Here is a 57,671-nt window from a genome sequence, read left to right on the forward strand (position 1 = left end):
CAAATTAACGCGGTGTCGTGTGAAACAAAGACTTTTTCAACAGTCTGATTCTCTCCACTTGCTAAAGAACGAAAGAGGCCATGTCAAACAGCAATTGGAAAAAGAGCACTTAATATCAGGACCACGGCTCAAAATACGGGAAATGCCTGGTATTAAATGACGTTTATCCAACTAAATGCCTCAGAGAAATTAAAATAGCGAAATTAAGATACATTTGTCCACTTACTGCCCTAAGTGGGGAGGTTGGCTTCAGCATTATATACGTTAGCTACCGGTCATAAGAGTTAATTACGGAATCCAGACCTTCATCTCGCCGCTGCCGCGGTTGCCCCACAGATAGTAAGGGACTGCGGTTACCTTCACCGCTTCCAGCGGTGCCTTCTCTCTGCTGTACAGCCCTCCGGTCCAGGCCGCCTGTGCTACACGGAAGCCGTCGCCTTCTACCACTATAGCACCGCCAAGCAGCAATTCATCATACGTCTCGGTGAATGAAGCTGCTTCACTCAAGGAAATCGAGCTTAGCGGTTCACTGTTATCAGCCGCTTCCAGGCAGTAGACCAGCGGGCCGCGCTGAATGGCAGTCTTCCCGGCATCGGCACGCAGATTCGGGTGGGCGTATACGCGGTGCGCTTCCATTGGAAGCTTCAGCTCAATCACGTCGCCAGCCTTCCATTCCCTGCGGATCACAGCATAGCCCTGCTGCAGGCTTGCAGCAGCATCGCCTAACGCCTCTCCGTTCACTCTGATCTCCACGTTCCCGCTCCAGGAAGGAATACGCAGCGCCATACCGAACACTCCGGCTTCCGCAGGATCAACCTTCAGGGTCACGGTTCCATCCCATGGGAAACGGCTCTGCTGGCTGATTGCTACCTCTGTGCCGCCCAGTGTGGTCTTCAGCTCACTGCCGATATACAGGTTAGTATAAAGCGTATCGCCGTGCTCAGTGTAGATATACTGGTTCAGCGAGGTCAGCAGGCGCGCCACGTTCGGCGGACAGCAGGCGCAGCCGAACCAGCCCTGGCGCTCCGCTTTCACATGATGTTTGCCGGGGTTGCAGCTGCAGGCCTGCGGCCATACTTCAAGCGGATTCACGTAGAAATAGTGTTTGCCGTCCTGTGCCATGGAGCCGAGCACATTATTATAGAGCGCCCGCTCCATCACGTCGGCATACCGGGCGTCCGGGGTCAATTCCAGCATCCGCTTGGCAAAAAAGATCAGCCCGATCGAAGCGCAGGTCTCCGCATAGACCGTATCATTCGGCAGATCATAATCAAAGGTGAACGCTTCACCATGATGTGTAGACCCGATTCCGCCGGTGATATACATCTGTTTCTCCGTCATATTGTTCCACAGGCGCACGCAGGCTTCGCGCAGGGCCTCATCTCCGGTAAGCCGTGCCAGATCGGCCATGGCTATGTACATATAGACTGCACGGACGGAATGTCCCAGAGCCACGCTCTGCTCACGGACCGGGATATGGGCCTGATTATAACTGACATCCACACTGCTTGTAGCCGTACCTGTCCAGTGCGTAACCCGTCCTCTTTGTTCCCACTCCTGATGCAGGAAGTTCGGTTCCTGTCCACGCTGATCGATGAAAAAGCTGCTGAGCTTCAGATATTTCTCTTCACCGGTCAGCCGGTACAGCTTCACAAGGGCCAGCTCAATTTCCTGGTGACCATCGTAGCCCTTCAGCTTCCCCTCTTCCGGTCCGAAGACGGTTTCAATGTGGTCAACGAACCGCCGCACAATGTTCAGCAGCTTGTCTTTGCCGGTCGCTTCATAATAGGCCACTGCCGCTTCAATGAAATGTCCCGCACAATACAGCTCATGGCAGTCCAGCAGGTTCGTCCACCGTTTGCCCGGCTCTTTGAGTGTAAAATAAGTATTCAGGTATCCGTCTTCGTGCTGTGCTTCGCCGACCAGCTCTATCATCTCATCCGCCTGACGCTCCAGCTCAGGATCACGCTTGATGCTAAGCGAATATCCCACTGCCTCCAGCCATTTAGCTACATCACTGTCCTGAAAAACCCAGCCGTTGAACTCGCCTTCCCTCCTGCCGGCAGCGATTTCAAAATTGGCAATGGCATGGCTCGGCTCCGCACCGGCTACCCGGTCATGCAGCGCCTCATACTGGTACGGAATAACGGTATCCTGAACCAGCCGGATATAACGCCCCCAGAATTCATCCTGAATAGCTACCTGCCGGCTTGTGTCAGCGGCTTGCTGAATATCTGCAAATTTACTCAATGTGTTTTCTCCCCTTTTCATTTCATCCTCGCTATTTGCAATTATAGACGGTAAAATGAATAAAAAACAGAATCATAAGCAACCCTGTTTTTGTACTATTTCACACTCGGATTATTAACCTTCCACGGAAGTCCGGCTAATAGAAAAGAGCTTGCGAAAGGAGCAGATATGCCACCCAGTCCAGCGTATATTCATCTGTCAGCGCCGCCGTTCCCCTATTTCCTGGAATGCGGCCATACCGTATATTTGCCCGGCGAGCAGCACCCAAACCGCAGCCGCATGGGGAAATTCGATCTTATTATTGTAGAACAAGGCTGCCTGTTCATCGGTGAGGATGATAAGGAGTGGGCGGTAACCTCAGGGCACACTCTCCTTCTGCTGCCGGACCGCTATCATTATTCAGTTAAACCCTGCGAGGAGATCACCTCCTTCACGTGGGTTCATTTTCACACGGTCGGTGAGTGGATGGAAGCGGAAGGTGATCCTGTATATGCTGAGCGGGAGAAGCATTTCCGGCAATTCCTGATTCATCCTTATACGATCCGCATACCCCAATTCGGACCTCTCCCGGGCCCCTTCGCACGGAGCGGACAGGCAGAGCAATTGCTGCAGCTTAGTCAGGGACGGCGCTCCAGCTCCGTATGGCAGCAGCAGCGCATCTTTGAAGAGATGCTGCGGATGATGGATCTGGCCCAGCAGGATACTGCGGGCAGCCAGGCAGCAGAGATCGCTGAGCAGACGGAAGCCTACCTGCGCAATCATTTTACGGAGGATCTCACGAATGCATCCCTGGCGGATGCGCTGCATTTTCACTACAATTATTTGGCCCGCTGCATGAAACGTGTCTATGGGCTGACCCCTATGGAATACTTGACGGATTACCGGCTGGAGCAGGCCAAGCTGCTACTGCTCAAGACAGAAATCCCTATTTCCGGGATTGCGGAACGCACCGGCTTCGAGAGCACCGCCTACTTCTCCCGGCGCTTCAGCCGGAAGGTTGGCATCTCTCCGCTGCGCTTCCGCAAGCGTTACTCCCGCTGAAACGGCAGCAGAAGCGCTTCTATGCAGGGAGCGTGGAGTCTACCTAGGCTCTGCCGGAAGGATTCGGAATTCATGTACATCCCGGCTATACGATAATCCCCGGATCCGGACAGATTTCGCTGTGTATGCTCTGATCTGTCCCCCCGGCTCCAGCACCTCCTCTGTACCATCCTTCAGCACAACCGATACCTGAACCTCCGATAGCGCCGCAGCCAGCAGCTCCATGTCGCTTTCCAGCACTTTATAGATATAATCCATCGGGCTACACCTGCTTTACTGTGTCTTTATTTAGTGCACTTGAATAACGCTGATTGCACTGGACAACCTAATTTACGTTCATAACCTATTTGTAGAGGAGTTCTGTAATTATGGGAGTTCTAAACGGCAGCCCCAAAGATGAACCGCTTCACTATGGTGAAATCTTCAATCTGTGGCAGGTCTCGGCAACAGCCAAAATGTCCTTGTCTACCTACCAGGCGTTTCACTTTCATGCCGGGGACCAGGATCTGAAGAAGATTATCGATGATCTTATGGATCAGGCACAGCAGGAAATTAAGGACTGTGACAAAATCCTCAAGCTGAACGGCTTCGTGCCTCCGCCTGCACTGCCGGACCGCCCCTCCGTCAAGCTCGAGGATATCCCGGCAGGTGCAAGGTTCTCCGACCCGGAGATTGCTGCAGCCCTCTCCGGGGCAGTATCGCTAAGTCTAGTGGTCTGCAGCCAGGTCATGGGCATGTCGATCCGCGAGGATATCGGCGCAATGTTCATGAAGATCCACGCGCAAATGGCCGCCTTCGGCATGGCACTGCTCAAAATGAACAAGCAGAAAGGCTGGCTGATCCCGCCTCCGCTGCAACTAAAGAAACCTGAGCCGGTTCATGCCTGAAGAATTCACCTCTAATCCTGCGCAAGCAGGATTTTTTGTTTTATAGCTATTTTTTTCCAGACAGATGCATATTTATTAAGACATGCCTTAAATCTGGAGATGCTGATAATGCGTTCATATCCCAAATATGTCATTATTCTGCTGGCCAGCCTGCTGATTGCAGCGGGAACCAACTTTTTTCTGGTACCCTATAAAATACTCGATGGGGGAATTATCGGCATTGCCCTCATAATTAATTACATCTCCGGCATCAAAATCGGACTGGCCATTATTGTCTGCAGTCTTCCGATCTTCCTGCTGGCCTGGTTCCGGGAGCGGGATATCTTCTATAACAGCATTCTGGGGCTGATGACCTCATCCTTCCTGATCGAACTGCTCGGGCCGCTGCAATATTACTTTCTGTATTATATCGAACTCGGTTCCATCTCCAGCGCTATTATCGGCGGCTTCCTGATGGGCAGCGGGCTCGGCCTGATGCTGCGGTTCAAAGCCAGTACGGGCGGAACAGATCTGCTGGCCAAGTTCATGAAACGTTACATTCCGCTCAATGTCGGAGTGATTATTTTCCTGACGGATTTCGTAATTATCGGCGCCGGCGGTGTACTGATCTCCAAAGAGACTTTTTTTCATTCCATACTGACTATTGTCTCCGGCGGTGTTGCCACCGGTCTATGTACGCTGGAAGACTAGAATGGACTGCAAAGAACGCGTCCTTAGGCTGTCCGGTTGCCAGTGCTTCTATGCTTCTGTGTTAAAAAATGTATATTCCTTTTACCTTCTTGATAAAATTTTATTATTCGTCAGAATATATGGAATAAAGGTTGAAATTTTCACACATTGCGGCGACAATCGAATAGATAACATTCCCGGGGAGGATCGACGAAGTTGGATAGCACAAGCAACAATAGCAATACTACCGCGCATGATATTATAGACCTGTGCCTGCTGGCCGGCAAAATCATGCTGCAAAGCGGCGCTGAAACCTACCGCGTGGAGGATACCATGAGCCGTATGGCCGCATCGCTCGGATTCCCTGGAGCGCATAGCTACGTTACGCCGACAGTCATTATGTTCACCACCAGCCGAACCGAACCGGTGAAGCTGTTCCGGATAGCTGAACGGACGACCGATCTGCAAAAAGTGTCAGAGGTCAATGACATCTCGCGGCGGCTGAGCGAACGCCAGCTTACCGCAGCCGAAGCCCGCGAGCGTCTGGGGATTGTCGACGACGCGGCGCATGCTTATCCGGTCTGGCTGCAGACTGTAGCTGCCGCCCTGACCGGCGCCTGCTTCACCGTAATGTTCAAGGGCAGCCTGTGGGATGCCCTGCCGTCGCTGCTGATCTCCGGGGTCGGCTTCGCCGCCGTCACCTATCTGCACCGCCTGGTCCAGATCCGTTTCTTCGCGGAGTTCATCGCCTCCTTTATCATCGGCCTGCTGGCTTTCTTCTCCGTCAGGCTTGGCATCGGACAAGAGATGGACAAGATCATCATCGGCTGCGTAATGCCGCTTGTACCGGGGCTGCTCATCACGAATGCCGTCCGTGACCTTATGGCCGGCCATCTGGTCTCCGGCCTGTCTAAGGGAGCCGATGCCTTCCTGACCGCCTTTGCCATTGGAACCGGCATCGGACTCGTGCTGTCCCTTTTCTAATTACCACTTGAAAGAGGTAGTCCTACATGATTTTGCAACTCATAACCAGTTTCATCGCTGCCTCAGCCTTCTGCGTTCTGTTTAATGCGCCGGTGCGCGCACTGCTTCAGTGCGGTTTCGCCGGAATGATCGGCTGGATGCTGTATCTGCAGCTGGATGACAGATGGGATACCGTTGTTGCCACCTTTGGAGCCACCTTGGTTGTCGGAGTGATCAGCCAATTTTTTGCGCGTTCCTTCAAAATGCCGGTGATTATATTCAGCGTCGGCGGAATTATCCCGCTGGTTCCGGGGGGCCTGGCTTATGATGCCATGCGCCAGTTCGTGGAGAATGACAACAACCAGGGGATTCAGTTTGCAGTTCAGGCGCTGCTGCTGTCCGGGGCCATTGCCGCCGGCCTTGTGCTGAGCGAGGTACTGGGACAGATGTTCCGGAGAAAGCACGTATCCGGATAGTTGTTCCACGGGGTTCCCCCGGCTGGCGCACCCTAACGTACATAAAGCCCCCCCTGTTCCGGAGAAAGCACGTATCCGGATAGTTGTTCCACGGGGTTCCCCCGGCTGGCGCACCCTAACGTACATAAAGCCCGCTTGCCTGCAGGGACCTGGTCCTTGCAAGGCAAGCGGGCTTATTGCGTTGTACGGGAGCACACCGATGTCTGCTTCCCTATTAGGTTCACCAAACCGTCCGTATTAAATGCAATATTAACAGTAACTATACTGTGTCTATACATTTGGCAATCGGTACGTGGAATTCGCAGCACAGAACTCTCAACTCTCTAAGTCGACGCCCTGCAGCCAAGTGAGCTAATTATTGTTTGAACTGTATACATACACAAGCCTAATTGTTGTACGTATTGCAACTTGTACCTATAGATACTGGGTGATTTGTAAGAGTTGTTGTATGAAATACAATAATTACCCCGCGTAACCGCTCTGATAAGGGGGAAATGCTGCATTTCCTACAACAATTCTTGATTACTCTCGATATCACGAAGAGATTGTTGTATTTCGTGCAGGAATTTAGTTAGCGGCTTCTGGCAACGGCCAACGATTAGCCGATTATTTTCTGATAGCTGACAATATCCAGCCACCGGCCGAACTTGCGGCCGATCTCCTTGAATAAGGCGCTCTGCTCGTAGCCGTGCTTCGCGAACAGGCGGCGGCTGGGCTCATTGTCTGCACATACGGTAGCTACCAGTACATGGAACCCAAGCTCGTTAGCCCGCTCTTCAATGAACCGCAGCGATTGCCCGCCCAGACCTTGTCCTCCGCTGCCGGGCTTCAGGTAAATGCTGACTTCACCGGAGGTATCGTAGGCTTCTTTGTTCTTGTGCCGGGTAATCAGCACGTAGCCCTGCAGATCGCCGTCCTGCAGAAGGACGTATGACTTAAATCGCGGGTCCCCGTTCAGCACAGACTGGCGCATTTGCCTCAATGTCTGCGGCTCGGTATGAAACGAAACGGTAGTGTTAAGTACATAATAGTTATAGATATCCAGCATACCGGCCAGATGTTCCTCAGTAATTTCTGCAAAGTGCAACCCGCTAGCAAGCAATTCCCCCATAATCATTAATCCTCCCAAATGGATGTTTCCAGCTGATCTACGAACCGCCGCAGCTTACCCGCGATCTTGAGATTAATTGCCCCGTTCTGATACATCTCCTGCACGGTATTCCGCTGCTCCTGAATGGCCTGCAGCTTCAGCTCCAGCTTCTCGTCATCGACGACACCGTCTTTGCTCCAGCCTTCGCCCTGCACCAGCCGGGATTCCAGCCGCTCATACTTGTCGATGACCTTCTGCGAGGCAAGCCGGTTCTCGTCGCTTATGCCGGCGCTGACGGCTGACACGGCCGCCTGGCACATCGCAATCTTCGCTGTCCGGGCACTTTCGGCATTCTGCACCGCCCGCCGGCCCTCATCCCCATTGAAGCGGCCCGAGAACAGGCCGGAGAACAGACGCTGAATTTCAGTTACCGTGAACTTTATTTGCGTATCCAGCCGTCTGCAGAGCAGCGATTCCGTATGATCCAGCAGCTCCTCCATCTTCACAGCAACAGGGGCGGGCACCGCCCCGTTCTCCAGCATCCGCCGCAGTTCTGTGCGCTCTGCCTCCAGGCCGCTCAGCCGGGCTTCAACGCCCAGACGCCGGAACTGCTCCGTGGCCGGATCACTGTCCGGCTTGGCCGTGCACAGCCGGTCGATCTTGTCTGTGAACTCCAGTAATACAGGCTGTGTCGCCCGCTCCGGGCTCTCCGTAACCAGGCTGCGCAGCATCGACATCCCAGCGTCGATCACTACATTCCTGGCCGCCAGTTCCGTATTTCCGTAGCCAATCGTCTGCACCACGGTCTCCTCTTTGTCGGCCAGCAGCGGCAGGAAGATGCTGGCAATGACCAGCGACATCAGAATGACACCTGCGGCGAGTGCAATAATCAAATCCCGTTCAGGAAACGGCGTGATACCGTCCCCGAGCACGAGCGGAATGGAGAAGGCACCTGCAAGCGTTACCGCTCCGCGCACGCCGGAGATTGAAGTAATGACCTGTGACTTAAGCGGCGCCTTCTCTACCCGGCGGAACCGGCTCTCCCATAAGGAATAGGCATAGACCCATAGAAAACGCAGCACAATGAGCAGCGCGGTAATCGCCATCACATACCCCGCAACCATAAAGTTGTTCAGCGTCTGATCGCGGTAGATGACCTCCACCACATCCGGTACGGACACTCCGAGCATCAGGAATACCAGACCGTTCAACACCAGCAGCAGCACCGACCAGGTACTGGCTGATACAAGCTGCAGCTTATACTGCGGCGATACGGCCCGGTCCTTCTCAATAGCATACATTACACCGCCGGCCACTACAGCCAGGATGCCCGATACGCCAATCTCTTCACTGATCAGATAAATGATAAAGGGCGTAAGAATCTGCAGCAGCACATGGATCGTCACATCCTCCATACCGAATCTGCGGATGAATACACTGAGGCGGATCAGCAGAAAGGAGAGCGCCGCACCCAGCAGCAGACCGCCTGCGGCAATCATTACAAAGCTGAGCGATGCCTTAGGAAGCGAGAAAACTCCCGTAACCATGGCCGCGATCGCAAATTTGAAGGCAACCAGGCCGGAGGCGTCATTCATCAGCGATTCACCTTCAAGGATACGGTGTATACTCTTCGGCAGATGCACCCTTCCGGCCAGCGCACCGACCGCTACAGCATCCGTAGGTGACAGAATCGCCGCCAGTGCAAAAGATGCCGCCAGCGGAATTGAAGGAATCATCCAGTTAATGGCATAACCTGCGACAAAAACCGTTACAAATACAAGCCCCAGCGCCAGAAGTAATATCGGTGCTCTAAGGTTCCACAGCTCATCACGCGGTGTCCGTCTCCCGTCATTGAACAGCAGAGGAGCAATGAACAACACAAAAAACAGTTCGGGCTCAAAAGACATATGTATTCCGGTCGGCACAAGTGCAGCAATAATCCCGAGTCCGATCTGAATCAGAGGAACCGGCACAAACGGAATGAAACGGTTCAAGATATTCGATACCGCGATTAGCCCGAGCATCAGCAGCACAGCAAGAAAAGTCTCCAAGCCCCATCATCTCCCGAATATCTTTTTTCAAAATATTATATCCTATATTTGCAGTGACTGCATAAACGCCAATAAACGGAAGACACACCGGAATTTCCGCTTGTGCCTCCCGCTATATTCTCTTTACAGAATCCATCCGGCTGCCTCACTGCAGAAGCAGGAGCTCGGGGATCAGGATTCGGACACCACCGTGAACCGTTCACCGATATGCTGCGGCTGTTCAAGCTCATCTACAATCGCAATCGCATAATCGGCATAACTTACGTAGCTCTCGCCTTTGGAATTAACGAGCAGATGATCCTGGCCCTTCACATACGCGCCTGTTCTCTCCCCGACGGCAAAATTGGCTGACGGACTGACGAACGTCCAGCGGAGTCCCTCCGTGGTTTGAAGAATCTCCAGATTCTTAGCCTGGTTCAAGGCTGTTGGCTTCACAAAATCCGGGAACCCCGGTGTATCCACAACCTTCACCGTCCGGGCTTCATCCACGTACAAGCTTCCTGCACCGCCGACGACAATCAACCGGGTATCCGGCACATTCTTAAGAGCCTCAATCAGTACATTTCCGGCCTCCACATGCAGATGCTCCTGTCCAAACGGCACTCCGAAAGCATTTATGGCGGCATCATAACCCCGCAAATCTTCAGCCGTCAAGGATAGGATATCCTTTTCCAGCACCGATGCTCTGCTGTCCGTTACCTTCGCAGGGTTCCGCACTATAGCGGTAACCTCATGTCCCCTGTCCAGCGCTTCCTTCACAATCTCACTGCCTGCTTTGCCGCCTGCTCCAATGACTGCTATTTTCATGATATCTGCCTCCTAAGATAGTTAGAGCCTCAAGCCAGCCGCAGAATATCGCTGATGATCTCCTTGTCGACATCCAGATCGAACTTCCGGCCCCAGAAGCAGCCTGCACCTTGCTCGCGAATCCGTTCGTAATCCTCGGCCCGCAGCGTTCTGGGGAATTCTGGCCCGGTGTCCCAATCCGTATAGCGTTTGATCTCATTGATTACATTATCCTTATATTTACTGTTCAAAATAATAGAATGGAAGAAGATCTCATCGCCGCAGAACGAATTCCTGAACAACCGGACGTATCCGGGATGCTCCGCGATGAATTCGAGGATATACTGCATGCATCCCCCGGTAAGCGACATCCAGTTCGAGCCCTTATACAGCGCCTCCGGCAGATCCTTCAGGCTGCGCTTAAGCCACGGTACCGACATCACCAGATTGATGTAACGGTTGCGGATCTCTGAGACAGCTTTGGCCCGGGAGACCAGGAACCTTGGATAATATACAGATACCCGGTACAGGCAGCCCCACATTTCCGCCTCATTCGGAAGCTGCAGATGCTTGACGAACTCCTGCCCTTCATGCTCCTTGAAGAAATCAGCAATCACCTTATTGGAGGCGAGAGGCAAATCCTGCCCGCTGATGATATGAACATAGTTATAATTCCCGCTTGCCCGGATCAGTTCAAAGCACTTCAGGATACATTCAATCTGGCCGTAATGGCCCCACTGTACGTCTACCGGCTGCTCTACGAAATGAATATCTTCGCGATGGATAATTTGCTCTTCGATGCCGCTTTTCTTATCCACATGCAGGAAAAACTCCACATGCTCATCCGTTAAACGATCGATCAGCAAATTAATCTGCTGAGGGCTCTTGTGACAGAGGACAACATAAGCCATTTTGAAATTGTGCAAAAGATTCATCCTTTCGCTCATTTATTTCCACATATTATAGGGGAATGAGCGAAGATGGACAAGCTTTCATTCTTCTCAGCCTTTGACAAGCAGCCGGATCCCAATATTCCACGGGTCTCTCAAAGTTGTAATGCCGCCTTCTACTTCTACACGGTACCCCGCTTGCTTCACACGTTCCGCCACTTCAGATACATCCCCGCTGCCCGGAAGCAGCAGAGTGAAGTAATCGATGCCCGCCGCATTGGCCGGAGACGCCTTAGCACCTTGTCCCGCCCAGACATTAAGCCCCATATGGTGATGATATCCTCCCGCCGAGATGAATAGTGCAGCGTCCCCGTAATGAGCCATTATTGCAAAACCAAGCGCATCCACATAGAATTTCTTAGCCTCCGCCAGATCGCCTACATGAAAGTGCACATGCCCGATCACCGTGCCCGCAGGCAGTCCGGTCCAGTTCACCCCTTCGGAAGCCGCCAGCAAGCCGTCCACATCAACCGGGTCTGTAGTCATCACCACATTGCCAGTAGGCTCATACTTCCAGGTGTCGCGCGGCCGGTCGCGGTATATTTCAATGCCGTTATTGTCCGGGTCCTGAAGATACAGTGCTTCGCTGACCAGATGATCGCCCTGGCCGATCTCGATGCCCGCATCAATCAGATTACGCAGCACCAATCCGAGACTTGGACGGTCGGGCACCAGAATCGCGAAATGATACAGTCCGGCTGCCGAATTACGGCGCAGAATCTGAGCCTGTTCAATCTCCCGCAGCACCAGCAGCACATGCACACCATCCGCAGTCATTTCCACTTCACGCCCCTGCTGGTGCAGGATCTTCAGTCCGATTACATTCTGATAATAGTTGAGCGAACGCTCCAAATTGCTTACTCTAATCTGTACAAGTCCAATTTCCAGTTCTTGCGGCAGTGCTGCTGTTGTCGTCATATAAACCCCTCCTGAATAAAAGCATATGGATCATTTCGTTCCGCCGGTGCTATTCGTGCTCAGTGCTGCTTAGTCTTGACTGTTTATAGAATCATCATTCAAGCTTGTAACTGTTTCCGTTACACATTAACTAACTTTAGTATAGTAGCGCTCTATATGTTTGTCAATTACTTTTGAAAATCGTCCGGAGGGGCGAATCAGGCGGGAATCCAATAGTTGAATTATCTATCCGGTGAGATCAAAGGGATTTATCCCTATAATTCCCCATGCAGCCGACTTCCGGCGGAATCAGAGGAATTCATAACTCATTTGGTTGGTCTACCTAATCAATGGCACATTGTATTCGGTTTTTCGCATACATTCGGCTCATCTCTACGGATAAACTCCAAATTTCAATGAAACTTATTTACAACAGACGAATATCATAACTTCCTATAAAAAAACCCGGCCAATTGGCCAGGCTCCGAAGCAGTCATCCGTTGTATTTGGGTTCACTAAGCATTTCAAATGATACATCCTGTGCAGTAATCCTAAGCTCACTCAGCGGCGGGTCCAGCAGAACCCATAATTCAAACCCTTGTTCCACCGCATAGATCTCGGTATACAACCAGACCATTCTGTTTAGGCGTTCAGGCAGAACCAACCCGGTCACCCCGGTAAAGGTTAGTCTGATATCACACTGATAATGCATGGCTCCACTGCAGTCCAGAATGATCTCCACAACCTCCTCCGCCGGCACAGCATATGAAATCACCCTTGAATCATGGAGGGACTTCTCAACTAGCTGAACAGCATGTACAGGCAGGCTGTCCTTAATAGAGAGATATCCTCTATAGTATTCATCATCCAGCACCTTCATTCTGGCTTCGTATTCACTACGCCACTGCCGCGCCTGTTCTTTGAACTCAGGTTCAGGATAAGTAGAATTGATTGTTCCGTTATGAATGGAGGGATGGAAGTATTCCGGAAGGTACTTCAGCAAATCCGCTTTGAGGTATTCCAGGAAATCTCTCGTCCTTTCCTTATAGCTGACCCCCTCCGCAGCATGCCATGCAACATCCTCCAGCCAATCCTGCTCCGTCTCGGGGAACACCATAAAGCCGCGCACCTGCATTTCTTCATACCATGGATATGTATAAAATTTCATTTGGCGCTCCTTTACTCCCCAAGTCTCATCTATTGGTAATCTTCGTGCCCATATATACCCGTTGTTCAAGTGTCGCCTGCTGAACCCAGTTCTGTATTTCCAAAACGCTGAACAGGAACTTATCATCTACCTTGATATAAGGCAGCATCATTCCCTCGAAAGGCCCGTTATTGCTCAAAATTGCATTCTCCGCCTTGATTATATTAATCACCTGATCTTCACTGATCCGCAGAAGCTCCGCCGTCTCGGCAAGCGTCAGAAGCGGGTGGACCGTGCTCTGGCTCACTGCTGCCTGCTCCCAGCCGGTTGTCCGGTCGCTGCTGATAAGCAGGCAACCCGCCACAAACGAAAGGCCCAGAATCAGTGCGGCCCCCAGAATTGTGAATCGGTTCTTCATATACAACATCCCCTTACTTGTATGTAAATTAAGATTTAGAATTATAGGACATGAGCCAGCAGTCCCTCCATTCACCTTCATGCCACTCGTGCTCCGGCAAAAGCTTGCCGCGTACAAAACCATTCTTCTCGTACACTCTAAGCGCCCTGTAGTTCCGGCATTGCGGGTCCATAACAATGAGGCCGGCCTGCTCCGCTTCGAGCAGATGCTTCACCATCCCGCCTACCAATAGCGATCCGATGCCTCGATTCCACATCTGCGGCTCGCCGATGAACTGATCCATCCCGTAGATCTTGCCTGTATAATCCGCGTAACCATACTCTTCTTTCTCTTCCCTGCCGACAGGATAGTATTGGATATAACCTATGGGCCGGTCTTTGAACTGCACAATCCCGCGGTTTACCCCCTCATCTTCATCCTCATAGAAATGTGCCTGCACCAGCGTATGATCATGCGGACGGTCCCGGCCTTCGTAATACTCCAGCACTGCGGGATCGGAGAGCCACCGTACCAGCAGGGGCGCATCTTCCCTTTCCAGCCTACGGACGTTCAGGTCCCCGCTGTGGAACAGAATCATTATGTAATCACTCCTTAGAGATCAGCTGCCGGCAGCCCCGTCCGCTACAGCCGCTTGTCTATAATATGCTTATTCTCCTTGATCTCCTTGCGGAGCAGCCGGATTTCCTGAATCAATTCGTCCAGTTTGTAGGTAGCCCTAGATCCATCAATGGCCTTGCGGATAATCAGCATAAAGACCAGCAGCGACAGGAACCATATAATCAGTACTAAGAACATCATCATATCTCGCGCCTCTTCTCCATTTATTGCAGCAAACCACACCTGGTGTCAGTCTAAACCATCTGGAATAATGTGTAAAGACAGCACCAGCGATTTCTGCAGCCGCAAAAAAGGGACCCTGCCGGGAACCGGCAGGGCCAAAGTCTATTATAAGGGGGTCATGTGATTAATATACAGGCCCAACCTTAACGCCTGATGAAAAGCACATAAAGGTTTGATGAAAATTTATAAGTCCTAAACAAAGAGATAGACCCTGCCGAGGCACGGCGGGGTCTATCATAAATGTATCCACTGGGGGGTGGAGATCTTTAATATACTCCCCGAACCTTAAGAGTACATAAAGCTATGCTGAAAGTTTCCTTAAGTTTCTGTGGCAGTCTACAAAATCTTACATCACGGGCCGGTGCCGCTTGAGGTTACGTGCCAGCCCAGCCTGCTTTTCTTCACATAGATGTAGCTTCGCTCTGTTTCTTCAGCATAGTACAGATTACCGTACCTTGGATCATCCTTAATCTGTCCTTCTGTAACCCTGCCCGCAAATGCAGCTGCAGGATCACGGATCAGCAGGCTCTTGCGTACAGCGAGCTCAGGTGTAGGAGAAGGAAAAATGAGCAGATACAATATCCCGAGCCCGAGCAACACCGTTATATAAAAAGCAGCGCCTTTTCGCTTGCGCATAGAGTTTCGCATAGCACATTCCTCCTCTGCCTCACGAAACAGGAATTTGATGTACGATCTGATCCAGTGTAACCTCCTGCAGCACATTCTCCATCGCTTTCTGCGCAAGTGAGAACACGGGTATAATTGCCCCGGCAATGTTCTTGCCGACCGGGCATTCCGGATTCGGATGCTCATGGACAGAGAACAGTGAATCCTCTTCCACTGCATTGACCGCCTTGTAAATCTGCAGAAGCGTGATATCTGCGCTACTTCGGGTAAGCTTCGCACCGGCTACACCGGGGCGGACCTCCACCAGACCAGCCTTGTTCAGCATGCCTGTAAGGCGGCGGATGACAACCGGATTCGTATTGACGCTGCCGGCAATCCACTCCGAGGTGCTTTTACCGTCTTTGTTGCTGTCTATTAAAGTTAGAATATGAATAGCGACCGCAAACCGGGTGCTGATGTTCATGGAAATCTCTCCTTCATACTGACCAGAATGCTTCCCGCTAGATGTAACAATAATAGTTACATTCTAGACAATTGTCAATCCTGCAAGGAGTTCCGTGACCTCTTCGGGGTACTTCTGGCTTAGTCGTTTCTTTCCCAGATTGCTCTTCACGATCCGGATCATCAGCTTATCGCCGCTCCCGGCTAACTATTCACCTTCATCCCTCCGGTTTCAATGTTTTACTCATTGGAGTACATTACAATGCCTTGCGCATCATACGGATAGTCGATCTGCTGCTTCACGGCAGCCATAGCCTCCCGGCCGGCAAATAAGGATACCAGATATAATCCCAGATCAATTGAGGTTGAGACCCCGCCTCCGGTAATAACATTCCCGTCCTGCACAATCCGGGCCTGAACCACTTCCCGGCAATACGGCTCAAGCAGATCATAAGCCGATGGATGTGTTGTGGCCCTGCGTCCCTCCAGCAATCCGGCAGCACCCAGTAGCAGGACACCGGTGCATACGGATACCAGATATGGAACCCCGCTTGCTCCCTGAAGCCAGGAGATAAAGCTCTCGTCATGCCGTAATGCCCTCGTCCCGAACCCGCCGGGTACAAATACCAGATCATACACTGATAAATCCGGCAGCACTTTACCGGTTTTGACCGTCAGCCCCATTTCATCTGTGATTTCTCCGGCCGGACCGCAGATGTCCCACTCCAGCCCTTCCCCTGCAGGGAACTGGCGCAGCCTGTAGATTACATCATAAAAACCCGCGAAATCCAGAAACGTAATGCCGTCAAACAGAATAAAAGCAATTTTCACGCTACACGCTCCTTCAATATCCGTCGTCCTGCAATACTACTCGCTGTCGTAAGCCTGCAAAGCAACGGGCAAGGCCTGAATGACCATATTGCCTACAGCCGGAAGAGGCAGCAAGACTGCGCTGATAATCTCATCACGGGTAGCGCCGAGCGATTTGGCATGCTTGACATGAAGGGCCAGCCCGCTTTCCAGCCTGACCGCCGTGAGTACGGAGATATAGGCAATTTCTTCTGTTTTGGCATCAAGCGCACTAGCTGCATCCAGCTTCTGCACAACTTCCCCCCAGGCCTTCTGCTGCTCCGGTGCTTCTGTCATAAACGTCATGAACGCATTGCTGACCAGCGGTACATTGTCCATTATCATAGTCCCTCCAATTGTTAACTTACAATAATAATGAAATCCACCCTCTTCAGGGCAGACTGTATCTGTTCGTTCATAGGTACTAGGCTATTAGGCGCTTGTCAGAATAATCGGTTTGCCTTTGGTCACCACAATCGTATGTTCATACTGGGCAACACGGCTGTTGTCCGCCACACTTAGCGTCCACCCGTCCGACTGCTGCTCTACAAAATCCGCACCTGTGGACAGGAATGGTTCTATGGTAATCACCTGGCCTTCTTTCAGCACAGTCGTTACACGCGGATTATAGAACGGCAGGATCTCGTAGGGCTTCTCATGCAAAGATTTGCCGATGCCGTGGCTGCACAGATTGCGCACAACCTTGTAGCCGCGCTTGTGTGCCTCCGACTCCATAACCCTGCCGATCTCGTTCACCTTCATTCCCGCTCTGAGGTGATTAATCACGCTCATCATGGTTTCCTCCGTACTCCGGCAGAGATGGACCAGCTTCTCATTATAAGGAGGCAGTTGAAAAGATACACCGGCGTCCCCGTAATACCCGTTCAGCTCCGCCGAAACATCAATATTGATTAAATCGCCGGCCTGGATCACCCGTTGACCCGGGATTCCGTGTGCCACCTCTTCATTGACGCTGATGCAGGTGGTTCCGGGAAAGTTATAGGTTACCTTAGGGGCAGATTTCGCGCCAAAATGGTTCAGAATCCTCGCGCCCACTTCGTCCAGCTCTGCAGTTGTCATTCCGGGAACTACACTTTTCTTCATCTCGGCGATGGTGTGGCCTACCACTTTACCGGCTGCCTTCAGTCCTTGCAAATCCTGCAGTGTCTCGCTCGTCATCCTGTTCACATTCCTCTCGTATCTGTTGATTCTCCGGCAACTTCCTGAAAAACGGCTCCGTCCCAGCGGTATGAAGTCTCAACCTGCCTGCCAACAGAGTTGTCATAATGGCCCGCCCGGAAACCGCCTTCGATCACGTCCAGCTTGACGGAATACCGGTCAGGACTGCTGATAAACAGCCCGGAAGCTGCTCCCTTGATCTGCAGCTCCTGGATCGTATGATCCGGTCTCAATGTAAACAGCTTGAACAATGATCCGCTCGAAGAAGCATATTGGCCAATCGTAAAATCGGGATTACCGTCCCCGTTATAATCAGCGAACTGAATCTGGAACAAATCGCCGAAGCTCAGTTCTTCGGTGAAGTGCCGGCTCAGCGCGAACGTACCGAGTGCTGCGCCCAGTTCATCCGTAATCACCAGCCGGAATTGACCGGTCCAGCTCCGTCCTGCCAGCGGGGAAGGGGTCGACCAATCTTCGCTGTAGCTGCCTTTCAGCAGCTGGAGGTTCAGGAATTCCTTGTTTCCTGTGACCGTGTATAAATCATTGCGCGAGACCGTTACCGGACCTTGAGTTACCACCGATGCCTCATCCGCTTCAGACTTCGCCGCCGCGCTTCCTCCGCTGAAGATCAGCTTGCGCAGCTTATCGGCATTCTTGGCAGAGACTGTGTAGCCCGTCCCGCTCCGCTCAGCAGATAGCAGCAGTCCGCTATTCCCTTCTTCCTGGCCCAAGCCCAGAATAAAGTCTTCGGTATAACCATCTCCGTAGACCAGCTTCATGCGGAAATCCGCATCGTAATCCAGCTCTCCCGCAATACGCTTGCTTGTATTCATGGCAGAAGCCATCGTCTTAATGAACTCGCCGTCTTTGAAAATCCTGGACTCAAAGGGAGCCGTCTCCGCTTGGCTCTCTATAGAGTTATAGGTCAAATCAATTTCTGAAATCCATCTTGAATTAATGTAGCCGAAAGCATTCTGGCAGCCGCTTAATACAACAACCAGTAGAACAGGCAGAATCAGCAGTAGCCGCCTTATGGGTTCCACCTCCACATCCTTATGTATGATACAAGTATAACAGCCTTCTTAAGCAGTGTGAAATTCACGTATCTGCCGCCTGTCGCCCTGAAGGCAACGTTCTGCCCCGGTATATGCCAAAAACCGGTCCGCTGAATACGCAGGAACCGGTCTGTGCAGCAAATTCAATATGTAGAGAATTCCCCGCTATATTCTATTTTAGCGAATAGCCCCCACAGCCTTCATCCAGGCTTCCGCAATCAGTGCATGGCCGGCAGGTGAAGGATGTACGCCATCCCCGGCCCAGAAGGCAGGCTCGGCCTTAACCGAAGCAGCGGCGAACAAGCCATCCAGCGGAACCAGCACCGCTCCATATTCACGGGCCAGCTCACGCACCACATGAATTTTCGGGTCCAGATCCTGGCGCCAGCCCTTGCGGTCTTCCGGCACCGGCAGTACGAACGGCTCAACCAGTACCAGCTTGGCATCCAGGCTCTGCTTGGTGCGTTCAATCAGATCACGGTAGGAAGCCTCGAACTCAGCCGCTGTCGTCTCCTGCCCGGAATCGAACCAGCGCCAGGTATCGTTCACTCCAATATAAATGGATACCCAGGTCGGCTTCAGCTCCAGACAATCCCTGTCCCAGCGCACCTGCAAATCCACGGCGCGGTTGCCGCTGATGCCGCGGTTGATAAAGGTAAGATTCTTCTCCGGATACTGCAGCCCAAGACGAGCGCCCGCCATCAGCGCGTAACCTACACCTAGCGATGAAGCGTCTGCGTAATTGCGGCCGCAATCCGTGATACTATCACCCTGGAACAGGATGATATCGTTCTTTTGAAATGGCATGCCTGAAATCCTCCTATGAAAACATCTGTAATGGTATAAACATGATCATTATAACAAATAGACTTTCCTGCGAATACGTTTTCATCGCAGATTCACGGCGCAAACCTGTTCACCGCCCTAAGCGCTGCAAGCAGAGCTGTATACACAACGCCGCCTTCTGCCGCATAGCCGTCTCTTCTGAAATACACACAGCGCAGGAAATTCTTGCAGTTCACCCGGTTTATATCCGTGCTGCGGCTTCTCGGTTCATTGCCGATAACCGCCAGACTCCCGAACCAGCCCGCAATCTGCTCCTGCGGGAGCAGGCTATGGATAATCATTGTATCCAGAATGGTCGCAATCCGCTCATCCTCTTCTTCAGAGAAGATGTGGCTACGTTCAGCAGCATGCGCTGAATCCCCTCCAGAACTTCCACTTGCACTTCCTCGCCGCTCTCCGGGCACTGTACCAGCTCATCCAGTGCATCTGCGCCATGCGCTGCCGCATGCGCCCAGCCGCCCTCCTCCAGATAGCCGCGCAGATCCTGCTCCTCCCTGTAATAACGCAGCAGCGACTGCTTCAGAAGCCGGAAGCCGGCAGGTGTAAGGAATGGCCGTTCCTTATGGCGCTGTGCGATCAAGCCAATCACCAGTACGGTGAAGGTTCTTGTGAAGACGCTGCTATCTGCGCTACGGCCAATGCCATGGAATAAATGATGTTCATCAGTCAGCACTTCAAGCATGCTATAGAGCTCCCCGGCAGTGAACAGCTGCTGCTTATGAATCCACATATAAAAGGTTGGATAGACCAGTCCATCCCGCAGATCCGGGTCCGGGTCTCCGATATACTCCAGCATTAAGGCTATAAAGTCTTCATACCGCTCTCCCTCGCGGATCTGATAATGCTCAGTTTCAATTCTCTTCAGATCCGTTCTTAACCGGGATCGCTTCATTTCGTTTAAGGTTGCCTCTGTGTTCTGATGCATAGTTTCACTCCTGGTTAAGTGTATTGGAATGAGCCTGAATCATCCCCATGATTTCTTCAATGACCAGCCCGGGCTGGTCATGATGGATATAATGACCGCTGCCCGACGCAATCAGCTGTCTGCTGGCCGCAGATAATTCCAGGAACTCCGCCTGGCTCTTCTGCTCAATCTCCAGTATCGCGTGTGCCGGCCAGTCTGATCCATCCTCATCCGCAAGCCCTCTGGTTATCACCGACAGCGGAACCTGGCTTGGCATGGAACCCCGGGCAGCAGAGATCTGCTTATAGCTCTGCATCTTATCGATCCGCTCCCTATTGAGCGAAGGGTTCAGCAGGTACGCCCGGTTCGCAGCGATATGCTGCGGGGGCAGCACCCGCTCATAAGTAAGCTCCTTATATTCGCCTGCAGCATCTATCAGTACAATTCCTGCTGTCCGCTCAGGATAGCAGCAAGCGAACAGTCTGGCTACCAGACCGCCAAAGGAATGACCGACTAGAATATAAGGGGCTTTTATATCCAGCAGTGCCAGCAGCCGGTACAGCTCCTCCACCAGATCCTGGCAGGAGCGCGGCCCCGGCACTCCCGGGCTGGTCCCGGTACCGGCTCTGTCATATGCGAGGGTTGAAGCATGCTGCGCAATATTCTCCTGGACACCGCTCCAGGAATCGCAACCATCCCCTAATCCGGAAATAAAGATGACAGCAGGCGCACGGTATGCAGAATATTTATAATACAATCCGCGGCCCTGCCCGTCCGTTTGAACCTCCATCCAATTGCAGATAAACCCGTTCTGAATCATCTTCTCCTCCTAGCGCTGCGCAAAAAGTTCATATATAGGATGTATACCTCATTCAGGATAAAGGGCCTTCCAGTAATTTACTATATAAATTCACACAGCTCTCCTTTCACAGTCTGAGTTCATGAAAAATCCCCCTCAACTGCCTGCTGGCGGTTGAAGGGGATGATCTGCCGCATGGAAGCGGCCTGCAATAGGTATAGATGGTTAGGAGAGAATTAATGGGCCAGACTGAACAACCCGTGAATATGGGTCAAATACCGGATATTGCTCGCTTCCTTCATCAGTGTTGCCGGCAGACCCTTCAGCGGTGTGGAATTGCCGCCGACAATCGCCACTCCGTCTCTGCGTCCCAGACTGGCAAGTGTCCCGGAATTCACCGGACTGAAAGTCTCGGAAGCTTTGTCATTCAGGTAAGCGTAAAGGTTATAGCCGATCAATTCACCCATCTGCCAGGCAATTTGTGCCGTTGGCGGATACGGACGGCCGTCCGGTGCGAACACAACCGCACTGTCACCGGCTACAAATACATTCTGGTGTGAAGTAGATTGCAGGAACTCATTCACGGTTGCGCGGCCGCGGTTCACTTCAAGCCCGGACTCGCCGATCAGCGGGTTACCCTGTACGCCGCCGGTCCAGACGAAGGTATTCGCCACAATCTGGCGGCCGTCCTTCAGATCAATGGTATTGCCTGCTACATTAGTAACAGGAAGACCTGTCAGGAACTGAACTCCCCGTTTCTCGAGGCTGGTTGTCGCGCGCTCAATCAGATGATCCGGCAGAACCGGAAGAATCTTCGGTCCGGCTTCTACGAGCAGCAGCTGGATTTCAGCCGGATTCACTCCATATTTCTTAGTCAGCTTGGGCAGTACGTCGGCAATTTCACCTACAAGCTCAACACCTGTCAAGCCGCCTCCGCCAATCAGGATGGTTGCATCGGCCGCGTTGCCGCTTTTGGCATATTCACGAATCCGGTCTTCAATATGTCCGTGAATCCGCAGTGCATCCGCCGCCGATTTCAGCACCATGCTGTACTGTTCAAGTCCCGGGATGCCGAAATAAGCCGTCGTGCTGCCCAGACCGACAACGAGAGCATCATAAGTCAGCATTACACCATCCGAGAGGATGATCTGCTTGTTCTCCACCGAGAACGAATTAACCTTGGCAATCTTCAGATCGATATCCTTACCGGCGAACAGCTTCGCAAGCGGCATGGCAACCGCCTGTTCCGAAGCACTTCCTGCTGCAAGGCGGTGTAGTTCGGTAATGATCTGGTGTGTTGGATACTGATTAACCACTGTAACTCTGGCTTCAGCTTTGCTCATATATTTGCGCACGGTTAGCGCACTCAATAAGCCGCCGTAACCTGCACCTAGAATAACTATGTGTTTTGACATCATATTTCCTCCGTCCTTACGATTAAGAATTGAACAATAATTACTTACCGGATTGGCGTTCGCCGCTGACCTGCAGGTATGCATTCATGAAACGGAGCACGTTCTGTACCTGCGGGTCCTTGATCATTTTCATCATGCCAAACAGGCTGATGGTTTCACTGCTTGCATCCGCGCGGTCTTTCGCTTCAATAACCGTAGCCGCCAGATTCTTGACAGAGCCTACCACAGGACCCGCCATCTCCTTGATTGCGCCTACCGTATCATTTTTCAGAACTTCATCCGTTGCAACCGACTGTACGAAATCGACTGATTTGGTTAATACATTCACCAGTTGGGTAATCTGCGGCAGCTGCTCCACCAGAAGGATCAGGGATTCCTGAACTTCCGGCTTCAGAAGCTGATTCAGCAAATCCTCTTGGGGAAGGCCTGCTGCGGGTATTTCTTGTTCAGAAGGGGTTTGGGTAATGGTTTCTGACATATCGAAGTCTCCTTTACAATGGCATTGCTGCTTAAAAGTATTCATCCACTGAAACTATGTGACTATTATAACATTCCGGTTGTAATAAATGTCACAATGTTTTTGGCTTTATAGCCTTATTTTGTGATTAAAATCACTTCTTTTCTCGCTTTTTCAAAATTTATCGACTATTTGAACTAAAATTCACAATTTAATGTTGTTTAATCATTGACGTATGCTTGTAGTTGTGATATTTTAAGCAAGTAACTTATTGTAAGTTTATTTATTAATATTAGCTATTGATTATTACTAACCAACATACATATCACAATGGAGGTCATTATTTATGAGTACTTTTTCAGAATTGGTTCAGTCCCGCAGATCGGCTATGAATTTCGTTGAAGGGGTAAAAATCCCTCAGAATGAGCTTGAGGAGATGTTCTCACTGGCACGCCTGGCTCCATCGGCCTTCAACCTGCAGCACGCCCACTACAAAGTCATCAGCGATGACACTGTGAAGGAAGAAATCCGTAAAGGTGCGTACGGCCAATACAAAATCCACACCGCATCGGCTGTCATCGTCGTACTGGGTGATAAAAATGCCTACCAGCAGGCTCCAGAAATCTATAGCGGACTTAAAATGCTGGGAGCCATGAGCGAAGAGGATTACGACCGCACCATTCAGTCTATTAATGATTCTTACACCGGAAAGGACGCTTTCCAGCGGGATGAAGCGATCCGCAATGCTTCCTTGTCGGCTATGCAGTTCATGCTGATTGCCAAGGACAAGGGCTGGGATACCTGCCCGATGATCGGTTTTGATCCGGAAGCGGTGAATGCTACCCTCGGGCTCAGCGACAACTTCGTTCCGGTAATGCTGATTACGATCGGCAAAGACAACAAACACAAGATTAGACCGCGCGGCTACCGCAAGCCGGTTAATGAGTTCGTAGAATTTATCTGAGCCTAAACCGGGTCCAGAGAAATCCCTATTTAATAGTTGACAGCAAAAAGGTCTTCCGGCAGCTTAACCGGAAGACCTTTTTGCTGTGATTTTATAAGATAAAGCTTCAGCCTGATGATTATTTGGCATAATGCAATATAGCCGCTGCCGCGCGTTCCCGCCGCTCCGCATCCGGACTGTGCAGGGCAGCCTTCAGAACAGCCAGCGCCTCAGCTATTGTGGCTTCATCCACACGGGCTGGAGAATGAGCAGCTTCCACATCGCCTGCCGAAGAATCTGCAAGCCACAAATCCATTCTTGCTGCAGGCAGCACTCCTGAATAGCGGGTAACTTCCTGATCCGAAGCAAGCAGTGCTTGTACTGCAGAATTCACAGCTGTACGGGGCAGACTCTTCAGCCAGGTTACTCCGCGCCGGTGCGCAGTTCCGCCCTCCACACTCTCCTGCCGGGCATCATAGAAATAATCACCCAAATCGCCAAGGTATACCCATTCCTCATCCGCAACCAGCACATAATCCCCGTCCTGCATCATGTTGACGAAGGTGTCTAAACTGCCGAGTGCCTCTTCCAGCTCCTGCCCCTGATAAGCTCCGGATGCAGCCAGCCTGCTGCGGACATCCTCTCTTCCGCTGGTCTCCAGATCTCCAACAACGGGATCTCCCGCACATACATAATTATCCTCCAGAAAAGACTTGATTAACCCGCTGCGGGTTCCGCCAAGCCTCACTCCAAACAAACTCATCCTTTTCTCCTCCTTCAAGTGCCCGGATACCTGAACCGCAACATAACAATCAGTAAATTATACAGCAAACGGCAACGCTTTTGCCGTCCATTTTTTAAGACAGCACTGTTCCAGGACACCAAATTTACCCTGCAGGTGAATCAAGCTAGAGATTGTGAAGCTACCTGCGGACAAAACATGCTGAGCTAAGAAGCTTAGCAATTGCACTTTTCCTCACCTGAGCTTGGCTTGAGATTAGCGGGAGATTGGCTGAAGCATCACGGGCTCATGAACTCATCAGCTCGTGAAGAGGACTGAGATTCCGTTATTTGCGAAGAAATGGCGAATTCGCAGGACATTCGGACTGAGATTCCGTTAATGTCCTGAAACGCCTTGTTATAGCGCTTAAAAGAACAGGATAAAGGATTCTCAGTCCGAATCCTCCTGATCAGGAGGCTTTTTGGCGAAATAACGGCCTCTCAGTCCACTTCAGCAAGAAATCTGCTTCGATATACCGGCAGCCAGTCAGCGGATTGACACAGCCGATAGCGGTTCAGAGTATTTAGCCCTCCTTGCAGCGACTGGTTACGTTGAATCAAGTTTTGAGTAAATAGCTATTGTTCTGAATCATTTATTGCGATCATTTCTTGCGTATAGCTGGATAAGGATCCTCCTCCTAAAAAACTAAGGATAAGGAAGCATAATAGCGCTTACATGACCTTACAGTGAAAAATAACCGCAAATTTAAAGTATTCGCCTTTTTACGGCTGCGGCATATCACGGTATAATACAGGTATCAACTCAAGGAACCATACACTGCGGTAAGAATGCATGCGGGGGCAGAATCTCCGGCAGTCCTCTTAAGCAGCTGTACTCCCTGAGCTTGAGACTATATCTTTGATCCTGGCGTTACAGCTTTCAATCCATCCCTACACGAAATGGTATGAGCTTCTTAAAGCTCAAAAGCCCACAATCAATCCTATCGTGGTCAGCGGATGAATTAGAGAAGATTTAACGGGCAGGATAGGCAAATTGACTGCCGCCTCGGACGATTTCTACCCGGCTGAGTACAAAGGATAGGATAAGGAGTCTGAGAAGAACATGGGTATAGTGGTTATAATATAAACCTCTATTGTTGATGAAGCTATCAATAATAGAGGTTTATATGTGTTATAGGGGGGATTTATTTTACTTATAGCGGGACAAGCATACAACTGACCTTGGCATAGGCCGCTTTAGCGTAGCCCTTCGGCAACTTTAAGCAGAGTCTCTTTGGATACGTCAGGTGATTCTGTGCTTACTTCATGCAGAATGTTCCATTCGTTATTCTCCCCTAGCTCGATCCACTGGATATAAGCATAATAGTTGTTTTTGTTCCCATAAGCTTCTTTATTCACAATATATAAAGCATCTAAAGATCCAACCTTCATCTCCTCAACCGTAGTAGCCGCTGCAAAATTTGCTGTGAGCTGCGCTTCCAGTCCGCTAGGCGTATACTTAACCACAATTGCATCACTTTTCCCCCTTGGACCCTCATATATGAGCTGCGGGCTTATAGTCTTAGCTATTCTATTAGGAGTATTGAAGCTCTTGATCCAGGCATAATCCTCACCGGGCTTAACCCTTTTCGAGAGGACATTGGTGTATTTTTTTACCCAGGATTCGTCTATAATCCCAAGCTGACTGTCAGACCTCGCTTCGGCAAAATAATATCCTTCCGGCAGACTGCTCGGTACAGCCAGCTTTCCTGTAATTGGCTCGATGACCTCCTTCCAGCTCTCTATATCGGAGAACAGCTGCGGACGGTTCACCTTAAGCAAATCATAAACACCTTTAGGCTTGGTTATATATAAAAAGGCGGATTCATTCACTGCCAGTTTAGACTGAATGTCATCAACAAGCAGCTTCACGTGCTCACCGTATTCATTGGATTCAGTATATTCCGAATGAACAATCACCTTTATTCCAGTAGAACCATATGTAACAGCCCATAACCTTTCCGCACCATAAACCACGCCTCCGAACAGCATCAGGCCGCAGAGAACAACCGCTATCCTTGCAGTGCCGCGCATATGTCTTTTGGTTTTCCGTTCGTTTTGGAATTTGAAGTACTGATCAAAGCTTGCGGAAATCTGTGTCTCCAGCTGTTCCGGAATTACTGTATTCTGCTTAAAGCTGGCAAATTCCCGTTTCAATTGACTTTCGACAGGCATGTATAGTCCCCCTTCATCTCATCTTCCTCTGTAAATACGGCATGCTGCCGCAGCTTGCGCATTGCCTTGTGATGCCTGGATTTAGCGGTACCCAGCGGTATCTCCAAGGCAGAGGCAATCTCGTCAAAGCTGCATTCCCCATAGTAGCGAAGGACAACAACACTGCGCAGTTTAGGGGGAAGCCCAGCAACCAGCTGGAGCAGCTCTCCCCGCTGTTCCTGCTCAAGGAGCGGTGTATCCGCTCCCGGCAGCAACAACTCTGTTGCATTCTCCCTGCTGCGGATCTGGATGCGCAGCCTGCGCCAGCTCTCCGGCTCCAGTTGCTGCATTGCCGTACAATCATTCCGTTCAGCCATGCCCCAAAAGGCCGATTCCTGTCATACTGCGGCAGACTACGGAACAATTCGATGTAGATTTCATTCACTACATCAGCCACATCGCCCTGCCGGTCAACAAGCAGACAGACTGTCCCGTACACCTGGTGCCTGATGCTGTCATGCAGCGCAGTGAAAGCATCCTTGTCTCCTTCTTTCAGCCTTTGCAGACAGCCATGAAGCTCTTCCTCAGTCATCCGTCTCTCTCCTTTCTCTCTTGGTTTACACTCTATATTGGTCCGCTGCGGGACAAAGGTTCCCTTTGAGTACAATAAATTCAATCCTTGCACAAAAAAAACCGGCCGCCCATGAGTTTCGTCATGAATTGCCGGATGTGGAAGTAAAGTATAATAGTCAAAAACGGTTCTTATCAGATCTATTCTACATATGCACAGGTATCCCCAGCTCCCGCTTCAAAAATTGATAGACTTGTAAGCTCGCCCCCCTCAGCGGGTAATCAGCTATTCTGCAGGCGATTCCGCAGCTCATATCAACTGCCGGCCCTGACAGTCTCCTGACCAATGTACCAGACGGAAGAGTCTGTAAGGTAATCTCAGGTACAAATGCCATCCCAATGCCTTTCTCCACATAGAATTTCAAGGAGGACATACTTCCGATTTCCATGGTGTTCAGCGGGGGACCGGCTGCTTCCTGCAAAATGCTCTCCAGCTTCTTACGGTAAGGACAATCCGCAGCCGTAATGAGCAGACGGTGTCCGCGAAGCAGGTCCGCAGTAATCTCCTTCTCCGTCTCCAGAGGATGACCTTCAGGCAGCAGCAGCACAAATTGCTCGGTGAAAAGCGGCTCGAAATACAGCTCCGTCCCAAGCTGCGGGGCTGAACACAGAATCATGTCGAGTTCTCCCCGGAGGAGCCGCCCGCTGAGAGCCGCTGTTCCGGCAATCTCTACTGAAAGTACGATCCGGGGAAACTGTTCCATGAATATGCGCAAAAGCTGCGGCAGCCGGTAACTCGCACTCGGATCGGTTGCACCGATCCGGACGCTCCCTGCTCCGCCCGACTGCAAGTCAGCCAGACTGCTCTGCAGCCGCTCCATGTCTTTCACAATCTGCAGGCTCTGCTCATGGAACAGCCTCCCGGCCTCCGTCAGAATCACCTGCTGTTTGCCGCGCTCCAGCAGCTGAACGCCCAACTGAGCCTCAAGCTTCTGGATCTGCATAGTTACCGTAGACTGGGCATAGCTAAGCTCTTCGGCTGCACGGTTAAAGCTTCCTGTGCTCACAATGGCCTGAAAGGTTTTTAAAGTTTTGAAATCCATTTGCGCTAACCTCTTTCCAGTAAGACTCCCGTTTTTCGCCGTCCTATCATTCTTCATTGCATTTTCTACAATAGAATTTGCGTTATCTTGCGCTAAAATCAGTTCTGTTGCACTCCATACAATTGATTTTCTGATTTCTGCTCAAATTCACCGATTTCACAGAATTCTACTGTACAGAGTGCAATAGGGAATGGCGAATAGCATTCAGCCTGCCCTGAGCTTGAGGGTGTTTCATTTCAGAGTCCATTGACCATCTGCTGTTGAAATCCCTCTAGTTCGCTCGATATAGTTCAATATTATTGAACCATTCCTTCATTTCATTCAATTATACAAAACCAGGCAAACTGAATACAATTGTACTCAGGATATTCAATAACAATAAGAAGTTGGGAGCGGATAAGGATGGATCTAAGGGGTAAAGCCGCAATAGTGACAGGCGGAGGAACAGGTATCGGGCGGGCTACCTGCCTTCAGCTTGCAAGGCAAGGCGTAAAGGTTGCCGTGAATTATTCCCGTTCGGAAGCGGAAGCCCGGGAAACGGTTGACATGATCATAGCGCAGGGCGGGCAAGCCATTGCAATACAAGCTGATGTATCAGAAGATCCGCAGGTCCGGGCTATGGTTGAACAGGTTGTTCAAACTTATGGCTCGGTAGATCTGCTGGTGAATAATGCCAGCATCACGCAGCATATTCCTATGGATGATCTGGAAGCCGTCACCTCGGAGGTGTGGGATGAATTATACGGCGTGAATGTCAAAGGTATGTTCTTCTGTGCCCGGGCAGCCGCCCCGTATATGAAGAGCAGCGGGCATGGGGCCATCGTCAATCTCGGCAGTATTGCCGGAAATACGGGTGCCGGTTCGTCACTTCCTTACGCGGTGTCCAAAGCGGCTGTTCACGGCCTGACCCGGTCACTGGCCAAGGCTCTCGCCCCAGACATCCGGGTCAACTGCGTTGCCCCCGGAGCCGTAGCGACGCGCTGGTGGACAGGCCGGGAAGCGCAGATGCATAAGCTTGCCCCCCATCTGCTGCTCCAGCATATAGCCAAGCCGGAGGATATCGCCCGTTTCATCTGCTCTGCGCTCGCTCAGGAAGCCATGACGGGGCAGATTATTACCGTCGACAGCGGGCAGACTTTATAGCCGCTACAGCGCTGGCAGATTCATTCTACATGCAGCAAGCAGCCCCCTCCTCCGCAATAATACGGAGAGGGGGCTGTCTGTTCGAAGCTGTTCAAGACTCTGCTACTCTACTCACTTGAACTCCTAATCAAGAAGGTTCATTCCCCCATACCAGGCTGCCGGAGATATAGGCCGGAATATTGGCCCAGTCGGCATAAGCCGTACCTGCTGCGTTAAAGGAATAATCTCCGGTCTGGGTATAATTGCTCCAATCCGACTTGGACGCCCGCAGCTGAATGTCTATGCTCTCCCCGGCCGCAAGTGAGCCTGCAGCGCTTGTAAATCCAAGCTCCAGGTAATAATCGGCTCCGGTCTTGGCAGCCGGAAGCTTCACAAACGTCCCGGTCACATTCGCGCTTCCCACCTGTGACCAGTCGCAGAAGAAGCTCTGGGTCTGCTCACCGTCAATAGTGTAGAAGTATCTGAGCTTCACATCGGCCAGTGAAACTGCGGTGGTGCCGGTATTCATCAGCTTAATCTTCGGGCTCAGCGTATTGGCCGCAGCCGCTGTGCTGCTGTTGTACATCTGAACTTTAAGGCCGCCGGCGGACGGTGCCGTTGTATCCACTACTGCAACAGCCAAGGTCTGCGCCGCTCCGGCGCTGAAATTGAAGCTCAGCGTTGTCGTACCCACAGCCTGCGCTGCCAGATACGCCTTGCTGATCGTGACTGCTGAGCCGCTCACACTATAATCCGTTCCGGCGGTCAACGTAGCCGAACCGTTCTTAATCGAGGTTAGTGTGTTTCCGTTCAGCGTCATCGTTACGGCGATATCTGCCTGATTCACCGTCTTCTTGTCGAAGCTGGCGCTGACCGGCGTAATCGTTGAGCCTGCCGCCGGAGGGTTCACCGGATCGGCGTATAAGGTGCCCCGGCCATTGGTGCCCAGATATACGCGTCCGTAGATGCGCGGATCTCCAGTGATGGCCATGTTGATTTTGGCATACTGATGGGCATTGTCATTGATCCGTACCCAGCTGGCCCCGACATTATCGGAGCGGAAGACCCCTCTCACACCGTCGATCTGAGCTACTGTATAGAGTGCCATGTAGCTCTGGCCCGGTGCTGCCTTGCCGAACCCGATGAGGTCAGCCTCATCAACATTGGCCAGCTTGGTGAAGCTTGCGCCTGAATTGACAGAGTGCCATAAGCCATATTTGTTCTCAACCGTATTGCCGCCGGCGAACCAGATATCGCCTTCAATGCCCGGCATGGCTTTGATGCTGATCTGGGCCTGATTCGGCTGTAGATTGCCGACATTATTGGTCGGGAAGCCCGTTGCCCCCGTAGCGGTGAAGGTTGCTCCGCCATCCGTACTGACGTAGAAGGTTCCCGCATAGAAGGCATAGAATTTATTCGCATTCACCCGGTCCGAAGCAATCTTGGCCCCGGCAGGCACACCGCTGCTGGCTGCCCAGGAATTGCCGGACGACTTGGAATAGTACACGCCAATATCCGAGGTGCTCCACAGAATAGAGTTGCCGCTGGCGGATACAGCTACCTGTCCTTGCCCGGCAGTCGTCTTAGTCCCGTTCGAGGGCTCTGCATTCGGCATATACCAGTTCGTGCCGCCGTCATTGGAGATCCCGACCGACTTCATGCTTGGGGACTTCTCCTTGTCCGCACCGCCAACACGTACTACATAGGCTGGGCTTAATTCAGCATAATCGATGCCGGTTGTGGTCGCCCAGGAAGGACTTGTCTGGAACTTCACCGGTGCTGCAGTGACATCATCATACCGGAAGCCGGACACATCCCCGAGTGCAGTAATCAGATGCGCTCCTGCTGGAGGGCTGATCAGCCCCAGTACCGCAGTCTCTTCTACTCCCTTTGCCATCACGGAAATATTGACTTTCCCGCCGGTATCCCAAGCGCCTAAATTATTTGAACCATAGATGGTCGCACCCGTACCGTACATCATCCGGTTGGAGTTGAACGGATCAATCTCCAGATCCCCCATCATCCAGCCCAGCTTGGGCGAGGGATCAAGGGAGGTCGAAGTTACTCCATGGTCAAGCCACGGGGCAGCCGTGATATCCATCGCGAATTTATAGGTCCGTTCCGGATAATTGCCCCAATCCCAAATCCGGCTCCAGGTTGCCCCGCCGTTCGTGCTGCGGAAGATGACTTCATCCGGCCACCAGGCATTCAGACTGGAGACCATCACGGTGTCCGGATGCTGCGCATCTACGGCAAGGCCGCCGAACCCGTACCAGTTATCTGTTCCCGTTGACGGACTGATGTTCGTCCATACCCCGCTTGTTTTGTTCCATTTCCAGACCTCGCCTTTACTTCCGTCATACGGCCCAACGCCATTGCTGTAAGTAATATACAGATCACCTGTAGAAGACAGAACACCATGATGCGGCAGATAACCTACAGGCTGGCCGGGCAGAGCAGACCAGGTTGCTCCCCCGTCCGTGCTGCGGTAGACGCTGCTTGCCGTATCCGCTACTCCCACATAAATCGTCTGGGTGGCATTCCCGGAGGTGCCTGTGCTTTTATCAAAAGTAATCCAGGATAAGCCCACCAGGTCATTCCCGTAATCAAGCGTCGGATTCTGAATGTACGTCCCCACATTAGGGAAGGAGCTGACCTTGGACCAGGTGACCCCGGAGTCGGTGCTCTTCCACAGACCGTTTCCGCTCCGTGCCCCGAAGAACAGGATGCTGTTCTTATTGGGGTCAATCACAAGCCGTTCGCCGGCCGAACGTCCGGGCATATTACCGCCAACCTTGAACGGCAGCGGCGTTGTCTGCCACGTATTCCCCCTGTCGCTGGAGCGCATGATTTGTCCATTATCGTCCCATGAGTTCGTATAAGTACCGGTAGCCATATACACCTTGTCCGGATTCACCGAATCGGTAGCCAGCGCATCTACGCCATTCTTGTTCCAGTCCACCCAGCCGACAGAATCGCTGATTGATGTCCAGCTGCCGGAAGCCTGATTCCAGCGGTAGGCACCGCCGATATCCGTCCGCGCATAGATCAGATTCGGCTCAGTCTGGTTAAAAATAATACCCGGAACAAACCCTCCGCCTGCACCGGTAACCACGCTGTTCCAGTTGTAGGCTTCACTTGCTGCGGCATGAGTTACTGCGGGAGAAACGGTAAACAATGAGCAGGGCATTGCAGCCAGCAGGACAACCATTCCCATTCTTCGGATACGTTTTCGAATCACGGTTCTAACCTCCCAGGTTCTTTCTTTGATAACGCTTTCATTATAGAGCGTTGACAACCTGTACCGTGAGGGAAAATGGTCGAATCCATAAGAAAACTGTCATCAATCATCGTACCATTTTCACACTTTTTATTACTATTTTAACATTAAAAGGTTCTAATGGAATGCCATCCAAAAGAATCCCCTCTTACTAATGCTTCAGAACAAACTCATCCAGCTTGTTGCCGTCTGTATCAAACGCCTGATAGGTCAGGGTATCTCCGCTAACCGTGATTCCGGCGAACATCGGCTTATTATTCTGAAAATGAACCTTATGGTAGAACAGGTCTTCCTTCTTACCGTTGAACTTGGCCCCGGAAGCGTTGGTCACCACATAGACCGTTCCGCCTGTCGCACCTTTGGACCCATCACTCTCGGGCACAATTTGACCGGCGCGCAGCGGATAAGAACGGGAATACTCATGATTATGTCCCTGCAGCACAAGATCAACGTTGTATTTGTCAAAAATCTCCGTCCAGTCCTCCACCTTACTGTACATGTTCCCTCCGTAAGCCGGACGGTGCATCGCTACGATTGTCCACGGCTTATCCGTACCTGCCAGATCCTTCTTCAGCCAGTCAGCCTGCTTCTTCAGATTGCTCTCCGTATTCAGCACAGTCACATGGACCGGGCCGTAATCGAATGAATAGGAAGTGCCGGCGATCGAACCCTTGGCCCCGTTATCCGGCAGATTGAAATGCGAGGTAAACAGATCCGCCTCTTCATCAATCTCATCATGGTTACCGGTCACAGGCATGAGGGGCACACTAGCCACCCTGTTCTGAACATAGCCAAAAAAGCTGTTCCATGCCGCACTATCTTCAGGCTCTTCTGTAAAATCCCCGTTATGCAGGATAAACTGCGCCGCCGGGAAGGTCTTGAATGCCTGCTCCAGCGTATTGCCCCAGACCGCGAAATCCGCATCTGTCACTCCCTGGGAATCCGTAACGTTAATAAACGTCACCTGGCCGCTGGCCGCTTCCGCAGTGCTGAACTCGTATACGGGGCTCCACTCCTCTTCCTCTCCGCTGCCTACCCGGTAAGTGTAGCGTGTTCCCGGCTCAAGTCCGGTAATCTCGGCTTTGTGCACGCCTGCTGTACCCTGATCCGTCTTGATCACAGTATTGGCCGCCTGAACCCTAATGACCCCATCTCCGGTAAAATCAGCCGTCCCGCCTTTCACTGCCTCAAGCCAGCCGTCTGCTCCGGGGTCTCCGGTGTACCAGGTGAATGCGCGGCTGCTGACCGGGTCGCTTTTAAACGTACTGACCAGATCGTAGAGTGCACCTGAGAGTTCAGCTCCTCCCCCTGCGGCCCGCTCCGATTTGAGCCTTTCCACGCCAAGCGCCAGTATGATCAATACAACGACAATAATTCCGATGATAATGAATGTTTTCAAGTCTTTCATGTACTCCCTCCGCCCGCAGCTTCAAGCTTGCAATCTCTCTGAACCCGCCGGTCGATCTGTTCTGTTTATGTATTCTAGGGTAGCCCCAGTGGCCGCAGGAAGTCAAATTCCCGGCCCGGAATAACCTTACATTTCGTGACATTTGTAAACGCAGTGTAAAAACATTCAGCTGACGTTCAGTTCAATTTAAGAAAATCATACGGTCGGTCCCTTAGAATTGGGTCAGCGGCCAGATCACGCAAGAAGTAACTAAAGAAGCCATAGATTTTGTTGTGAAGAAGTTATCTGAGCAGAAGTATTTTGAGTCTATTAAGACTGTTGATGATGATAAGCTTATAGAATATTTTCCTTTTGATAATAACCTTCGACCATTTCTGTAACCATTACCTCAATCGACTCTGGAGCCTCGAATACACTAAGCTTGAATTTACAGGAATCCATCTCTCTGTTTTTTGTCAGACCAACGCAATCCATAAGAAAACTTACTTCCATTCATCACTACTACCCTGAAAAATGTTTTCTAAATAATAAATAGACATATCATTTCACCTCGCCTTATTCAGCATTTAAAATTTCATCATTTATATTCTTAATCTCAGCCAACATCCTATTCATTCTATCTATGTCAAAAGCACTTTTTCTTTCACCTGATAGAAAATAAAGCTTCATCCAGTAAGCATCATCCACTGCAAACGCTTCAATAGCTTGCCGGATGTTATCTTCCGTTAGGCTTCTTACAATAATATCAGGGGGAGACGGCGGAACATAATCAAGCCCTTCCTTGTCCATATACCAATAATAATTTTGCGGTGTAGCCACAACCATTGTGTATGTAATACCATCCTCAAGCTCCACAAAGACATCAATATTGTCGTTTTCTATATTTTCTATACTTGAAAGATAAGTTGGAAATGTTATGTTAACTATTTTCATAATAAACCTCCTAGTTAAATATTCCGCAGATGCTTGCATTATCTTTCAATTCGGTATTATCAATAGACTCTTCTCCTCATTTTCACAGCATGAAGCATCAAAATCTTAGGTATGTAATGGAATGAATTAGCATCTGGTTATTAAGTTATATATTTTTTTCTTTACTGTCCAAACTCATTTCTATATACTCCTCGTACCAATCTATTCGCTGCGCTTTAATTAGTGAGAGTGTTTCATTTAAAACATTCCCTTTAAGCCGGGATAGCTTTTCTAAGTTGATTCTTCCTTTCCTCAACCATATTTGCCCAAGTGATTCTCCGCAGCTTGCAGCAATCATTCCATCGAATTCCATACTATTTGACACTTTTATTAGAAAATCAATCGTTTCTTCATCTTCGAAATTATTTCCAAGATTAATCACTGCATCGTCTTTTTCTGAATCACTTGAAGTAGGGTCCAGCAGTATTTCAATTAATAAATTTTTATTCACCTCTTCACCCCCTGATGGAATCCCACAGTCTATTCTCCTTAATATTTCCGCTCAATTTCTCATAACCGATCTCCATTTCAAGATGGTCTCCCAACGCATGAGGAATTGAAAGACTTATCCCCAGTGAATCTTGAGTGAGATAACTAAATATACCTGAATTATTTGCCCCGTCCGCTTCATCTGCATATTTCAAATCATTAAGTAAATCCTGGTCTTTAATCCCGCTCCAAAAATCCCTCATAACTCCTTCCTCTCGCAAATTCAAATTGTCATCATAGCTTTTGTAGATTCCATTTTTCAATTCTTGTACGAATGCCTCATCGATCTCCAGAAAGTCTGTTAATTTCACTTTAATTTCTTTATCCATATCTATATTTGTTGTATAAAAAACATTTAACGGATATGCTCCTCCCTTATTAAAAGCTGAACCAATATATTGAATGCTTAGGAACTTATCACTTTTATATGTAATCTGATAGTCTAACTCCAAACTATTTTGACTATCTAAACCTACCGAATAATATTCAAGAATACTTATCGCCTCTGCCTGAATCAGTGCATTTATAACCTCTTCCTTTGTATCATTCGTTAAATCAACCAGCTTTGGATAGGTAATGTTAATATTGTTTTGAGCATAACTGTCACTTTCAACTTTGTAGCTTAAAGCTGGAACAGTCTCCTTGCTGAGCTCTTTTTTATCAGAATGAACCTTAGTTTCGGCACTACATGATATTAATAAAATGACAATCGGTACAATAGTTAATAGCCTGAACTTCACTTCGCTCATCTCCGCTTGAAGCATTTTAGTCATCACTTGTATTCAATCTAAATGTATTGTCCCTTTTGATATCTTCACCTATCAGAACATATTCCTCTGGTTTTTCTCCAAAACCATTCCAAAAAATCCATAGCCTATTGCATTCAGGGCACTTAAGAAAACTTTTCATGTCCAAATATAATTCCTCTGCATCAATCTGATCTTGATATTTGTCGTACTCAACATCTGATATGAAGTTATACTCAATACTACACGGAATATCTCCATATCTTAAAATTTCACCACAACTGCATTGTATCTTTGGCATCTTACATCCTCCGATCTTATTGAACAGAATAATTACTTCCACTACACGTAATTAGCTATTCTTATATCTCGTATCTGTAGAAGTTAACTCTCTCTATCCCAAATACCAGCAGCTACCCGCGTATACCCCTTAAAGTTACGCTCACCTACACCCTCTTCGGTGCCAAAAACCCATCTCACCACATTATGACTATCAAGATGCATTTTATTAAAATCCTCATCGTAGTCCACAACCACCTCGACGCCGAATGCAGAAACAAGTAAATTATTCACCATTTCAGAAGATAACAATAGGTTCGAAATTTCATCATAGATAGGACGAGTAACATCATTAAGCGTATCGCTGTCTAAGTAATCTATGTATTTTGTATCTAGAGACAGTCTTGTTTCATAGGTGGTTCCGGCCTTACTTAACATCATCACAAACTTATTGGACTGGACTTCACCAAATATTAATATAATTCGGCCTTTCTCAAGAAGCGCGAGGACTTCCGCTATCTCAACATCATGCGGGTGGTTTATTAAGTCGTTGAACTCCCAATTTCCGATAGATTCAATCTGATTAATATTAGCGTTATACCCTCTTTCTTGAGCGGCTTCGAATAGCCAGGTTAAATCAATTATTCTTTTGGTAAAAGTGATTACATTGAAGTTCGCAGCCATATATCCACCTCCTAAGCACGGTCTACGAGATTTATTTCTAAATTGAGATAAACACTCCTCCAATTGATTTCGATATTAGAAACTTCATACCAACGTCACTTACAGTATAATACATATCCAGCTATAGTAAGACTAAGCAAAATCCAAATACTCTACAGCTTACAGCTGACGGAGGTGGAACCATGAACGTAGATGTATTTTACGATAAGAAGGGGCTGACAGAAATGATTGATGCGCAATATTATCTAAATATTTGTGTGGATGCACAGGAACATTATGAACGTTACAAAAAAGAGGCAGAGGATAGTGTGGTTCGGACGGAGTTTGTTACAGATAAAAGATATGATCTGGCACCTTATTGGTTTGAACGCAATACTGACTGCCGGGGAGAGATTACTGAAGAGGACACTGGAGTATATTATGGATTTGATCAGGAAAACAGACTTAGAGTGACGTATTGCGATTTTTTAATTGATGGAGTCGGATATACTTCTTATCATCCGGATCATATCATTACAGGGTTGTATGTCAGAGAGAAGATAGATTCAATCAAGATTTTTTACGGTAAGGTTGGCAAGCCCGAACATTCAGTAGAATACGATGTGATGCCTGGTCTTGATCTGGAGAGTACAAAAGACAGGTATACCATCGAAGAATATATTTATGAAGAAGAAAGGCTTATTGAAATACGCAATCCTAAATACGTAGGAAAAGATCATTACCAACATATCGCTAATACTTATTTGAAGTACGATGAATCCGGTGAGCTATATCAAATCTATAACGGAATGAATCAGATGCTGTATAACAATATGAACGAATCTCAAGCACTGACTTTGAGAACAGCATTGATTACTGAAGCCGTAACGGAGTCTATTAATCTTTTAAAAGAATCCGCCCAAAAATTCAGTCATGATAGGCTCTGCTATTTTGGACTTTATCTGAGTAATGATGAATTCAGCGGAGGAAGTGATCCGGAATATTATTCCGGACTTGAGCAGAGAAGGGCGAAACTGCTTGAAGACAAGAAATGTGAGTATACTCTCTGGAATGATACTCAAATGCAGCCGTCTTGGTTTACCGGAATTGAGAATAAAGGGCTGCTTGAGAAGCTGCGGACGCTTTATGTATATTGGAATCTTAAAGGCGGAGGTTTATACTGCGAAAAGGAACGACAAGATTTCTGGCAGGAAATTGCTTATTCTTTCAATGAACAGGATTTAACCGGTCAAGTGCCGGTTACTGATGATTTTTTCGTGTTTGTGCACTGGGAAGGAATTGAACTGTATAACGGAGAACTGCAACGGGCGATTCCTGAAGCCAAACTTTCTATACTGCAAGCTAAGGGGTTGCTCCCTTAATGAAGTTGTTATCCGTTGATTGTGCCCAATCCTATATTATTCCGGGTATGATCAGATTTAGTGTACAAATAACCCCGCGCTGGATGATGGAGCTCACCTTCCTGCACGGGGTTATTATATTACTACAAAGGACGGTTGCCACTTATGCCCCAGCCCTACTCCTTCTTCCCCCGCAGCAAAGCAATAGCTGCCAGCAGGAAGGACAGCAGCGAGATGCCGAGCGCAATGTACAGCATCGGTGACACGCTGGAGCTGTTCCCTTCTTCCTCCATAATCGCCTCATGCTCGTCCATGGTCATGGTACCGTTATCCGCCATGTCCATGGAGCCGTGGGAATGGCTGCCTCCGCCGGAAGCTTCGGCGATCGCCGTAATGGAATGCGGGGATTCCGAGCCTTCTTCGCCGGACCACTGGACCACGCTGCCGTCGGCATAATGCTGGTAGGCATTCCAGGCGATATCGCCAGCGGCGGCCGGGTTCTGGACGGTGAAGTAGAAGCGCTGGAACTGTCCGGCCAGAATGCCGTCTCCGTTCGCGGTCCAGCTGACCTTGTCGCCATCCACCGTTACGTCCCAGCCGGGAGAAGCCTCATATTGCTTGAATGCAGCTCCTGCCGGGATGCGCAGATCGATCTGCACCGTAGCAATATCTTTCTCAGATGGTACTTTGAGCGTGTAAGTCTCCCAGGCACCTGCACTCGATTGTGCAGGGCTGACGGTTACATGCGCACTAGCTACGGCTGCGAATACCATTAGTGCTGCGGCCGCAGGTGCGGCCAGGGCTGCTAATTTGCGGAAAAGTCTGTTCAAATCGATCTCCCCTTCTCTCATTTGTAATCACATTATCATTCTGTAAGCTCTATCTTTTCCCCGGAAAATCCCGCTCCCGCGAAGCCAGTCCCTGCTCCATGGCATACCGGGTGAGCTGCGTGCGGTTCTGAAGCTGGAGCTTCTGGAGAATGTTTTTGAGGTGGTTTTTGACGGTGTGCTCAGAGATCCCGAGGGTGGCCGCGATCTCCTTATTCGTTGACCCTGAAGATACACAGCCCAGTATTTCCTTCTCCCGCGCCGTTAATGCCTCCCGCTCCTCCTTAACGGAGGTCACGGCGAACTCTTTCAGAATCTGAAAAGCCAGCTCCCGGCTCAGCGGAACCTCCTCACTTACAATTGCCAGCAAATACTCAATCCAGGTAGACGGAGCCAGATTCTTCAGGAGATACCCCTGCGCCCCCTGCTTGAGCGCTTCGAACAGATAGGAGATCTCATCCGATACGGTGACGATGACGATTTTGACATACGGATATTCCAGCTTAATGCGCCGCGTAGTCTCCAGGCCGTCCATTCCCGGCATCTCGATGTCAATCAGAATCAGGTCCGGCATCCATTGCCCCGTCCAGACGATCGCCTCCGCCCCGCTCGCAACAGCGCCGATCACTTCGAAACGTTCATCCAGCGCCACAATTTCACTCATGGCTTCACGCGCATGCGCATGGTCATCTACGATCAGCACCCGGCAGCGTTCCATCCGGCGTCCCCCCTTTCGCAATCTCTACCACTGTTCCGGCAGAACCGGATTGTAAGTTAAGCTTCCAGCCCATACTGCGTGCCCGTTCTCTCATAATCTGGAGACCATAACTTCCGCTCACCGCAAAAGGATCGGCATGCACAAATCCGGCGCCGTTATCGGCAACAGCCACGTTCCAATTCAGCCTATCGCCTTGGCCGGAGACGGATACTTTGCCTGCACGCGTATGCTTGCGTACGTTAATAATGGCCTCGCGGATACAGGACAACAGCTCAGCCTGTTCCGCTGCCGTTAGCGCCTGCTCGTCCAGATGCCAGTCCAGCGACACCTCAATCATCACTTCCCCGGATATTCCGGCAAGCTGCTCTTGAATGGACCGCTCCAGGGAGAAGCTCTCTTTGCCGCTGACCGGCACCTTCAGATTGGCAATGGCCTGGCGCACATAACGGTTGACTTCGTGGACTGTTTTCTTGATCTGGTCTACGCTCTCTGCACTGATCTCACCGTCTTTGCGGTTCTGTTCCAGGCGGTCAATCCGCACGGAGAGCAGAAACAGCGACTGTGCCATCCCGTCATGCAGCTCCTTGGCCAGCAGCTCACGCGCTTCCATCGCCGTAGTTGCCCCCCGTTCCCGTTCCAGCTCCCGCTGGCTCCGTTCTAGCATCCGGAAGAGCGGCAGGAGCAGAACGATACTGAACAGAAAGACAAGCACCGGCGTTAAGTAGTTTCCCATGTCCATGGAGATGTACTGCATCAGGAACTGATGCCGCACAAACTCCCAGATGCCGACCATAAGCGTTGGAATCAGCAGGATGAGCACTTTAATTCGGGTATACGTCGCTGTCGCCTCCCTAATACTGAAGATAACTTTATCATTACCGGGACTTCCCCGGCATGACTCTTTCGGGCTATGCCCGGCAATAAATGTTACAAATATAAGTATTTTAAAAATAATCTTATCTCGTCCGGACTCCATACTACAATAATAGCAGGTCGCGAAACCATATCCGATAGGGTACACTAGGAACAAAGCACAATCAAGTATGATTTCATGCTGACTATACAGGAGAGACAATGAAATGAAACGTATTACGATTCTTATCGCCGATGATGATGCGGAAATTGCCGAGCTGATCGGACTGCATCTGGAAAAAGAGGGCTATCACCCCATCAAGGTTACAAGCGGCACAGCGGCTGTGCAGGCGGTCCAATCCCAGCATATTGATCTGGCGGTATTGGATATTATGATGCCCGGCATGGACGGGTATGAGGTGACCCGGCAAATCCGGGAGAAGCACGGGCTGCCGATTATTTTTTTGAGCGCGAAGACTTCGGATCTGGATAAAATCACCGGACTTGTCATCGGCGCCGACGATTATATGACCAAGCCGTTTAACCCTATGGAGCTGGTCGCCAGAGTGAATGCGCAGCTTCGCCGGTCCACGCAGCTGAATCAGCCGGTTACGGAGCACAAGGCAGTGCTGGAATCGGGAGGTCTGATCATTGATCCGGACCGCCGGTCGGTGACGCTGTACGGACAATCGGTCGAGCTGACGCCTAAGGAGTTCGATATCCTCTATCTGTTGGCCAGCTATCCCAAGAAAGTGTTCAGTGCAGAGCATCTCTTCCGGCAGGTCTGGGGCGAAGCTTATTATGAAGGCGGGAACACGGTCATGGTTCATATCCGCACCCTGCGGAAGAAGCTTGGCGAAGAACAGACCAAAAATATGTGGATCAAAACGATCTGGGGGGTAGGGTACACATTCAATGGCTAATCTGTTCCGCAGCTTCCGCTTCAAAATGATCTTTCTGTTGATGCTGAGTATGGCCTGCTCGGGTGCTGTTACTTTTGTGCTATATAAAAGCCTGCAAATCTACTATACCTCCCAGGTCAAATTTGAGGACAAGCTGACCCGCTTCCGTTATATGATCGCCAATTTCGGCGACCTCAATTTCTTCCTGATCTTCTTCATCCCGCTGGCTCTGCTGTTCTTCTTCCTGTTCACCAAGCCGTATGCCCGTTATTTCAAAGAGATCTCCCAGCATATCCGCCTTCTGGCGAACGGAGATTTCAAGAGCCGCATCAGCATAACTTCCAGCGATGAATTCGAGGATATTGCCGCCGATTTGAATCTGGCCAAGGATAAGCTGCAGCAGGCTGTAGAACGCGGGGATTTCGCCGAGAACAGCAAGGACAAGCTCGTGCTCAATCTGGCTCATGATCTGCGGACGCCGCTGACCTCCGTGCTGGGTTATCTGGATCTGGTGCTGAAGGACGGGCAGTTAAGCGCCGATCAGGTTAAGCATTACACAACGATTGCCTACACCAAATCGCAGCGGCTTGAGAAGCTGATTGATGAGCTGTTTGAGATTACCCGGATGAATTACGGCATGCTGACCGTCCAGAAGCTTCCGCTTGATCTAAGCGAGCTGCTCGTCCAGCTGAACGAAGAGCTGTATCCTGTACTGGAGAACAACGGGCTGACTGCCCGCCTTGCGCTGGCTCCACAGATGAGAATATCCGGGGACGGCGAGCTGCTGGCCCGGGTGTTCGAGAACCTGCTGACCAATGCCGTGCGTTATGGAAAAGACGGCCAGTATGTCGATATCCGCTGCAACCCGGAGGGGGAGAATGCGCTCGTCCAGGTGATCAACTATGGGGATAGCATCCCCGAGGAGGAGCTGCCCTTTCTCTTCGATATGTTCTACACCGGCGACCGGGCGCGGACCCATCAGGAGGGCAGTACCGGACTGGGCCTGTTCATTGCCAAAAATATCGTCGAGCAGCACCACGGCACGATCTCTGTCCAGAGTGACACGATCCGCACTCTCTTTGAGGTGCGGCTGCCGGGTCTGCTCAAGTAGAGATTTAAATTCTATTATTTTCGCGGAAATGCCTTTGCGTTTGTATATTTAAGAAAAACTTTATCTTTACCCCACTTCTTTTTAAATTCACTCCCCTATTCTTATGGACATAGAGTCCAAGGAGGAAGATGAAATGAAGAAGTGGATTTTTTGGGTTGTTCTTGCCGGTTTGCTTGGATTGGAGTGGGTGCACCCAGGCAGAGAAGCTGTTGTCCCCGGACAGGATATCCCAATCGTTCAAGTCGTTACGGACCACGGCTCCAAGAATCTGACGGTTATCCCTAAAAGCAGGGTTCATCAGGGCAATCTGCTGCTCGTCAACAAAGAATACCCTGTACATAAAGCGGGAGTCAGTAAAGATATTGTGAATCTGTCTGAGCATCAGGAGCTGACCGAAGGCTATGGCCTGCTGGACAACAAGATGATGCTCTCCGAGCAGGTAGCGGAGAAGTTCTCGATTATGATAGGAGCTGCAGCCGGGCAGGGTGTCCAGAATTTCCTGATCAGCAGCGGATACCGGAACAACTCGGAGCAGAAGCAGCTCTATGAGGAGAAGGGAGCCGAATATGCCCTTCCACCCGGCCATAGCGAGCATAATCTGGGCTTGTCACTTGATATCGGCTCCTCGCAGATGGCGATGAGCCAGGCTCCCGAAGGGCAATGGCTTCGTGACAACGCCTGGGATTACGGATTTATTCTACGCTATCCTGAAGATAAGACGGATATTACCGGCATCCAGTATGAGCCTTGGCATTTCCGTTATGTCGGCCTGCCGCACAGCATCATTATGCGGGATAAGCATTTCACCCTGGAAGAATACCTGGATTATCTGAAGCAGCAGAAGACAATCACCGCAACCGTTAACGATACGGAATATCAGATTTCCTATATAGCGGTCTCTGGAAATACTCCGGTTCCTACACCTGACGGCCGGCATGTGGAGTTCTCAGGCAATAATATCGACGGCGTTATTATGACGGTATATCCATAACAGTGGGGCCATATAACAATATAACTTAGAGAAGGCGGTGATGCGGAATGAATCCGGCACACAAACTGAGAATATACGGATTGCAGGCACTTTTCGCCGTATACATCTATGTACTATTCAAAATCATCTTATTCAAGTTTGGTTCGATTAACTTCAGCTTTCTCTGGCAGCAGCTGCAGCGCAGCCCGGATAACATTGCCGGCAGCCTGCATACAGGAAACTTCGTTCCGCTGGCCACCCTGTACAACACATATCATCATCTGACAGCTACTACCATGGTTAATTTCGCGGGAAATATCGCCTTGTTTATCCCTTATGGCATTTTCCTTATGCTACTGTCCCCGAATGGAAAAGGCGGCGGCTCCTTCACTGGTGTCCTGCTGCGTTCTTTGGCGTTAAGTGCAGTGCTTGAATGTTCGCAGGCGGTATTCTACATCGGAACCTTTGATGTGGACGATCTCATTCTGAATACCTTCGGCGGGCTGCTGGGGTATATCCTGTTCCGGCCTGTGATGAAGGCATTTAAGTCAAGCGGAAAAGGCGGTGCCGCCAACAAGGACGACCCCGCACCAGCAGAAAAAAGAAGGATCTTCTATGATACGAAGTCTAATCCTCCTGCTATATCCGGCAAAGGCTCCTCTGTCACCAAAAGGTGACGGGGAGCCTTTGTCATCGTTAAGAATCTATATCCCGCCTTATATAGGAGAAGTGTACCGGCCGTACTGGATCTCCAGTTCTTTGAAGGCATTGCCTTGCTGCAGCAGGAAAAAGGAGTTCACACCCTCCGCTCCCCACCAGTTCAGGCCAAGCAGCAATCCGTCTGCCGACTGTGCAGCAAACAATAACGAGAACATCTCCGGCCGCATCTCCCCGCCGTCATCGACACGCCAGACCGAATATTCATCGTTCTCAATAACCGCAGGATAATCCATGAAGCTGAGCTTACCGTCTTCATTCAGGACAAGACTGAACAGCATATCCTTATCCTGCCTTGTGAATTGGATCAGATACAGCTCCCTATTCAGGGCCAGATCAGCCAGCTTCCAGGCGGACTGAATCTCCCGGTGCTTAACGGCAGCTATACTCTTGCGCACGGGATCTCCGGCGGCAAGCTGCGGAGCAGCCGGGTCAACCGGTTGAAGCTCCAGCAAGGCAGCCGGCGGGAAGAGGGCGGAATCAGCCAGATAATACGTTTCATCCGGTTTCGCTGCGCCACTCTCTACCGTGTAGACAAATCCGGCCAGGTTAGCGAAATTATTCGCCAGCTCCCGTCCATTGCTGTTCTCACTCCCCGCTTGCTGCTTCTCGAACTTCACAGCCAGCACCTGGCCTCCGTTGCCGATAGCGGTATTCAGGGATTCCATCTGCTCCCCACTTCCCTCTTCCTGCGAGGTCACAAGAATATGACTCCCGGTCTCGTCGGCGAAGCCGAAGACAGGCTGCAGCTTGGCGGGATCGAAGAATGCCGCCAGGGCAGGCGACTCGGTACCCGCGGCGGCTGCAGTAGGGTCCGCCGTTTGCGGGACAGCGGTCTGCTGCGGGACAGGCGACGGACTCTGCGCCACAGGTGATGGCATGGCCGGAGATTCTGCACCGCCTGCATTGTTATTTCCGCCTGTCCTTGAACAGCCGGACAAGGCGAAGACTACTGCCGCCGTAAGAATCATCAATCCGGCAGCTTTCAGCCGGTGCCGGGAACTTCTCTTCACGCGATTCATAGGGTCCCCTCCAGTGGAGTTATTCGAATATCCCCATACTTAGGTAGCGTTCACCAGTATCGGGAGCAATGCACAGCACCCGCTTGCCGCGGCCAAGGCGCCGGGCTTCCTGCAAGGCTGTCCATACTGCTGCCCCGCCCGAAGGACCAATCAGGATCCCTTCGGTACTGGCCAACCTCCTTACCATATCCAGTGCATCTTCATCGGATACCTGCACAATCTCATTATAGATGCCGGTATTCAGAATCGCCGGCACGAATCCGGGGCTGGTGCCCACCAGCTTATGCGGTCCGGGCTTGCCGCCGGAGAGCACCGGTGACCCTTGCGGCTCCACGACAACCACGCGGAGCTCCGGCAGCTGCTCACGCAGCGCCTCTCCTGTGCCGGTAATCGTGCCGCCTGTTCCGGACGTAGCTACGAATACGTCCAGCCGGCCTTCCATCTGCTCCAGAATTTCCGGAGCGGTGGTGATGCGGTGAATGTCCGGATTCGCCTGATTCTCGAACTGCTGCGGAATGAAGCTCCCGGCAATCTCTTTACCCAGCTCTACTGCCTTGGCAATAGCGCCCGGCATCCGCTCCGCCGCCGGTGTTAGCACAACCTCCGCTCCGTATGCCTTCAGGATATTGATCCGTTCCTTCGTCATGTTATCCGGCATGATCAGGATTGCCTTATACCCTTTCGCCGCCGCATTCATCGCCAGACCGATGCCGGTATTGCCGCTCGTCGGCTCGATGATCGTCCCGCCGGGCTGCAGCCGCCCGTCCAGCTCCGCCTGCACAATCAGATTATACGCGGCCCGGTCCTTAACACTGCCGCTGGGATTGAACATTTCCAGCTTCACGTACAGCTCCGCATCCTCCGGCCCGGTAATGCGGTTCAAGCGTACAACCGGCGTACCGCCGATCAGCTCTGTAATATTATTGACTACCAGCTTAGTCATATATATACCTCCCCTATTCCTGTCTTAATCTTCATGCACGATGTAACATCCATTGTATCGCTACCGGGTGGCACTTGTCGATTTGGCGGATGGTGCCGCTGCCGCTGGACTGACATTCTATCCATATTACCCAGCAAACTTCCGGTAAAAGCTGGTGACAAAACTTGGGCAGAGACATGCACAGGATGAAATTGTTGTACATTATGCAGGAATACCTGCGTATTAGCAGCCCGGATTCAATATTGTTGTACATTATGCAGGAATTTCCTACAGATGAGCTGGTCAGCATCCGAAATGTTGTAATTTAAGCAGGAATCTCAGGAGTTACACGGGGTAGAGACTAAATTGTTGTAATCCGTGCAGCATTTCCGGCAACTAGGCTAATTCCAATATGTGGTATTATGATAAGGATTAGAGGAGGGAATAATGTATGAGAAAAGAAGACTGGATTAAAGTAATCTTAATAGTATCACTGTTCGGGAATGCGGCTTTATTTATGAATCAGCAACAAGTTAGCAAAAGACAAGAATTGAAATATGAGATATTAAATGCGTACATATACCGGGACCTAACCCAACTAGAAGTCACTATACAGTATCAAATAGATAATAATTGGGTTAACGAACCCCTTGTTACGCAGAAATTAGATGATGCAATAGATTCAGTTATCTTACACATAGGAATGGAGGGTGACGATAAGGATGCTGTTCTTTGGAAGCTGCATGATTACTTGAAACAGTTCAAGGTCGGTGACGAAACCTTGGCAGTTAGCCTAACCGATAAGCAACGAGCCGATTATATTTATTTAGCCGAGAAGCTCCGGTCAAGCGGCTGGAACTATAATGTTGGATACGATACCAGGTGGAATATTTTTGCAGAAAAAGTGAATGGGCTTATAACGGAATCATAAAATCCAGATGATGCAACAGTAGCCCCATACTCTCCTTACATCATAAAACCGCCCCCCGGACACACGGGAGGCGGTTTTTGCAGCATGCTGAATATTATTTCAGCTTAGCATAATGCATCTGGGTCGTATTCAGCTATGCAAATTCAGCCCTACGGATTCACCGTAATCGTAAACGTCGACGTGGTATTTTTAATAGGCGTTACAGTGTTCAGGATCTTCAAGTTGTTGAAGACAACGTTACCTACCGCCGGGCCTTGGCCGGGTTCAGCCGATTCGTTGGCCCAGATACCGACTCCGGATTTGGCGTCGAAGGCATCTCCGCTCTTCTGCGCGCCGGAAATCGTGACATTCGTAAAAATCGTGTCCGCTACAGGGAATTGCGGTGAATTGCCGACATAGTTGGTCTGGAACATAATCCCGTGATAGGTCGGATAAATGATATCCACATCACTGACCCGGATGCCCTGGAACACCTTGGAGGCGGAGAATACCCAGATGGCCGGGAAGGTCTGTGAGCCCCAGAAATGTCCGCCTGCCCGGACGACCGAAATGTTCTGGAAATTCGTAGTCGGCGATGCGCCGAAGCCGTTCATGGCATACCCGAAGTCCAGTGAGCTGATCGTAATCCCCGAATAGCAGAGTGTATCCGCAATATAGATGTTGCGGAAGGTGTTGGCATAACCGCCGTAGACGGCTACACCGGCTGCACGCCAGGTCAGGATCGAAGTCAGGTTCTCGTATACATTGTCCTTCATGTCCGAGCCGCCGGAATCGATTGCCGAGAACAGCGCGAAGCTGTCATCTCCGGTCGCCCGTGCTTCATTGTTGGACACGAGGTTGTTCGTGCTGCCGTTGGTCATATTGATGCCGTCGGCGAAGGTGTTGCGGATACGGGAGTTTCGGATCACCATATAGTCGGTATTCGCCCCCCAGTACATACATACCTGATGTTCGGTCCAGATGTTGTCGATCGTAATGTTCGCTACATTGGAGAAGTCGAACACTTTGCCGGGACCGTCAATGCGTGAGGTATAGTTGCCGAAATAGGCAAACCCCGAGAAGGTGGAGCCGTTCGCTGAATCGGTAGCCCTGAAGCCAACATCCGTATTGGACTGGTTGACCGGTGCATAGAACCGGGTATACCAGGGTCCGGCTCCGACAATTTTAATCGCTTTGCCGTAAACCTGGAACTTGTTCGAGGTTTCATACGATCCGGCTGGAAGATATACACCGGTAAGGTTACCGGTTGTATCCATACGGACCTTATCGATCGCATTCTGCACGTCCTGGTGCGTGAAGCCGAGCGGAACCGTATATTTGGCCGGGTCCGGATTAGCGATCGGTGCTACCTGCTCCAGGCTGACGAAGTCAATCGCATACTGTGAAGTGTTGGCTGCGTCCTTCTGAAGTCTGATTGTGCTGCCCATCGGAATGGTGCTGTCGAACATAATATTCGCTTCATCATAGATGTGGCGCGGAGAGCCGGCGCTTGGCGAATTGCCCGGGCTGATCTCTGAGCCATACAGCCAGGCGTATTTGGAGTTCAGCGTGATGGCTTTGTTGAATACGCCGTTCACATAGATATTAAGTGTAGCGGTTGTTCCGTCACCGCTTGCCGAGTCCGGAATTGAGAACCGGGTAACGAGCGTGTTGGTGCTGGCTTTGGTAGTGAATTCAACATAGCTGCCCGTTGTGTTCAGTGTAACTGCTCTTCTGCCCGAGGCTTCACCGGCAAGATCACCGATATTGCGGTTCGGATTCAGCTTGACTGCTCCGCCCCCGACAACCCCGTCCTCCGCTTCATACATATCGTAAGGCATATTGGCCCCGCGTCCAATGTACAGCGACTGATTCTGGATGTTGTTGGCCCGTTTCACTGCAAGTTCATTAGCGTCTGCGGCAATTTCTGTTTTTACATTATATTTCCCGTTCACTGCGGTCCAGGTTCCAAGAGTAACCGGAGCTGTAGTGCTGCCGCTGGCAATGACACCGTTATAAGCACCGGTCAGCGTTTTGATTACCGCACCGGTGGTCGCATCAGTCAAGGTCAGTGTGATGTTATGTGCACCACTTGCCGAGGCTGCCGTTCCCTGATTCTTAATAGCGACTGAGAAGCTCACGGTATTCCCGCCAGCCGGATTCCCCGGCGACCAGCTGACCGGAGAAGCAATCAGATCCGAGCTGGATACCGGATTTACGGTAAGCGATGCGGGATTTGAATAGCTGTTATTCCCTTCATTCAGCTCAATGACGGTGTTGCTCTCGTCGACCTTTGCACTTAAGGCATAGGTTGCGGCATCTTTGGCACCGATGTTCAGCGATACTGTGGCCGAAGCACCTGCGGCCAGTGCACCGACTGGCGCTGTCCCGGCAAGCGTGGTACCCAGATAGAAGCTGACGTTTGTTGCTGCCGCTGAAGCAGACCCGGTATTCTTGACGGTAGCATTCAGCGTGATGACATCGGTCTCTACCGGAGCGGAAGGGCTCCAGGACATTGCCGTTACTGTCAGATCCGGATTCGCAGCCGGTGTGCCGATGATCTGAAATTCAGCTACCTGTCCGGCGCTTGAATCGGAGTTCGTGGTGAATTTCAGCTGCAGCTCGCTGGCCGTTGCAGTAACTGGAATAGTCACTGAGTTGCCGCTGGCCGGGTTAAAGGTATAAACCGTGGCTGGCACCAGACTCGTGAAGGTTCCTGTAGACTGATTATGACCCAGTACCTGAATGGTTTGGGTACGGGTAGCCCAGGCCGCTGCCGGATTCAGCTTCACAATTACCGAGGTTACATTGGCGTTCGCGCCAAGGTTCACAGTCAGTGTATTCGGATAGCTTCCGCCCGCTCCTTCCCAGTACGTAGTCACATCTCCGTCATTGGCATTGGCGGGGACAAACGTAAAGACTGAAGATGAGGCATTAACCGCTTTGCCGATTGCCAGGTTCGAGCCAGGACCCGCGCTTGGGGAGGCCGTCGGCGAGGCAGTTGGCGAAGGCGTTGGTGTGACAGTTGGGGTCGGAGCAGGCGTTGGGGTTGGTGTGGACGTCGGGGCTACGGTAGGAGAAGCTGTTGGTGCTACTGTTGCCGTTGGCACTGGTGTGGCTGTCGGCGCTACCGTTGGTGCCACCGTCGGAACGGGTGTAGCTGTAGCCGTCGGTGCCGTTGAGACGGTCAGGACCAGCTGATCCAGATTCACGTTGCCGGAATCGGACGCATCGTATTTGTAGGCAATCGTATTATTTCCGGCATTTAACGCCAGGATTTCTGCCTGTGTGGACCAGGTATCCCAGTTGGCCAGATTAGCAAGCGGGGTCTGCTTGATCTTGGTACCGTTCACATAGACACTCAGCGTCTTGGTGCTGCCGGAGGCATTGGCATACCGCAGCGCTGCGCTGTAATTGCCTGCGGAAGCAGCCGAGACAGTGAAGGTTGTGGCTGCTCCCTGGGCAAGATAACCATCAACAAACGCCGACCCTGTATAGCCGGTATGATCTGTGTTGGTTTTGGCCCCGCCGGACAAGGCGGCAGCTTCCGCTTCATAAGTTCCCGGTGTAGAAACCGCAGTTCCGTACACCTCGAGTTCGGATAGCTGGGCAGCAGGCCAGCCGGTGTTGGCCGTGAAGTTTATTTTAATATACCGGGCTATTGCAGCAGTGAAATTAACCGTGACTGTGTTAGAGCCGCTGGAAGGATTGAAGCTGTAGGCCGCTGATGCAGCCAGATTACTGTAAGAAGCATCATCCGTACTGCCTTGAACGGACAAAGTCTGTGTTCTTGCTTCCCAGGCTGACGGCAGCTTGAGTACAACCTGATTGACGCTGCTGCTTGAGCCTAGATCGACCTTGATCCATTGCGGAAAAGCATTGCTGGCACTCTCCCAATACGTCCCCTGGTTGCTGTCATTGGCGTTCGCTGCCACATACACATCACCGACCGAGCTAGCGGTAATCGTCTTGCCTTGAGCCAGATTGCCTGCCGCTGCCCCCACTGCCGGGAATAACGCCAATTGGCCCACACATAGCGCAAGAATCAGACTGTACAGCAGGAACGTCCTTTTCACAGAAGCCTTGTGTCTGGTAATCATCTGCCAACCACCTCCTATAATTTTATGATGCGGCCTTAAAGTATGCGCTTTCAAAAATACCTCCTCCCCTTATACTCCTTGCCTCCTTGATTCCCCCTGCCTTCCTGCTGTCCTGAGGATTATGTTGCAATCAGCCAGATCAGCCCTCTCCGCAAGCGCAAGTGAAACGGACCGGACCCGGAGACCGGCTATGAACTAACTAATTATGGTAATAATATAAGATATCACTAGGTTTAGGTCGATGGCGTATTCTATGATTAGTATGTGCATAAATACGGATTTCATATTTTTATGCAGCACACTATGTGAAGTTGACTTGAGCCCTTCCTCTGAACAACACCGGGAGAGATTAAACCTAATTAAAGTCGGTATACCCCCGCAGGCAAGATGCCTATACAATGGATACACAAGCCGCAACCAAGGGGGAACTACACATGAATGACGCTGACCAACAGGAACTATTCCACAAAAACGAGAAACTCATTAACATGGTTATTGAGCGGGCCAAGCGGGATTATCCGGAGGAGATTGCAATGATCGGGCTTACGGGCTCTTTTCGTACCGGAGATTTCCATGACAAAAGCGATCTGGATCTAATTATCATCAATAACAACCATCAGGGCTGGGGCATCTCTTCCTGCTTCATACTGGGGGATGTCGGATACGATATCTATTGCACTCCATGGGAGACCCGGATTGAAGAGCAGGCTGCGCTTGAGAGTCCGATGACCTCCAGTCTGATAGATTTGCAGGTGCTCTATTGTGCCAAACCGGAATATATGGAGAAATTCAATGCGTACAGACAGAGGGCGCTGGACACTTTAGCTAAGCCTATCGGGAGCGAATGCATCGGCAGAGCGAAGAAGTGGATCGACAGTGCCAAGCAGGAGTACGCGAATACCATGCTTGCTGAGGATCTTGGGACCGTCAGGCTGGCTTCTTGCGAGGTGGTCTACAATCTGGTCTATGCACTGACAAATTTGAATAATACGTATTTTAAAAGAGGGCTTAAGCGATATCTGGAGGAAATTGCCGCCTACCGGTATATTCCTGAGGATTTTGAAACGATATATATGGATGTGATTCATGCCAAGACTATTGATGACATACGAAGCACAACCTATACCCTTCTAAAAAGCATCCATAATCTGTACAATACTCTATATCAAAAATATGTAGTCCAGCCTGTACCGGCCTACGATAATCTGGCGGGCACCTATGAGGAGCTATGGTGTAATTACCGCCATAAGGTTATTGCAAGCGCCGAAATGAAAGACAAATCCTATGCCTTCTATACCGCAATGGGGGCACAGCAGTTCCTGGATGAAATGACAGAGTCGCGGGGAACCCGGAGGTTTGATCTGCTGCAACACTTCGATGCCGATCAGCTTGATGGATTTAAGGAGCAGTTCCTGCTGGCGATGGATGAATATCTGGAAGAATATAACCGGACTGGCCGGTCAGTCGAACGCTATGATACTATTGAGGAGCTATATAGACAATATATGAAGGTTTAGCTGATAAGCCTGCCGGAACCCTGCCATTCCCGGCGAAGTTGCAGCCAGCGGAATTGATACTGTTATTATATCCGTTGGTGCAACCGAGCAATTCGGGCCCTTCCTTCCCATGCATTTGGATACATTAATTGCAGAATTGTATGCTGAATCCTATGGAAAGGCATTAAATGCCTACGTTCTGCCTACCCTTCCATTTAACACTTCAGAAGAGCATGCCAACTGTAAGGGAACGGTAACAGTGAGCCCAAATATTTTAACCGCAATGATAGAAGATATGATTACTAATTTAGCAAGACAGGGATTTACCAAGTTTGTAGTTTGCAATGGACATGGTGGAGCGTACTGGGAAGCGGCCTTTGTTAAGCATATTAATTACAAATACCCTGAGCTTCTCTTGATCGCCCCGAATCACAACACTCCTCATGCCTGGACAGAAGCAGCGACACAAGCTGGTTTGGAAGAGGTAGATGAAATGCATGCCGGGTTATTGTCGGTGTGCACCGCCATGTGGCTCTGCCCTGAACTTGTCCAGACGAAGTCTATGGGCTCCAATATCCCTGCTGATAACCGGTTGTATGCAGACTATATGGGATGGGACAAGCTTACTGCAGATGGCTGCTGGGGAAAATTTGAAGAAGGCAGCTACACAGATCAAGAATTAAGTGAGAAAGGCAGGCTGTTCTGGGAGACGTTCATTCATAAACGGAGTGAAGGGTTACTTCAAATTCTTGAGGAAGCCTACCGGAGAAAAATGGAGAAATAGTATAGTGGCCATCGGGCATGAATGATTATGATTGCTTCTACCCGCTGAATGCAAAGCCCCCCGCCGTCTCCGGCAGGGGGCTAAGATCTATTCTCTGGGAGAGAATTCTTAATTATTGTGCATGATCAAGCTGAAAATAAGCTGAAGGCCAGTTAATCTACACGTTGAACCGTGCCACCAGGCCCTGCAGACCTTGTGCCAGCATGCTCAGTGCGCTGGCTGAGGAGGCAATTTGCTCCACCGAAGCCATCTGCTCCTGCGATGCAGCGGATACCTGCTGCGTATTCGCCGCAGTGGTCTCCGAGATCTGCGTAACCGTGCGAATGGAGTCTACGATTTCCTCCGTTGCCGCCGTGATTTCTTCCACGGCTCCGGATACCTCCTGAACCTGTCCGGCCAGCGAATCAATCGAGCTGCGGATTTCATGGAAGGAATGTCCGGCCTCTTCAATGATATTAGTTCCGCTTTGCACTTCGTTCATGCTGTTCTTCATCACCTTCACTGCATGGTCGGCATCTGACTGGATTCCGGCCGCCATCTCGGCAATCAGATTGGCGGATTCAGCTGACTGTTCGGCCAGTCTGCGCACCTGATCGGCCACTACCGCAAACCCTCTGCCCTGCTCCCCGGCCCGCGCCGCTTCTATCGTCGCATTCAGCGCCAGCATATTCGTCTCCGAGGCAATCCCCTTGATCACTCCGACAATGCTGCCAATTTCCTGTGACCGCTTCACGAAGCCCATGACCTGCTGCGAGAGGGACTGAATGGATTCGTTGATGGAATCCATCTGACGGCCGGCGGATTGCAGCGATTGATCTCCGGCAACCGCATATTCGGCAGAGCGCAGTGAGGCTTCCGAAATATCCTGCACACTGGCAGCAATCTGCTGAATCCCGGCTGAAATTTCAATAATCGTGTTCATGTTGGTCTGCAGATCATTCATCTGCCGGCCTGTGCCGGTGGCAACTTCGCCCATAATCCCGGCAATCTTCTCAGTCGCTTCAGCAGTCATTCCGCTATCAGCGGTCAGCTTGACCGAAGAAGCGGCGAGGCCGCTGGCAGAAGCATTCACCTGGCCGATCATCGCCGCCAGATTATCGGTCATTTTATTGAAATTCAGGGCCAGATCACCGATCTCATCCTTCGTCCGCACACTCAGCTTGCGGGTCAGATCGGCATCACCGTCTGCAATCTCTTTGAGCTGCTTGTTCACATCACTCAGTGGCTTCAGAATCCGTGCCGACATCACGAACGCGATCAGCACAGCCAGCAGGACAGATAGTCCCGTGACTCCCATACTCGTAACCATAGACGAGCTGCGGTGGGTAGCCGCCTGAATCTGCTCCTTCGCAATTTCTTCATGCAGCATATTCTCAAATACAAGCTGTGAATCGATAATGGTATCCAGAGAGAGCCTCGTAAACGACTTTTGGGCTTCCGGGAAATTCCCGTCTTTGGCTAAGGCAAAAGCTTGCTCCAGCACGGTAAGATAATTGCCCCATTCACTCTCCATATTCGTAATTCCCGCAAGCTCAGCTTCGTTCAGGCCCGCACCCTTCAGTTCTTCAGCCGCCGCCGTAATCTGCGGGATCATCGCTTCATAAGCAGTCAGGTTGGCCGTTCTTTCCTCATCCGTATTGCTCATGACATACCTCGCCGCCAGCCCATCTGCCGTACGGATATCATCGGTTAACCCCTGCACCAGTGACAACTTGCTGTAATTACGGTTGATCTGCTCCGTAAGCATGGTTACCTTCCCCTGAAATAATGTGCTGCCCGCGATTGCGATAATGAACACGATAATAACGGCGGCGAAGCCGGACATGATTTTGGCACGTATCCCTCTAAGTCTGTTGAACATCATGATTTCCTCCACTCCATATGTAAGCTATACTGCATAACCCCTGCCCTTAGGGGCTTGTAGACTATGTATCCTGCGTGTATCCACCTGCATGCACGCTCCATGCGTCTGATGCTGGCCCGTCCCTCCTCAAGTGTGTTACTAATCTTTTCCTCTTGTCTGAACTTACGTTCCAATCCTTAAACCAATCTGAAATGGAGCTGAGTATTGGCTGAAACATGCAGAAGCAGCTGATCCGGCCTCAAAGGCAGCGTATGTTTCAGCAGGAAATTGCGGCAAATATAAGAATCATGAATTACAAAAACATACCTACGGGGAAGCACATTGTATTCGGTTTTTCGCATACATTTGGCCCGGGTACCTTCATGGCAGCCCATTGTATTCGGTTTTTCGCACACATTTGACCCGAGTACCTCAACGGCAGCACATTGTATTCGGTTTTTCGCATACATTTGGCCCGGATACCTTCATGGCAGCCCATTGTATTCGGTTTTTCGCATACATTTGGCTCGGTTACCTACGGGGAAGCACATTGTATTCGGTTTTTCGCTTACATTTAGTCCGGGTACCTTCATGGCAGCACATTGTATTCGGTTTTTCGCATACATTTAGTCCGGTTACCTTCATGGCAGCCCATTGTATTCGGTTTTTCGCATACATTTGGCCCGGGTACCTTCATGGCAGCCCATTGTATTCGGTTTTTCGCACACATTTGACCCGAGTACCTCAACGGCAGCACATTGTATTCGGTTTTTCGCATACATTTAGTCCGGTTACCTCCACAGCAGCATATTGTATTCGGTTTTTCGCTTACATTTGGCCCGGGTACCTCCATGGCAGCACATTGTATTCGGTTTTTCGCATACATTTGGCCCGGTTACCTCCATAGCAGCATATTGTATTCGGTCTTTCGCATACATTTGGCCCGGGTACCTCCATGGCAGCACATTGTATTCGGTTTTTCGCATACATTTGGCCCGGGTACCTTCATGGCAGCACATTGTGTTCGGTTTTTCGCACACATTTGGCTCGGGTACCTTCATGGCAGCCCATTGTGTTCGGTTTTTCGCATACATTTGGCCCGGTTACCTCCATAGCAGCCCATTGTATTCGGTTTTTCGCATACATTGGCTCTCCTTTGGCCCGGCTTCCGGGGGATTCAGCGGGATTCCTGATGCAAGAACATAATCACCATATTTGCATAAACAACACAAAAAACCGCCACCCCGGCCAAAGAAGGCATGAGATGACGGTTATCTGGAAGAGTACGCTCAGGTAAACTTCGATCGTTATGTAAGTAAGTTGCTGTCATTCATTCGTGTCACTCAGATTCCCATCGCTTTATTCATACAAATTCCCGTTCGCCAGCATGGCCAGCCTCTCTTCGTCCAGCACGATCAGCCGGCCGCGCCTGCGTTCGATGATCCCTTCTTCAATCAGGCGCCGCACCACCCGGTTCAGATGCCGGTAGCTTGTCCCCAGCAGATCGGCAGTCTCTGTCAGGCTGGAGGTGCGGATCTCCTCCACGCGCTGAGCGCCGGTGTTGTCCGAGAAGAGTGACATCAGGTAGCT

55 protein-coding genes and 2 pseudogenes (1 of these 57 running past the window's edge) are annotated in these 57,671 nt (G+C 50.6%); 15 read left to right on the forward strand and 42 right to left on the reverse strand.

Annotated features, from left to right (window positions below):
* Positions 1-288 precede the first annotated feature (288 nt).
* The gene (locus tag QW71_RS10190) at positions 289-2,271 is read right to left on the reverse strand and encodes a glycoside hydrolase family 127 protein (protein WP_083442493.1); all 1,983 of its coding nucleotides are present in this window, start codon (positions 2,269-2,271) and stop codon (positions 289-291) included.
* Positions 2,272-2,418: 147 nt separating this feature from the next.
* Between QW71_RS10190 and QW71_RS10195 the strand changes: the two genes are divergently transcribed.
* Complete coding sequence (locus tag QW71_RS10195; protein ID WP_039297015.1) at positions 2,419-3,291, forward strand: AraC family transcriptional regulator; 873 nt, start codon at positions 2,419-2,421, stop codon at positions 3,289-3,291.
* 39 nt (positions 3,292-3,330) lie between these two features.
* Here QW71_RS10195 and QW71_RS10200 read toward each other — a convergent pair whose 3' ends face one another.
* The gene (locus QW71_RS10200) at positions 3,331-3,549 is read right to left on the reverse strand and encodes a hypothetical protein (RefSeq protein WP_039297023.1); all 219 of its coding nucleotides are present in this window, start codon (positions 3,547-3,549) and stop codon (positions 3,331-3,333) included.
* A 110-nt stretch (positions 3,550-3,659) separates the two neighbouring features.
* Here QW71_RS10200 and QW71_RS10205 point away from each other — a divergent pair, with 110 nt between their 5' ends.
* The 4 genes from QW71_RS10205 (at position 3,660) to QW71_RS10220 (ending at position 6,286) form a co-directional block, all read left to right on the forward strand.
* Complete coding sequence (locus tag QW71_RS10205; RefSeq protein WP_039297027.1) at positions 3,660-4,178, forward strand: DUF3231 family protein; 519 nt, start codon at positions 3,660-3,662, stop codon at positions 4,176-4,178.
* A gap of 108 nt (positions 4,179-4,286) precedes the next feature.
* A complete protein-coding gene (locus QW71_RS10210; RefSeq protein ID WP_039297036.1) occupies positions 4,287-4,868 on the forward strand; it encodes a YitT family protein in 582 nt (193 codons plus the stop codon).
* A 195-nt stretch (positions 4,869-5,063) separates the two neighbouring features.
* On the forward strand, positions 5,064-5,831 hold the full coding sequence (locus tag QW71_RS10215) for a threonine/serine exporter family protein (RefSeq protein WP_042235553.1): 768 nt from the start codon (positions 5,064-5,066) through the stop codon (positions 5,829-5,831).
* 26 nt (positions 5,832-5,857) lie between these two features.
* A complete protein-coding gene (locus tag QW71_RS10220) occupies positions 5,858-6,286 on the forward strand; it encodes a threonine/serine exporter family protein (RefSeq protein WP_039297038.1) in 429 nt (142 codons plus the stop codon).
* A 598-nt stretch (positions 6,287-6,884) separates the two neighbouring features.
* Here QW71_RS10220 and QW71_RS10225 read toward each other — a convergent pair.
* The 20 genes and pseudogenes from QW71_RS10225 to QW71_RS10320 all read right to left on the reverse strand — a co-directional run bounded on the left by QW71_RS10225 (position 6,885) and on the right by QW71_RS10320 (position 23,058).
* Positions 6,885-7,397 (reverse strand): GNAT family N-acetyltransferase, encoded by a 513-nt coding sequence (locus QW71_RS10225; protein WP_039297297.1) that lies wholly within the window; start codon positions 7,395-7,397, stop codon positions 6,885-6,887.
* Positions 7,398-7,402: 5 nt separating this feature from the next.
* Positions 7,403-9,427 carry a Na+/H+ antiporter gene (locus QW71_RS10230; protein WP_039297040.1) on the reverse strand — a complete coding sequence of 675 codons (2,025 nt, stop codon included), beginning with the start codon at positions 9,425-9,427 and terminating at the stop codon, positions 7,403-7,405.
* Between the two features lie 171 nt (positions 9,428-9,598).
* The gene (locus tag QW71_RS10235) at positions 9,599-10,234 is read right to left on the reverse strand and encodes an NAD(P)-dependent oxidoreductase (protein WP_039297047.1); all 636 of its coding nucleotides are present in this window, start codon (positions 10,232-10,234) and stop codon (positions 9,599-9,601) included.
* Between the two features lie 29 nt (positions 10,235-10,263).
* Entirely contained in the window at positions 10,264-11,139 is an 876-nt protein-coding gene (locus QW71_RS10240; RefSeq protein WP_052769962.1) for a beta-1,6-N-acetylglucosaminyltransferase, read from the reverse strand.
* 75 nt (positions 11,140-11,214) lie between these two features.
* Complete coding sequence (locus tag QW71_RS10245) at positions 11,215-12,081, reverse strand: VOC family protein (protein WP_039297057.1); 867 nt, start codon at positions 12,079-12,081, stop codon at positions 11,215-11,217.
* 472 nt (positions 12,082-12,553) lie between these two features.
* On the reverse strand, positions 12,554-13,228 hold the full coding sequence (locus QW71_RS10250; RefSeq protein ID WP_039297058.1) for a DUF4085 family protein: 675 nt from the start codon (positions 13,226-13,228) through the stop codon (positions 12,554-12,556).
* Between the two features lie 25 nt (positions 13,229-13,253).
* Positions 13,254-13,625, reverse strand: coding sequence for a hypothetical protein (locus QW71_RS37020; RefSeq protein ID WP_052769963.1), 372 nt, complete (start codon positions 13,623-13,625; stop codon positions 13,254-13,256).
* A 28-nt stretch (positions 13,626-13,653) separates the two neighbouring features.
* The gene (locus QW71_RS10260) at positions 13,654-14,202 is read right to left on the reverse strand and encodes a GNAT family N-acetyltransferase (RefSeq protein ID WP_039297061.1); all 549 of its coding nucleotides are present in this window, start codon (positions 14,200-14,202) and stop codon (positions 13,654-13,656) included.
* Between the two features lie 44 nt (positions 14,203-14,246).
* Positions 14,247-14,426: a hypothetical protein gene (locus QW71_RS10265; RefSeq protein ID WP_039297066.1), complete on the reverse strand. Its 180-nt coding sequence runs from the start codon at positions 14,424-14,426 to the stop codon at positions 14,247-14,249.
* Positions 14,427-14,816: 390 nt separating this feature from the next.
* Entirely contained in the window at positions 14,817-15,113 is a 297-nt protein-coding gene (locus QW71_RS10270) for a hypothetical protein (RefSeq protein WP_039297074.1), read from the reverse strand.
* A gap of 19 nt (positions 15,114-15,132) precedes the next feature.
* Complete coding sequence (locus QW71_RS10275; protein WP_039297077.1) at positions 15,133-15,555, reverse strand: Rrf2 family transcriptional regulator; 423 nt, start codon at positions 15,553-15,555, stop codon at positions 15,133-15,135.
* A 218-nt stretch (positions 15,556-15,773) separates the two neighbouring features.
* Positions 15,774-16,364 (reverse strand): DJ-1/PfpI family protein, encoded by a 591-nt coding sequence (locus tag QW71_RS10280; RefSeq protein WP_039297081.1) that lies wholly within the window; start codon positions 16,362-16,364, stop codon positions 15,774-15,776.
* A gap of 36 nt (positions 16,365-16,400) precedes the next feature.
* Positions 16,401-16,721: a carboxymuconolactone decarboxylase family protein gene (locus tag QW71_RS10285; protein WP_039297082.1), complete on the reverse strand. Its 321-nt coding sequence runs from the start codon at positions 16,719-16,721 to the stop codon at positions 16,401-16,403.
* A gap of 93 nt (positions 16,722-16,814) precedes the next feature.
* Positions 16,815-17,561: a type I methionyl aminopeptidase gene (gene map / locus QW71_RS10290; protein ID WP_039297084.1), complete on the reverse strand. Its 747-nt coding sequence runs from the start codon at positions 17,559-17,561 to the stop codon at positions 16,815-16,817.
* Positions 17,562-17,566: 5 nt separating this feature from the next.
* Positions 17,567-18,604 (reverse strand): hypothetical protein, encoded by a 1,038-nt coding sequence (locus QW71_RS10295; protein ID WP_039297086.1) that lies wholly within the window; start codon positions 18,602-18,604, stop codon positions 17,567-17,569.
* 189 nt (positions 18,605-18,793) lie between these two features.
* Positions 18,794-19,423 (reverse strand): SGNH/GDSL hydrolase family protein, encoded by a 630-nt coding sequence (locus tag QW71_RS10300; protein ID WP_039297089.1) that lies wholly within the window; start codon positions 19,421-19,423, stop codon positions 18,794-18,796.
* Between the two features lie 92 nt (positions 19,424-19,515).
* Positions 19,516-20,354 (reverse strand): annotated as a pseudogene (locus tag QW71_RS37025) (DUF2785 domain-containing protein).
* 37 nt (positions 20,355-20,391) lie between these two features.
* Positions 20,392-21,186 (reverse strand): alpha/beta fold hydrolase, encoded by a 795-nt coding sequence (locus QW71_RS10310; RefSeq protein WP_235441438.1) that lies wholly within the window; start codon positions 21,184-21,186, stop codon positions 20,392-20,394.
* Between the two features lie 215 nt (positions 21,187-21,401).
* A complete protein-coding gene (locus QW71_RS10315; protein ID WP_039297092.1) occupies positions 21,402-22,580 on the reverse strand; it encodes an NAD(P)/FAD-dependent oxidoreductase in 1,179 nt (392 codons plus the stop codon).
* Positions 22,581-22,620: 40 nt separating this feature from the next.
* The gene (locus QW71_RS10320; RefSeq protein ID WP_039297095.1) at positions 22,621-23,058 is read right to left on the reverse strand and encodes a DUF1641 domain-containing protein; all 438 of its coding nucleotides are present in this window, start codon (positions 23,056-23,058) and stop codon (positions 22,621-22,623) included.
* A gap of 325 nt (positions 23,059-23,383) precedes the next feature.
* Between QW71_RS10320 and QW71_RS10325 the strand changes: the two genes are divergently transcribed.
* Positions 23,384-24,001, forward strand: coding sequence for a nitroreductase family protein (locus QW71_RS10325; protein WP_039297097.1), 618 nt, complete (start codon positions 23,384-23,386; stop codon positions 23,999-24,001).
* A gap of 118 nt (positions 24,002-24,119) precedes the next feature.
* Here QW71_RS10325 and QW71_RS10330 read toward each other — a convergent pair whose 3' ends face one another.
* The 5 genes and pseudogenes from QW71_RS10330 to QW71_RS10345 all read right to left on the reverse strand — a co-directional run bounded on the left by QW71_RS10330 (position 24,120) and on the right by QW71_RS10345 (position 28,587).
* Positions 24,120-24,743, reverse strand: a complete 624-nt coding sequence (locus tag QW71_RS10330; protein ID WP_039297099.1) for a hypothetical protein — start codon at positions 24,741-24,743, stop codon at positions 24,120-24,122.
* Positions 24,744-25,957: 1,214 nt separating this feature from the next.
* Positions 25,958-26,794 carry a hypothetical protein gene (locus tag QW71_RS10335; RefSeq protein WP_152679733.1) on the reverse strand — a complete coding sequence of 279 codons (837 nt, stop codon included), beginning with the start codon at positions 26,792-26,794 and terminating at the stop codon, positions 25,958-25,960.
* 119 nt (positions 26,795-26,913) lie between these two features.
* Positions 26,914-27,291, reverse strand: a complete 378-nt coding sequence (locus QW71_RS40420) for a sigma-70 family RNA polymerase sigma factor (RefSeq protein ID WP_052769964.1) — start codon at positions 27,289-27,291, stop codon at positions 26,914-26,916.
* A 5-nt stretch (positions 27,292-27,296) separates the two neighbouring features.
* A pseudogene (locus QW71_RS42185) lies at positions 27,297-27,506 on the reverse strand (RNA polymerase subunit sigma); the annotation flags it as partial.
* 184 nt (positions 27,507-27,690) lie between these two features.
* Positions 27,691-28,587 carry a LysR family transcriptional regulator gene (locus tag QW71_RS10345; protein WP_039297104.1) on the reverse strand — a complete coding sequence of 299 codons (897 nt, stop codon included), beginning with the start codon at positions 28,585-28,587 and terminating at the stop codon, positions 27,691-27,693.
* A 402-nt stretch (positions 28,588-28,989) separates the two neighbouring features.
* Between QW71_RS10345 and QW71_RS10350 the strand changes: the two genes are divergently transcribed.
* Positions 28,990-29,730: an SDR family NAD(P)-dependent oxidoreductase gene (locus tag QW71_RS10350; protein WP_039297107.1), complete on the forward strand. Its 741-nt coding sequence runs from the start codon at positions 28,990-28,992 to the stop codon at positions 29,728-29,730.
* A gap of 127 nt (positions 29,731-29,857) precedes the next feature.
* Here the strand turns inward: QW71_RS10350 and QW71_RS10355 are convergent, their stop codons facing one another.
* From QW71_RS10355 to QW71_RS10385, 7 genes are all read right to left on the reverse strand, one after another.
* Positions 29,858-32,947 (reverse strand): X2-like carbohydrate binding domain-containing protein, encoded by a 3,090-nt coding sequence (locus QW71_RS10355; RefSeq protein WP_039297305.1) that lies wholly within the window; start codon positions 32,945-32,947, stop codon positions 29,858-29,860.
* Between the two features lie 193 nt (positions 32,948-33,140).
* On the reverse strand, positions 33,141-34,397 hold the full coding sequence (locus tag QW71_RS10360) for a metallophosphoesterase family protein (RefSeq protein ID WP_039297110.1): 1,257 nt from the start codon (positions 34,395-34,397) through the stop codon (positions 33,141-33,143).
* A gap of 555 nt (positions 34,398-34,952) precedes the next feature.
* Positions 34,953-35,330: a hypothetical protein gene (locus QW71_RS10365; RefSeq protein ID WP_039297111.1), complete on the reverse strand. Its 378-nt coding sequence runs from the start codon at positions 35,328-35,330 to the stop codon at positions 34,953-34,955.
* Positions 35,331-35,475: 145 nt separating this feature from the next.
* Complete coding sequence (locus QW71_RS37905) at positions 35,476-35,820, reverse strand: hypothetical protein (RefSeq protein ID WP_039297112.1); 345 nt, start codon at positions 35,818-35,820, stop codon at positions 35,476-35,478.
* A 4-nt stretch (positions 35,821-35,824) separates the two neighbouring features.
* Entirely contained in the window at positions 35,825-36,634 is an 810-nt protein-coding gene (locus tag QW71_RS10375) for a DUF4163 domain-containing protein (RefSeq protein ID WP_160311791.1), read from the reverse strand.
* The gene (locus QW71_RS37040) at positions 36,624-36,905 is read right to left on the reverse strand and encodes a hypothetical protein (RefSeq protein WP_047013721.1); all 282 of its coding nucleotides are present in this window, start codon (positions 36,903-36,905) and stop codon (positions 36,624-36,626) included. Before QW71_RS37040 ends, QW71_RS10375 begins: the two co-directional genes overlap by 11 nt.
* Positions 36,906-36,988: 83 nt before the next feature.
* Entirely contained in the window at positions 36,989-37,567 is a 579-nt protein-coding gene (locus tag QW71_RS10385) for a hypothetical protein (protein ID WP_039297114.1), read from the reverse strand.
* 182 nt (positions 37,568-37,749) lie between these two features.
* Here QW71_RS10385 and QW71_RS10390 point away from each other — a divergent pair, with 182 nt between their 5' ends.
* Positions 37,750-38,928 (forward strand): hypothetical protein, encoded by a 1,179-nt coding sequence (locus tag QW71_RS10390; protein WP_039297116.1) that lies wholly within the window; start codon positions 37,750-37,752, stop codon positions 38,926-38,928.
* 155 nt (positions 38,929-39,083) lie between these two features.
* Here the strand turns inward: QW71_RS10390 and QW71_RS10395 are convergent, their stop codons facing one another.
* From QW71_RS10395 to QW71_RS10405, 3 genes are read right to left on the reverse strand one after another with little or no spacing between them, the layout of a single operon-like run.
* Positions 39,084-39,737 carry a YcnI family protein gene (locus QW71_RS10395; protein WP_052769965.1) on the reverse strand — a complete coding sequence of 218 codons (654 nt, stop codon included), beginning with the start codon at positions 39,735-39,737 and terminating at the stop codon, positions 39,084-39,086.
* A 49-nt stretch (positions 39,738-39,786) separates the two neighbouring features.
* The gene (locus QW71_RS10400) at positions 39,787-40,452 is read right to left on the reverse strand and encodes a response regulator transcription factor (RefSeq protein WP_039297122.1); all 666 of its coding nucleotides are present in this window, start codon (positions 40,450-40,452) and stop codon (positions 39,787-39,789) included.
* The gene (locus QW71_RS10405) at positions 40,421-41,428 is read right to left on the reverse strand and encodes a sensor histidine kinase (RefSeq protein WP_083442495.1); all 1,008 of its coding nucleotides are present in this window, start codon (positions 41,426-41,428) and stop codon (positions 40,421-40,423) included. The genes QW71_RS10400 and QW71_RS10405 overlap by 32 nt, the downstream gene beginning before the upstream one ends.
* Positions 41,429-41,531: 103 nt before the next feature.
* Here QW71_RS10405 and QW71_RS10410 point away from each other — a divergent pair, with 103 nt between their 5' ends.
* The 4 genes from QW71_RS10410 to QW71_RS10425 all read left to right on the forward strand — a co-directional run bounded on the left by QW71_RS10410 (position 41,532) and on the right by QW71_RS10425 (position 44,964).
* Positions 41,532-42,227, forward strand: coding sequence for a response regulator transcription factor (locus QW71_RS10410; protein WP_039297123.1), 696 nt, complete (start codon positions 41,532-41,534; stop codon positions 42,225-42,227).
* Positions 42,220-43,317, forward strand: a complete 1,098-nt coding sequence (locus QW71_RS10415) for a HAMP domain-containing sensor histidine kinase (RefSeq protein ID WP_039297126.1) — start codon at positions 42,220-42,222, stop codon at positions 43,315-43,317. The genes QW71_RS10410 and QW71_RS10415 overlap by 8 nt, the downstream gene beginning before the upstream one ends.
* Positions 43,318-43,450: 133 nt before the next feature.
* Positions 43,451-44,308 (forward strand): D-Ala-D-Ala carboxypeptidase VanY, encoded by an 858-nt coding sequence (locus tag QW71_RS10420; protein WP_039297127.1) that lies wholly within the window; start codon positions 43,451-43,453, stop codon positions 44,306-44,308.
* 47 nt (positions 44,309-44,355) lie between these two features.
* Positions 44,356-44,964 (forward strand): VanZ family protein, encoded by a 609-nt coding sequence (locus tag QW71_RS10425; RefSeq protein ID WP_052769966.1) that lies wholly within the window; start codon positions 44,356-44,358, stop codon positions 44,962-44,964.
* A gap of 39 nt (positions 44,965-45,003) precedes the next feature.
* On the opposite strand, the gene QW71_RS10430 is transcribed toward QW71_RS10425, so the two are convergent.
* Both QW71_RS10430 and cysK read right to left on the reverse strand, forming a co-directional pair.
* Positions 45,004-46,026, reverse strand: coding sequence for a hypothetical protein (locus QW71_RS10430; RefSeq protein ID WP_052769967.1), 1,023 nt, complete (start codon positions 46,024-46,026; stop codon positions 45,004-45,006).
* A 19-nt stretch (positions 46,027-46,045) separates the two neighbouring features.
* Positions 46,046-46,969 carry a cysteine synthase A gene (gene cysK, locus QW71_RS10435; RefSeq protein ID WP_039297128.1) on the reverse strand — a complete coding sequence of 308 codons (924 nt, stop codon included), beginning with the start codon at positions 46,967-46,969 and terminating at the stop codon, positions 46,046-46,048.
* 430 nt (positions 46,970-47,399) lie between these two features.
* On the opposite strand from cysK, the gene QW71_RS10440 reads away from it, so the two are divergent.
* Positions 47,400-47,879, forward strand: coding sequence for a hypothetical protein (locus QW71_RS10440; protein ID WP_039297129.1), 480 nt, complete (start codon positions 47,400-47,402; stop codon positions 47,877-47,879).
* Positions 47,880-48,028: 149 nt separating this feature from the next.
* On the opposite strand, the gene QW71_RS10445 is transcribed toward QW71_RS10440, so the two are convergent.
* Positions 48,029-51,958, reverse strand: coding sequence for a discoidin domain-containing protein (locus QW71_RS10445; protein WP_039297130.1), 3,930 nt, complete (start codon positions 51,956-51,958; stop codon positions 48,029-48,031).
* A gap of 434 nt (positions 51,959-52,392) precedes the next feature.
* On the opposite strand from QW71_RS10445, the gene QW71_RS10450 reads away from it, so the two are divergent.
* Together QW71_RS10450 and QW71_RS10455 are read left to right on the forward strand one after the other, a co-directional pair.
* A complete protein-coding gene (locus tag QW71_RS10450) occupies positions 52,393-53,475 on the forward strand; it encodes a nucleotidyltransferase domain-containing protein (RefSeq protein ID WP_039297132.1) in 1,083 nt (360 codons plus the stop codon).
* A gap of 52 nt (positions 53,476-53,527) precedes the next feature.
* Entirely contained in the window at positions 53,528-54,238 is a 711-nt protein-coding gene (locus QW71_RS10455) for a creatininase family protein (protein ID WP_268794612.1), read from the forward strand.
* A 157-nt stretch (positions 54,239-54,395) separates the two neighbouring features.
* Here the strand turns inward: QW71_RS10455 and QW71_RS10460 are convergent, their stop codons facing one another.
* Positions 54,396-56,102 (reverse strand): methyl-accepting chemotaxis protein, encoded by a 1,707-nt coding sequence (locus QW71_RS10460; RefSeq protein ID WP_083442496.1) that lies wholly within the window; start codon positions 56,100-56,102, stop codon positions 54,396-54,398.
* Between the two features lie 1,338 nt (positions 56,103-57,440).
* Positions 57,441-57,671: the final stretch of a Crp/Fnr family transcriptional regulator gene (locus QW71_RS10475; RefSeq protein ID WP_039297138.1), read on the reverse strand. It continues 468 nt past the right edge of the window; 231 of the gene's 699 nt are visible here — the last part of the coding sequence; the start codon falls outside the window, past its right edge — the gene reads right to left on this strand; it ends in the stop codon at positions 57,441-57,443.

This window comes from Paenibacillus sp. IHB B 3415, assembly GCF_000802655.2.
Taxonomy (GTDB): domain Bacteria; phylum Bacillota; class Bacilli; order Paenibacillales; family Paenibacillaceae; genus Paenibacillus_AQ; species Paenibacillus_AQ phytohabitans.

What these genes read in the sequence shown, in the direction of transcription:
- QW71_RS10190 (WP_083442493.1), bottom strand. Translation starts at nt 2,271, where the DNA reads ATGAAAAGGGGAGAAAACACATTGAGTAAATTTGCAGATATTCAGCAA.
- QW71_RS10195 (WP_039297015.1), top strand. Translation starts at nt 2,419, where the DNA reads ATGCCACCCAGTCCAGCGTATATTCATCTGTCAGCGCCGCCGTTCCCC.
- QW71_RS10200 (WP_039297023.1), bottom strand. Translation starts at nt 3,549, where the DNA reads ATGGATTATATCTATAAAGTGCTGGAAAGCGACATGGAGCTGCTGGCT.
- QW71_RS10205 (WP_039297027.1), top strand. Translation starts at nt 3,660, where the DNA reads ATGGGAGTTCTAAACGGCAGCCCCAAAGATGAACCGCTTCACTATGGT.
- QW71_RS10210 (WP_039297036.1), top strand. Translation starts at nt 4,287, where the DNA reads ATGCGTTCATATCCCAAATATGTCATTATTCTGCTGGCCAGCCTGCTG.
- QW71_RS10220 (WP_039297038.1), top strand. Translation starts at nt 5,858, where the DNA reads ATGATTTTGCAACTCATAACCAGTTTCATCGCTGCCTCAGCCTTCTGC.
- QW71_RS10225 (WP_039297297.1), bottom strand. Translation starts at nt 7,397, where the DNA reads ATGGGGGAATTGCTTGCTAGCGGGTTGCACTTTGCAGAAATTACTGAG.
- QW71_RS10235 (WP_039297047.1), bottom strand. Translation starts at nt 10,234, where the DNA reads ATGAAAATAGCAGTCATTGGAGCAGGCGGCAAAGCAGGCAGTGAGATT.
- QW71_RS10245 (WP_039297057.1), bottom strand. Translation starts at nt 12,081, where the DNA reads ATGACGACAACAGCAGCACTGCCGCAAGAACTGGAAATTGGACTTGTA.
- QW71_RS10250 (WP_039297058.1), bottom strand. Translation starts at nt 13,228, where the DNA reads ATGAAATTTTATACATATCCATGGTATGAAGAAATGCAGGTGCGCGGC.
- QW71_RS37020 (WP_052769963.1), bottom strand. Translation starts at nt 13,625, where the DNA reads ATGAAGAACCGATTCACAATTCTGGGGGCCGCACTGATTCTGGGCCTT.
- QW71_RS10260 (WP_039297061.1), bottom strand. Translation starts at nt 14,202, where the DNA reads ATGATTCTGTTCCACAGCGGGGACCTGAACGTCCGTAGGCTGGAAAGG.
- QW71_RS10265 (WP_039297066.1), bottom strand. Translation starts at nt 14,426, where the DNA reads ATGATGATGTTCTTAGTACTGATTATATGGTTCCTGTCGCTGCTGGTC.
- QW71_RS10270 (WP_039297074.1), bottom strand. Translation starts at nt 15,113, where the DNA reads ATGCGAAACTCTATGCGCAAGCGAAAAGGCGCTGCTTTTTATATAACG.
- QW71_RS10275 (WP_039297077.1), bottom strand. Translation starts at nt 15,555, where the DNA reads ATGAACATCAGCACCCGGTTTGCGGTCGCTATTCATATTCTAACTTTA.
- QW71_RS10285 (WP_039297082.1), bottom strand. Translation starts at nt 16,721, where the DNA reads ATGGACAATGTACCGCTGGTCAGCAATGCGTTCATGACGTTTATGACA.
- map (WP_039297084.1), bottom strand. Translation starts at nt 17,561, where the DNA reads ATGACGAGCGAGACACTGCAGGATTTGCAAGGACTGAAGGCAGCCGGT.
- QW71_RS10300 (WP_039297089.1), bottom strand. Translation starts at nt 19,423, where the DNA reads ATGCCATTTCAAAAGAACGATATCATCCTGTTCCAGGGTGATAGTATC.
- QW71_RS10310 (WP_235441438.1), bottom strand. Translation starts at nt 21,186, where the DNA reads ATGATTCAGAACGGGTTTATCTGCAATTGGATGGAGGTTCAAACGGAC.
- QW71_RS10315 (WP_039297092.1), bottom strand. Translation starts at nt 22,580, where the DNA reads ATGTCAAAACACATAGTTATTCTAGGTGCAGGTTACGGCGGCTTATTG.
- QW71_RS10320 (WP_039297095.1), bottom strand. Translation starts at nt 23,058, where the DNA reads ATGTCAGAAACCATTACCCAAACCCCTTCTGAACAAGAAATACCCGCA.
- QW71_RS10325 (WP_039297097.1), top strand. Translation starts at nt 23,384, where the DNA reads ATGAGTACTTTTTCAGAATTGGTTCAGTCCCGCAGATCGGCTATGAAT.
- QW71_RS10330 (WP_039297099.1), bottom strand. Translation starts at nt 24,743, where the DNA reads ATGAGTTTGTTTGGAGTGAGGCTTGGCGGAACCCGCAGCGGGTTAATC.
- QW71_RS10335 (WP_152679733.1), bottom strand. Translation starts at nt 26,794, where the DNA reads ATGCGCGGCACTGCAAGGATAGCGGTTGTTCTCTGCGGCCTGATGCTG.
- QW71_RS40420 (WP_052769964.1), bottom strand. Translation starts at nt 27,291, where the DNA reads ATGGCTGAACGGAATGATTGTACGGCAATGCAGCAACTGGAGCCGGAG.
- QW71_RS10345 (WP_039297104.1), bottom strand. Translation starts at nt 28,587, where the DNA reads ATGGATTTCAAAACTTTAAAAACCTTTCAGGCCATTGTGAGCACAGGA.
- QW71_RS10350 (WP_039297107.1), top strand. Translation starts at nt 28,990, where the DNA reads ATGGATCTAAGGGGTAAAGCCGCAATAGTGACAGGCGGAGGAACAGGT.
- QW71_RS10360 (WP_039297110.1), bottom strand. Translation starts at nt 34,397, where the DNA reads ATGAAAGACTTGAAAACATTCATTATCATCGGAATTATTGTCGTTGTA.
- QW71_RS10365 (WP_039297111.1), bottom strand. Translation starts at nt 35,330, where the DNA reads ATGAAAATAGTTAACATAACATTTCCAACTTATCTTTCAAGTATAGAA.
- QW71_RS37040 (WP_047013721.1), bottom strand. Translation starts at nt 36,905, where the DNA reads ATGCCAAAGATACAATGCAGTTGTGGTGAAATTTTAAGATATGGAGAT.
- QW71_RS10385 (WP_039297114.1), bottom strand. Translation starts at nt 37,567, where the DNA reads ATGGCTGCGAACTTCAATGTAATCACTTTTACCAAAAGAATAATTGAT.
- QW71_RS10390 (WP_039297116.1), top strand. Translation starts at nt 37,750, where the DNA reads ATGAACGTAGATGTATTTTACGATAAGAAGGGGCTGACAGAAATGATT.
- QW71_RS10400 (WP_039297122.1), bottom strand. Translation starts at nt 40,452, where the DNA reads ATGGAACGCTGCCGGGTGCTGATCGTAGATGACCATGCGCATGCGCGT.
- QW71_RS10405 (WP_083442495.1), bottom strand. Translation starts at nt 41,428, where the DNA reads ATGGAGTCCGGACGAGATAAGATTATTTTTAAAATACTTATATTTGTA.
- QW71_RS10410 (WP_039297123.1), top strand. Translation starts at nt 41,532, where the DNA reads ATGAAACGTATTACGATTCTTATCGCCGATGATGATGCGGAAATTGCC.
- QW71_RS10415 (WP_039297126.1), top strand. Translation starts at nt 42,220, where the DNA reads ATGGCTAATCTGTTCCGCAGCTTCCGCTTCAAAATGATCTTTCTGTTG.
- QW71_RS10420 (WP_039297127.1), top strand. Translation starts at nt 43,451, where the DNA reads ATGAAGAAGTGGATTTTTTGGGTTGTTCTTGCCGGTTTGCTTGGATTG.
- QW71_RS10425 (WP_052769966.1), top strand. Translation starts at nt 44,356, where the DNA reads ATGAATCCGGCACACAAACTGAGAATATACGGATTGCAGGCACTTTTC.
- QW71_RS10430 (WP_052769967.1), bottom strand. Translation starts at nt 46,026, where the DNA reads ATGAATCGCGTGAAGAGAAGTTCCCGGCACCGGCTGAAAGCTGCCGGA.
- cysK (WP_039297128.1), bottom strand. Translation starts at nt 46,969, where the DNA reads ATGACTAAGCTGGTAGTCAATAATATTACAGAGCTGATCGGCGGTACG.
- QW71_RS10440 (WP_039297129.1), top strand. Translation starts at nt 47,400, where the DNA reads ATGAGAAAAGAAGACTGGATTAAAGTAATCTTAATAGTATCACTGTTC.
- QW71_RS10445 (WP_039297130.1), bottom strand. Translation starts at nt 51,958, where the DNA reads ATGATTACCAGACACAAGGCTTCTGTGAAAAGGACGTTCCTGCTGTAC.
- QW71_RS10450 (WP_039297132.1), top strand. Translation starts at nt 52,393, where the DNA reads ATGAATGACGCTGACCAACAGGAACTATTCCACAAAAACGAGAAACTC.
- QW71_RS10460 (WP_083442496.1), bottom strand. Translation starts at nt 56,102, where the DNA reads ATGATGTTCAACAGACTTAGAGGGATACGTGCCAAAATCATGTCCGGC.